We start from the raw sequence: 57,671 nt of genomic DNA on the forward strand, positions 1-57,671 counted from the left end.
TTTACTGACCCCCAGTTTAACTGGGGGTTTAGTCATGCCTATTCGGCGTACAACGAAAAAAAGACCTACAGTAAACTGTAGGTCCTTATATTTTTGGTGCGGTTGGAGGGACTTGAACCCTCACGAGCGTACGCTCACCACCCCCTCAAGATGGCGTGTCTGCCATTCCACCACAACCGCATGGAATACAAATGGTGCCTCAGGACAGAATCGAACTGTCGACACACGGATTTTCAGTCCGTTGCTCTACCAACTGAGCTACCGAGGCATGATTTTTTGTAAAAAAAAATGGCGACCCCGATCAGATTTGAACTGACGATCTTCGCCGTGACAGGGCGACATGTTAACCGCTACACCACGGGGCCGCGTATCAACTCGCGTTGACTACTTGTACATAATATCATGGATTTAAGAGCAATGCAACTATTTTTTAAAAAAATATTATTACAAATCTATTAAAATAATTGATTATATTTGATAATCGTTATTTTATAGCTTTTATAAATGTATCTCTATAATATATTACAGGAATCCCCCTTATATCGTCATAATTCATCAGTTTTCACAATAGTACAATTTTCTCTACAAGCTTCACTAGGTATAGGCTTTACTAGAAATCATCCTATTCTTTACTCAATATGCTACAATATGTATATATTCAGTATGAAAATGACTCTATAGAAACATGAAAGGATTCGCTGTGAATAAGTTCAATTCCAAAGGTGTTATTATCGCTCTTATCATAGCCATTGTAGGAGCGATGGCCGCAGCATGGTACTTCTTGTGGTATCTGCCACATACACCGGCCTACACATTAAAAATCATTCACCAAGCAGTACAAGACAAAGATGCAGACGAAGCATTGCGTCACGTAGATATAAAATCCATTATAAAAAATATTGTAGAACGAGAAGGCAATAAATATGTCGATACATCTACCCCACTTGGTAAAGCTACAATAGCAGCTACCAAAACATTTGGACCAGCTCTTATCGAAGACGTAATACGGACCTATATCGAAGATCCTGACAGCTTTAAATCTGAATCACCTACTAATGATACAACTACAGCAAATGACGATAATAAGTCTATGGTAGATCGTCTTATTGAAGGTCGCCTATTTAAAGAACACGATGTAGAGGTTAAAAACCTAAAATCAGAAGATAATGATGATACGGCTACCGTAACTGTAACAATACAAAATAATAAAAAGAATATGACAAAAGATATAAGAGTTTTGATGCGTCATTTAGGAGATGGCACATGGGTAATTTACGATATTCCTGATATCGAAGACCTATATACTATCACTAGAAAATAAATATCTTTGTCTTTTCTAACACTTTAAATGGCAGAGTTTAGAAACCGTAAAAAAGAGTTAAGTCGTTTTCTAGATGAGCTATTTACATTGTAAAACCAACAAAGGACAGTATCTAATTTTCAATAGATACTGTCCTTTTATTATCATATTATCTTCTTAACTTAACGATCGTAAGTTCTCATATAGAGCGAAATTATACGTAACTTAATTAGCAAATATAACTAAATCCACTACAATGGGATTTTATCTATCAAAATCTACAATAGCCAAGGTTACAGTCACTTGTGAAATAAGGCGTTGTACATCATCTATCATATCAAAGCGCCATACGTGGGAGGTCTTGCCTTTCACTAGTAATGTTCCTAAGGCTGTTAACGTTCCTTCACATCTTACAGGACGTAGGTGATTAGCAGTTACAGACTGGCCTACGCCAAATTTATGAGAACCTACCAGCTCATTGCTCATCATGCCTGCAATAATTTCTGCAAAAGCTAAGGTAGCACCACCATTTAAATAGCCTTGCGGTTGTTTATGAAATTCATTTAAATTCATTTTTGCAATACATGTAGTGTCGCTCGTCATACGAGGTACATCGATTTGTAAGGATTCAATTAAATTCATAGTGTTCGTTTCTCCATACAATAGGCTTCTAGCCGGTCATCAAAGACTGTTACACCTAGTCCATCACCATCAGGGACCTGCATAATACCCGCTTTAAAGGTTAAATCTGGGAAAATAAGATCTTGTTCAAAATATCGATTTGAATCGGACAAATCCCCTGCCATATAGGAATCTCCTAATGCGGCAAGCTGGGCATGAAGCATTTTAGAAACCCCTGACTCTACCATGCTACCAATCCAATAGGGAATATGACGTTCTCTACATAGATTAATAGCCGCTTTTGTTGGAATAAGCCCCCCCATGCGCCCTACTTTTATATTAAGCACATCAATCAAACCATATTCGATAGCATAGGACAAATCATCATATCCTAAAATAGACTCATCCAAACAAATTGGCGTATAGATTTTCCAATCACCATGATTAAGATGCTCCCACTTCCAATCTTTATAAGATTGAAGGTTTGCTATCGCAAAGGGCTCTTCAATACAAGCTAGACCTAAATCATCATACTGACGGACCTTATCTATTTCTTGATATGAATAGCTTCGATTTGCATCAGCCGCTAAGACCAAATCCGGATAATGTTTGCGAACTAAAGCTACGCGTTCATAACCATCTATAGGATTTACCTTTAATTTAATCCGCTTACAACCATTTACTACATGATGCGCTACAACATCAAGTAATTGGTCTATTGGCACATCACCGACGACGATACCACTTTCAATTGTCTCTTGTAAAGGTTGATCCATAATGTAGGAAACAGAATTTACACCTATCCGTTCACAATGAAGATGAATAAGCGCATTTTCTAGAGCCGCAATAGCCATAGGCATATTGTCTCGATTGCGCCAAAATTGTAATTGTCGTACATAGGTCATCAGTGGCTTAGGCCGCATCAAGCGCAGATTAAAGATATAATCATCTACTAAGGTTTTCCAACAGGTTTCTACGGTCTCAAATGCATAGAATGGATCTGTGAAAGCTACGCATTCCCCATATCCTACATACCCTTGTTGGTCTTCAATGCGAACAACGATAGTCTCTCTTTCTTTCACCTCGCCCTTGGCAGTCTTAAAATTGAACTTCAGTGGCAATTTAAGGCGATATGTAGTTATACTTTTAAAGTTTAAAATATTATTCATAGGCGCCTCAATTTTATAATTTCAATTCATTACGCAATATTTTGCCAGTTCCATTTCGAGGCAATGCGGTTAATACTTTTACATATTTCGGAACCTTATATTTCGCTAAAGAGTTCGACATAAAAGCTAGAATATCCTCTGGTGGCAAACTTTTACCATCATGAAAGGCCACAAAGAGGGCTGGCACTTGTCCCCATTTAGCATCAGATACTGGTACAACCGCACATTCCTTCACCGATGGCAACGTATATACTAAATCCTCTAGTTCCTTAGGGTAAATATTTTCACCCCCAGAAATGATGAGATCCTCACGGCGATTCAAAATATAAACAAAGCCGTCCTCATCGATGTAACCAATATCATCTGTATTAAAGTCTCCATCGATAGGTTCCTTGTTGATATAACCAGTCATAACCATCGGGCCCGTCAAATGAATTTCGCCTACCCCATCTGTATCAGGATTATCGATACGAACCTGCATGCCAGGCAATGGCTTACCTACAGATTCTCGTTTATGAGAATACTCCAATACAGAGAAGGTCACGCTTTGACTAAAGGTTTCCGTCATGCCGTAGGTCTTATAGATAGGCAAAGATTTCTTTTCACAAGCTTCAATGAGAGCCATAGAAATGAATTCTCCACCGAGCAATATAACACGTAATGCATGGTGCGTAATATGTGGCTCTAATTGAGTCAAAATAGTGGGTACTAAGGACATCATATTGATTTGCTCAGATTCTATAAGTTTGAGAACTTGAGCTTCATCATATTTAGGCAAAATAGTGACAGCCGTCCCGTTATAAAGAGACCTCATCAAAATAGATAAACCACTTACATGAAACAGAGGTAGTACCATTAGCCAATTATCCTGCTCTGTTTTTCCTAGTACCTCTTGGGAGGCTTGTACATGAGCTTTAATTTGTCCCCATCTAAGCGGCACAGACTTAAATTGCCCCGTAGTAGCGCTCGTATTCATGATAGCAGCAATGTCTGCATCCGCAAATATCCAATCAAAGAAGTCCTCGACCGATAAATCCGATAGAATACTTTCTAGAGTTTCAAACTCAATTGCAACAACTGAATTAGAGGTCTTCGAATCAACGAAATGAGATAATTGATTTTCAACAGAATCTGATACTATAGGGTCAACTAAATTTGATACTTGAGATTCAACGGCATCAGGCAATTGATTACGTCGTTCTTTACTATGTAATACAGTGGTAACACCTAATTGATTCAATTGGTTCGCTATTTCGTTTGGTTTAAGATGTACATTAAGTAAAAGTACCTCTTTATGAACTAGCATAGCAGCCAACACATACATTGCCATGGTCACAGAGTTATCAGACAAGATAGCCACACGAGATGCGTCTAAAGGCACTAAATTACGAGCTACATGGAGTACACCACGGTATATATCGTTATAGGTATATTCATTTATACATTTACGATTAGGGTAGTGCTGTGCACCATAACGTAACCACTCCATCATCTCACCTCGTATCTAAACCTAATCACTAATAAGTAATCACTAATTACCAATAAATAGTAAATAATAAGTAAAAACTAAAAAAATAATAATTGAAATATGATAAATAAAGAAATATTACAAGAAAGGCGCCTCCTATAGAGGCGCACTTGTCGTTTTAACCGTTAATATAGTCCGTCATATAGGACTGTATCGACTCCCAATTAAGGGAATTTAGGGAATTGTTTGAAGTTAGGTTTCCGTTTTTCTTTGAACGCGTCACGACCTTCTTTCGCTTCATCAATTGTATAGTACATCAATGTAGCGTCCCCTGCGAATTGTTGTAAACCTGCAAGGCCATCTGTGTCGGCATTGAAAGCGCCTTTCAACATGCGCAAAGCCATTGGAGATAATTCAAGGATTTCGCTACACCATTGAACTGTTTCTTCTTCCAATTTGTCAAATGGTACAACCGTATTAACCATGCCCATTTCATACGCTTGAGCTGCTGTGTATTGACGGCACAAGAACCATACTTCGCGAGCGCGTTTGTGACCGATCATACGAGCCAAGTAACCTGCGCCATAACCAGCGTCGAAGGAGCCTACACGAGGACCAGTTTGACCGAACTTAGCATTTTCAGAAGCGATTGTAAGGTCACATACGATGTGTAACACATGACCGCCACCGATAGCATAACCATTAACCATTGCAATAACAGGTTTAGGGATGACGCGAATTAAGCGTTGTAAATCGAGAACGTTCAAGCGAGGCACATTGTCTTCACCTACATAACCACCGTGACCACGTACGCTTTGGTCACCACCAGAGCAAAACGCCTCTTTATCTTCGCCCTTACCGTGGTTAGCACCAGTCAATACGATTACGCCTACTTCGTTATCTTCACGAGCTACTGTGAAAGCATCAATTAACTCCATTACCGTTTTAGGACGAAACGCGTTGCGCACTTCTGGACGGTTAATAGTAATCTTTGCAATGCCATTATATGTTTCGTAAATTACATCTTCATAATTACGATCCAATACTTTCCAATCAAATTTGCTCATGGATTTAACCTTTCTTCTGTAAAAAATCCAATACCGCTTGTTCAAAAATCTGCGGTTTTTCTATATGTACATTATGCCCCGCCCCTTCAACGATGACATGATTAAAACTTGGCAACTTGCCAAATACATCTCTTCCTATTGTAGTATATTTTGTATCTAATGCGCCACTCACATATAAACCTTTAACAGAAAATTTTTCTAATTTATCCCCTACATAAGGCATTACGCCCTGCCCTGAGCCACGCAACGTACAAGCTAATGCGTACGTACTATTATTGGATCGACGTAGATAGATTAATTCCTCTACCCCTTCTGAAAGTTGTTTTTGACTTTCAAAAATAGGAACCTCCGCCCATCGTGTAGCAAACCAAGCACCATCATGTTCTTCGATATTAACTGCTAAGTCTTCATCCGCCTTGCGGCGTTTTGCTCGCTCAGCATCAGAAGCGATGCCTACCGAGCCACTTTCAAGAATGAGACCTTTGATTTCACGTTCATACTCCAACGCATAGGAAAGTGCAATACGAGCACCCATGGAATAGCCCATGAGGTAATAGCTTTCACCAACCATATGATAGATAACTGTATGCAAGTCCTCTATCATTTGAGGAATGGTATAGGCCTTATCCTCATCAGGAATATCTGAATCACCATGGCCGATCAAATCGATACGGACCACGCGATACCCCGGCAGATTAATAGCATCCCAAGTATAGCTCGATTCAGAGAAGCCGTGTAAACATACAATAGGTTCCCCTTCACCTACCACAGTCAAACCGTAGCGGTACTCGCCCAAGTCAAAATACATACGCTGAGCTGGATTACATAAAGCATTATCTACAATACTGCAAAAATACTGACTCATAGTAATGCCTCCATATCAACTGAAACTTTTGTATATTTCTTATGTAACTGTCGACTATATTCCCGGTCTGTAGGTATTTCAATGATATGAACGCCAGATTCCGTGCTAACTTTAGCTAATACACGACTCAATTCATCAGGATTAATAATCTTAGTATAACCACAGCCATATAATTTAGCTGCTCCACTATAATCTAAGCCTTGTGACGTAGAGAACAAATAATCAAAATGCTTTGTTCCCTTTTGCAGTAAATATTCAAAAATACCGCCTCCATCGTTATTATGCAAAATAATCGTCAAATTTAGATTTTGCGTTTTAGCGACCGCTAAGCCGTTTAGATCATGGAACAAAGACAAATCTCCCGTTACAAGATATGTAGACTTACCATTTGTGGCAAGACCTAGTGCAGTTGAAACGGTGCCATCGATACCATTAACACCACGATTACCGTAAAGAACGGCATCGGACTCACCAGAGAACCAGAAGTAATCAAAGTCGCGAATGGTCATACTATTTGCCACTAGCACTTGGCTATTATCAGGAATATGCTGTTGCAACTCGCGTATCGTGCGACCTTCAAAAGAACTTGGTTCTTCTATGGCTGTACTTAGTTGAGCTTTACCAGCTACTTCTAAACGTTGCCATCTATTAAGATATGCATTAGATTCGTTCTTTACAGCGAACAAATGCGTAAACATATCTATGCTTGCTTGCATATGCATGGTGGTTTTCCCCGTTGGATTCATAGAGTCCATTGTGGGATTTACCTCAATATACTCCACATTATCCCAACTTGCTACCATTTGCTGTACCCGTTTCGACACAACGATTTGGCCAAACTGAATCACACAATCCGGCTTTAGTACAGGCCATAATTCTTTATCCGCTAAAAATGCATCATATGTGGAAATCACAACATCAGAGACTTGTTTATCCTGAGTCATATTTGTATCATTACTACGATTGCTAGCAACTTCATGATTGTCATCAATAGCACCAGCCTTATGACAGCGTCTTACATTAGACAATGGGTCCGCCAAGATAGGAGCTTGTAAATTCTCCGCAAAGGAATGAATAGACTCAACTTCATCTACATTAATTTGTGGACCAGCTAAAATAAGGACTCTCTTATACTGTGCAAGCAATAGATTAAAGTTATTAGCGTTATTAGCGTTATTAGCACTATTATCAGTAGTATTTTTAGTATAACTTACGTCACTTACATTACTTACATTACTTGCATTACTTGCATTACTTGTATTACTTGCATTACTTGTATTATTACTTCTATTCTGGTAGCTGAATACATCACCGTAATTAGGTTTAAACACTTTGTAAGTACTACGTCCCACTTCAAAGTGCTTACGATCTAGTTCAGGCACTAATGGCTCAAAGAGCGGTACATTGATATGCACTGGCCCCTTTTTGATGTCCATAGCTTTCATATACGCCTTGCGAGCTACTTGGCGTGGATATGTGTAGTAATGGTCCTCTTGCGGCACCGCTAATTCTTCGTAATAGTTTACGGCTGTACCAAAAATCTTTTGTTGATCTACTGTCTGTGGAGCCCCTACATGCAACAAGGTATGAGGTCGATCAGCAGACAATACGATAAGAGGTACCCCACTATATTGAGCCTCTAAAATAGCGGGCAAATAATGAGCCACTGCGGAACCGGATGTACAAACTAACACAGTTGGTTCTTTATGAGCCTTTGCAATGCCAAGCGCCATAAAGCTAGCAGAGCGCTCATCTATATTCATATATGTTTCAAAGCCTTCATACTCCGTGAAAAGCATAGCCATCGTCGTAGAACGAGAACCAGGGCTAAACACAGCATGCCGGACGCCGAGTTGGTAAAACTCATCTACCAAGGCAGCAATATATTCGTTCATTATATTCCCTTTCAACAACTCCTAAGGGTTTGGAAATTTATTATAACGCATCCAAAATGGTGCGCATTTTATTATTAGTTTCTGCATATTCTTCATCCGCATCAGAATCGGCTACGACGCCACATCCTGCATAGACATAAAGAACATTATCCATAATGAGGGCAGATCGAATAGCAACGATGACAATGCCGTCCCCCATATCTTTCATAAAGCCAAAAGGTGCTGCATACATGCCGCGCTCATGAGCTTCGTACTTTTGTAGCAATGCCAACGCCTTTTCTCGTGGTTCACCACCGAGAGCCGGTGTAGGATGGAGCAACTTTGCCCATTCCACGAGGGATTTTGTGCTATCCTTTGCAGTAATAATGGTGCGCAAATGATAGAGATGCGCCAGCTCCATGATACCCGTTTCACCTATTATAACCTCCGGAGTAATAGATTTCATGATCTCCACAATACGGTCACGGACGATATTATGTTCAAAGAGATTTTTCTTATCCGTTAACAGTTGTTCCTTAGTCCACGCATTTGGTCCATGTTTAGGCGCTGTCCCCGCCAAGGCATAGCTGAGAATTTCACTACCTCGATGGCGAACTAGAATCTCTGGCGATGCACCCACAAAGGTGCGTCCATCCTTTTCGTAACCAAAGATAAAGCAATTTGGATTATTATCTACTAAATTTGCTAAAATACTTGCCACATTGTATGGTGTTTCGCTAGTGAACTGTACCTCTCGAGAAGAAACGACCTTCGTCATTTCACCGCTACTAATACCATCAGCGATAGCGTTCATCAAACTATCCCAAACCGCCTTATCATCACTGGTTTCCTTGTAGTTATGGCGAACTCGAGACACCTCGAAATCCGTAATAGGGACGCTTTCACCAACGTGCAAGTAGAAAGACTCCCCATTTTCTACGATGTAGTAATGGGTGAAAGCAATCATTTCATGACCCATGCCAGCCCATTTAGGGTCCTTAGAGTTCTCAAAAAAAGTATCTCCATAAAACACGTAAGCGTAATTATGGCGATCTTCATCATCTTTGACCGTCGCCAAACGTTTAGCGCCTACAACGATGCGGTCACTTTGACGATCCACCCAAAATACGCGTTCTTCGTTTGGAAAATTCAGCCAAAAGGCTACCGGACTATTCAGTTCTAACGGTTCTTTATTATATATCATAGTTGTATATCGCTATTAAGAAATAAAATAGACTATAGTAAAAACACCTAACGTGTAGAAGATTTACTTCTACACGTCAGGCGTCATCAATAAGTTTCCAAATTTTTGAGATGAGCCTAACGCCATCACACGTCGATGGGCCCTCTTTATATCTAATTTATTATATCATAGGTAACAGTTAAAAGGTAGAAAATAAAACCTCTACACCGCATGCGTCGTGCATGTATGTAGAGGTTTTCTTTATATTCAAAATGTTGTTACTTTATTTAAAAGCCTTAGCCCCAATATCTGTACGATATTGCATGCCTTCAAAGTCGATATGCTCTATACGTCCATAGGCTCTATCAAGTGCCGTTCTAAGGTCTTTGCCAAGTCCGACAACACCGAGCACACGACCGCCATTAGTGACATAATTTTCACCAACAAGCTTTGTACCAGAATGGAATACAATGGTTGTGTCATATTGTTTAATATCCCCACTGATGACATCGCCCTTAGATGAAGTTTCAGGATAGCCCTTAGAAGCAAGGATAACGCAGGCTGCTGAGGAATCTTTCCATTTCACCATATTAGAGGTTAATGTGCCCTTAGCACAGGCCATCATAATCTCACCTAGATCACTATCCAGTAGCGGCAATACAACTTGTGTTTCAGGATCACCAAAGCGCGCATTGAATTCTACCACCTTAGGACCTTCGTCAGTAATCATAAGCCCTGCGTAGAGGCAGCCTACATACGGCATGCCTTCTTTTTCCATAGCCGCTACCATAGGTTCTAAGATGTTTTTCATCGCTTCGTCCCGCAATGCATCTGTAAGAACAGGTGCCGGTGCATAGGTCCCCATGCCACCTGTATTAGGCCCTTTATCACCATCAAAAATGCGTTTATGATCTTGAGAGGCAATCATAGGAACTACGGTCTTTCCATCTACAAAGGCTAATAAACTAGCCTCTTCACCTTCCATAAACTCTTCGATAACAACGGTGCTGCCTGCATCACCGAATCGATTACCACTTAGCATATCTTCTACGGCTACATTCGCTTCATCGACAGTCATTGCCACTACAACACCCTTCCCTGCCGCCAAGCCGTCAGCTTTAACAACAATAGGAGCTCCTGTTTGAGCAATAAAAGCTTTTGCTTCATCTACCTTGTGGAATACACCATACGCAGCAGTGGGAATATTGTATTTTTTCATGAGGTCTTTAGCAAATACCTTTGAGCCCTCTAGTTGAGCGGCTGCTTTGGATGGACCAAAAACACGAATTCCCGCCTTATTAAGTACATCTGCTAAGCCCGCTACTAAAGGAGCCTCAGGCCCAACAACAACTAAATCAACTTGATTATCTTTCAAAAAGCTAATTAAATGATCGCTTTGTTGCCAATCGATGCCAACTAGCTCTGCACAATCTGACATAGCCGCGCTACCAGGAATAGCATATACCTTTGTTACGCTAGGGCTGATGGACAATCGCCACGCCAATGCATGTTCACGGCCGCCGCTACCGATTACACATACTTTCATAAGTCCTCCATCGGCGCCTAAACGCCATCAAATCCATAATAATATAAACACATAACGGGGCCACTCCAAACATCAATAATTGTTGACCATTCAATAGATATTTTGCCCTAATAGTGTTTAACAATCCGCTAAAAATTCTTAACTAGTTAATGTTTAAAGTGACGAATATTTGTAAATACCATGGCGATGCCCGCTTCGTCAGCCGCTTTGATGGACTCTTCGTCACGAATAGAGCCACCTGGTTGAATAATAGCTGCAATGCCATGCTTTGCCGCTGTTTCTACGGTATCGCCAAATGGGAAGAATGCATCGGATGCTAATACAGCGCCTTTAGCGGCTTTCCCGGCTTGTTCAAGAGCAATTTTTGCAGAACCTACGCGATTCATTTGACCGGCCCCAACTCCAAGAGTACGCTTTTCATTAGAAATCAAAATCGCATTGGATTTTACATGTTTTACAAGTTTCCATGCAAATTCAAGGGTTTTCCATTGTTCCTCTGTCGGTTGTACCTTCGTAACAACTTTATAGTTAGTACGATCTTCTAATAGATCGTCTTCTGTTTGCACTAATAAACCACCTGACACCTTTTTCACTGTCACTTGGCCAGATTCCGGCTTAGATAGCTCGATGAGGCGAATATTTTTCTTTGCTTCAAGGATTTTTAATGCTTCTTTTGTGAAAGCAGGTGCCATAATAACTTCTAAGAAGATTTTGCTCATTTCCTCCGCTGTACTTGCATCTACTTCACGATTCAAGGCTACAATACCACCAAAGGCAGATACGGAATCAGCTTCGTACGCATTTATATATGCATCATGTAATGTAGCTGCAGTAGCGGCACCACATGGGTTCGTATGCTTAATGATACATGCAGCTGGATTAGTAAACTCCCATACCATATTCCATGCCGCTTCCATGTCTACAATATTGTTATAGGAAAGTTCTTTGCCATGTAGTTGTTTCAAAGCCCCCATGCCATGAGCTGTACCAATTTCTTTGTAGAATGCTGCTTGTTGATGCGGATTTTCGCCATATCTAAGATTTGTTACCTTTTCATAAGCGCTCAAATACTCAGGAGGTGTAGGACCTTCATGCAAGATTCCACTCATATAATTAGCGATAGCCACATCGTAAGCCGCTGTATGAGCAAAGGCTTCTTTGGCAAGACCAAAGCGATATTCCTTAGTCAATTTTCCTTGGTCTTTGAGCATCTCCAAGATTTCATCGTAATGATTTGGATTTACTACGATGCCTACGTACGCATGATTTTTTGCTGCAGAACGAACCATCGTAGGACCACCAATATCGATATTTTCAATGGCCTCTTCTAGAGACACATTAGGTTTTGCAATGGTTTCACGGAACGGGTAAAGATTCACCACAACAAGGTCGATTGGTTCGATACCATGTTCTGCCATAGCTTGTTTATGCTCCGCATTATCACGGATAGCCAAAATACCACCATGCACCTTAGGATGTAATGTCTTTACGCGGCCATCCATCATTTCAGGAAAATCAGTCAAAGACTCTACTGATTTTGCCGGAATACCTGCTTCAGTTATGACTTTAAGGGTCCCACCTGTGGAATAAATGGTTACCCCTAAATCAACTAAACCTTTCGCAAAGTCTACAATACCTGTTTTATCAGAAACACTAAGTAATGCATTTTTAATCATCTAACGTCTTCCTTTGCTTACACATCAATCTTCAATATATACAACACGACCTTTTATAGTGAGCTTATCCTCACAAAATAGTCGTAACGCCTCTTTATATGTTTTATGTTCAATAGGCAATAATCTATCACTCAGGGTATCCTCTGTATCCTCCGGTAATAAAGGAACCGTATTCTGCATAATGATAGGCCCCGTATCCATTCCGGCATCAACAAAGTGTACCGTACAACCGGTTACCTTTACTCCCGCATCAATAGCTTGTTGATGTCCATGTAGTCCCGGAAAGGATGGCAACAAGGCAGGATGGATATTTAAAATTCTATGCTCATAGTACTCAATCAATTGAGCCCCTACAATGCGCATATATCCAGCCAAAACGATACCATCTATCTTATAGGGCTCTAACGCATCTAACTGGGCTTTTTCAAAGCTAGCTTTAGAATCATAGTCGCTACGCTCGATGACAATGAGTGGAATATTCCAAGGTTTAGAACGTTCAACAATCCCTGCATCACCGTGATCTGTAATGATAACTACAAACTCACCATTAATATACCCTTCTTGCATGGCTTTATAAAGGGCTTCCCCATTGGAGCCTCTACCGCTTGCGAATAGAGCTAGACGTTTTTTAGCTACGGAACTAGTCATTAAATACCGCCCCTTTTACAACAACTGGACCTTCGCCTTTAACGATATGACCAATTTCATAAACCGCTTCATTACGACTTTCAAGATTTGCCTTTACTCGATCCACATCCGCAGCGTCCACTATGAGGATCATGCCAATGCCCATGTTAAAAGTACGGTACATTTCATGCCAATCTACATTGCCCCATTCTTGTAGCTTTTCAAAAACTGGAAGGCGAGGCCATGTATCACAATCGATCTCTGCCGTTACTCCCGTAGGTAAGACGCGAGGAATATTTTCATAGAAACCGCCGCCCGTAATATGAACCATACCTTTAATTAAATCTTCTTTAATCAACGGTAATACAGCTTTAGGGTATAAGCGCGTTGGCGTTAATAATTCTTCTCCCAGTGTTTTGCCAAATTCAGGAATATCTTGACCAATGGAGAAACCCTTGTGATCAAATACAATTTTACGAACTAACGAGAAACCATTAGAATGAACCCCAGAAGATGGTAACCCAAGAATAACGTCCCCTGCCTTGATACTTTCACCAGTAATCAATTTAGGACGATCTACGATACCAACGGCAAAACCAGCTACATCATAATCCTCATCATCGTAGAAACCTGCCATCTCAGCAGTTTCACCGCCTAGTAAAGCGCAGCCTGATTCTTCGCACGCCTCAGCTACACCACGTACGATATCCGCCACTTTTACAGGCTCTAGTTTGCCAACCGCAATATAATCAAGGAAGAATAAAGGTGTAGCACCTTGTACGAGGATATCATTAACACTCATAGCTACACAGTCTTGACCGATAGTATCATGTTTATCCATCATGATAGCGAGACGTAATTTGGTGCCCACCCCATCTGTACCAGATACGAGCATAGGATCAGACATAGCATGACCAGATAAGGAATAGAGTCCCCCAAAACCACCTAAATCACCAACAACACCTGGTGTATACGTCCGTTTAACAGATTCTTTCATCAATTCTACGGCGCGATTACCTGCATCGATATCAACACCTGCATCGCGATAGGTTAAACTAGTTTTATTCGAGCACATATTTGACCCCTTCCTCTTGGTCCGCAGGAACCGCTACACTATAATCACCATTGAAACATGCAAAACATAAATCATCTGGCTTTATATCAGATACAGCACGACATAGGCCTTCACGAGACAAGTAATGTAATTTATCAGCCTTGATAAAATCTCTAATTTCATCCACTGTATGAGTAGCTGCTATAAGTTCTTTACGCACTGATGTATCAATGCCATAGTGACAGGAATACTCAATAGTTGGAGAGCTAATACACATATAAATCTCTTTAGCACCAGCCTCTTTTAGCATTTTTACAATGATACCACTCGTAGTACCGCGCACAATAGAATCATCAATAAGGACGATACGCTTACCTCCAACAATATGTGGCAATGCATTTAGCTTCATACGAACAGCTAATTCTCGTTCCTCTTGATTTGGTTTAATAAAGGTACGGCCGCTATAACGGTTCTTAACTAAACCTTCCGCAAAAGGGATACCCGATGCACGAGCATAACCTAATGCAGCCGTTGTACCGGAATCCGGAATGGACATTACGATGTCTGCATCATACTTAGTTTCGTTATATAGTTCGCGGCCCATATTTAGCCGAGATTGATATACGGATTGACCATCGATATGACTATCGCCACGTGCAAAATAGATGTATTCAAAGACGCAAAGTTTTTTGTCGATTTTTTCTGGTTCCGCATAGATAGTACTACGCACACCAGAGTCATCGATGATAACCATTTCACCAGGATCTATATGGCGAATAAACTCTGCCTTAATCGCATCAAAAGCACAGCTTTCACTAGAGAGCACATAACCATTTTCAGTTTTACCTAAACAAAGTGGTCTAAATCCTTGAGGGTCTCGTACACCTACTAAAGAGTCGTTCGTAGTAATGACTAAAGAGAACGCCCCTTCAATTTGACGCGCCGCATCGGCAATCCGTTCCGCTTGTGTTTCTGCTTTAGAACGGGCTATCAAGTTCACGATAACCTCAGAATCCATCGTCGTTTGAAAGATGGAACCATCGGCTTCGAGACGTTTTCGAATAGATAAGGCATTCGTTAAGTTTCCATTGTGAGCCACCGCAATTTGACCGCCTTGGTAGTGAATAACCAAAGGCTGGATATTACGCGGATTATTGGACCCAGTCGTAGAGTACCGCACATGACCAGTCCCCATATAGCTTGGCAAAGATGGTAATTCTTTGATAGCCTCGGTCAACAAGCCCATGCCTTTTTTCAGTTCAACATCATGACCATCGGTAACAGCAATGCCCGCACTTTCTTGACCACGATGTTGGAGAGCAAATAGCCCCCAATATACATAGCGTGCTACATCAACGGTCCTATCATAGATGCCGAACACACCACACTCTTCGTGCCATTTATCAAAAACAGAATCGTAATTCATCTTCCCCCCTATTAGGCACGCTCACCTGTAAGACGGAATAACATTTCCTTATATGCTTCTTCAATATTACCAAGATCTCGACGGAAACGGTCTTTGTCAAGTTTTTCACCAGTTGTAGCATCCCAGAAACGGCATGTATCAGGAGAAATTTCATCACCCAATAAAACTTCACCATTATGGGTACCAAATTCTACCTTGAAATCTACAAGGGTCACATTTTTAGTAGCCAAAAATTTCTTCAATATATCATTTACCTTTAAAGTAATTGTAGAAATTACATCAAGTTGTTCTTGAGTAGCCCAACCAAGTGCTGTGATTTGGGATTCATTGGCAAATGGATCGCCTAATTCATCATTTTTGTAGCAGAATTCAAGGATTGGATGTTTAAGTGGAGTTCCTTCTTCAATGCCAAAGCGTTTAGCCATAGAGCCAGCCGCAATATTACGAACAATAACTTCAAGAGGAACTATTTTCAATGCAAGTACTGTTTGGTTGCGATCATCTTCACGACGAACGAAATGAGTTGGTACGCCTTCTTTTTTCAACAATTCAAAGAAGAAAGAGGAAATTTTATTGTTCAAAACACCTTTTCCAAGAATGGTATCATGTTTCTCGCCATTAAATGCAGTGGCATCATCTTTGTAATGAACGATGTACTCATCTTTGTTATCTGTTGCATATACTTGTTTTGCTTTGCCTTCGTACAATAATGTTAATTTTTCCAAATCGATGTTAGCCATGATCTTTCTCCTTTATCATAAATTAATGATACAAACTAATTAATGATACAAACTATGTAATAGATATCTAAATAAACTGTTTTTCTTAACCAATATTTAATCGCCGATGATTTACATGATTAAATATGAATAGCACCTTGTAATTCTGCATTGTCTGCTAAGACTTTTTCAGCCATATCTTTACGATATTGTTGATATTGTTCTTTCAGGTCTTTATTGAAAGCTGCTCCAATTTGTACTGCAAAGAGCGCTGCATTTTTAGCACCATCTACAGCCATAGTTGCTACAGGCATACCAGATGGCATTTGAACGATAGCAAGCAGAGAATCAATGCCTTTTAAAGCCGTTGCATTAAGAGGAATGCCGATAACAGGTAATGTAGTGAAGCTCGCCACCACACCAGGTAAATGAGCCGCCGCGCCAGCACCAGCAATAAAAGCGATAGCCCCTTCATCTTCAAGTCGTGTGACAAAGTTCTTCACAGCCTCTGGGGTACGATGAGCTGAGGCAATAACCATTTCATAAGGGATTTTGAATTCATCAAGTACGGCAGATGCCTTTTTCATTGTGTCTAGGTCAGACTTGCTGCCCATGATAATACCGACCTTCATAGATCCTCCTAATAAAAAAGCCCAGCCAAAACAGACTGGGACAAATACGCGCAAATAGCCTCCGTAGACTTGCTTTGAGTTTGTTGATTTGCATAGTTCACGGTGCTACCTCCTTCTTGTACTCAAATTGTAACACCTAACATTTACAAAATCAATACTATTTTCGAATATTTTTTTATTAAATATTTTTATCATTCGTTATATTCCGAACTATTATAAAAATATAGATTGCATCATATAAAATAATTTTAAATAAATCTGTAAAATAAAATACTGCCTTTTCAATCTTATAATAACACAAACTTACTCTATCGATTAAAATATTTATATGTTTTTTCTTATCCATACAAAAAGAGGATAACCCATTTATAAACAGGTTATCCTCTTTTCATAATTCCGAACATTAGATCACTTAACTTGTATCTATTATTGATTAGTGAGTACCACTTTCAAAGGCAGCTTTCAATTCACCTACAGATTCAGGAATATAATCTACGATAGAAGACATCAACGCATACATCAATGCAGGCTCGAACGCATCATCACCACACATATATACGCAATCCAAGTATAGGCTAGAATCTTGTTCATCAATATATAGTTTATAATTTTTATATGTCGCATTGTCACGATTAATTAACGCATTCAAGGCATTCATATTTTGTGCTGTTACCTTTTCAGGTCCTAACACTAAACGAACTACACTATAAATACTGTTATCGAGAATGACGAATAAAGGCATATCCCATAAAGGAGACTTGATATAAGAACGATATACTACTGTACCGTCTTCATCATCAAAATCCTTCCGTTCAAAAGATATGATTTCTTCTTCTTTCAAAAACTTATCAAATAATAAGGATTTAGGATTCATAACAACCTCTATTAAGCTAAGCCAGCTACTTTAAGAATATCTTTATGTACAGCATCTAAATGCGGTTGAATAACTTCAAGCATAAGATTCACTACTACAGTAGGATCAAATTGTTCATTCAAACATGGTATAGACACATCCATATAAATGTTATTGTCTTCATTGCTCACATAATATTTAGATATCTTGTAATCTTGATTTAACGTGTTAAGTTCTTTCAATACCGCAGAAATAACTTTTTTATCAATAGATGTTGTTGTGATAGCGATGCGTACATAGGTGAACGCAGAATCGTCTACAACGATGAACACAGGCAAGCTATGCTCATGAACATCCAAACGACCATGATATACAACTGTATTAAGATCGTCTGTCATTTCTTCCTTTGTAAACCAAGTGTTACCGCCTTTGTTAAGGTCAGCAACGAGTAAGTCGAATTTTTCTGCTTTTTTATTCATAATTCCCTCTAACAATACTCAGAATAATTAGTCTTCGATAAACACACAACCATTATCTTTGAATTCTTTGATGCGAACTAAAGACTCTACACGGTAGCCCGCATTTTCCAAGCGTTCACGACCAGGTTGGAAGGACTTTTCGATAGCAATCGCCATGCCTACTACTTCATCACCTGCGTCTTGAACCAACTTAGCAAGGCCCATAGCCGCCTCACCAGACGCCAAGAAATCATCGATAATCAACACTTTTTCGCCAGCTGGTAAGAATTTTTTAGAAATAGTGATATCATAATTCTCTTCTTTTGTATAAGAGTACACAACACTATGATATACATCATCTACCATAAGGATGGATTTTTTCTTACGCGCAAATACCAATGGCACGTCTAGTTCAAGCGCGGCCATCAACGCCAACGCAATACCAGATGCTTCGATGGTAACAATACGTTGTACACCTGCATCACGGTAACGATCCGCGATTTCTTTACCAATCGCCTTAAACAATTGTGGATCGATTTGATGGTTTAAGAACCCATCTACTTTCAGCACTCGATTATTGAGGACAATCCCCTCTTCACGAATGCGTTCTTTTAATAATTCCATGTGCTCATACCTCCGCATAACTATCTTTAAATTTTAACGTAAACAACCCCTTAGGGTCAACCTATATCTAGTAAAAGTCTTATAATATAACCCATAAATATCATTGCAAATAAGACTTAAATATTTCATATATGAATTATATAACTCAACTGCTTTATAGGAGTATAATATAGCACGGTAAAACTCACACTAATATATAAAAAGACACACTTTAAGAAAGTTTCCTAAAGTATGTCTTTAAACATGTCTTTTTCTTATAAAACTTTATCTCGAGTACTTTCACGATTAACTAGCAAGGACGTAAATCTTGCAGCCCCTTCAGATTGAGGAACCAAGCGTGAACGCACAAGCACAATGTCGCGTGTTGGTACCGGAATATCTGTATCGATGCGCACAATCGTCCCTTCTTGCATTTTTTGTTGTACCACATGATTAGGCAACATGGAAATACCCATATTGATTTCTACAAGATCTAGTAATACATCGACGCTACCCAATTCAAAGCGAGGCTTACGACAAGCACCATGTGTTACATCGTCAAAGAATGTACGACTAGCAGAGCCTTTATGCAAGAGTAAAATAGGCTCGTTAAGAAGGCGCCCTTGATCAAAGAATCCTGCCCCTTTATAGTCAGGGCCCCCAACAAAGACGTCTTGAATGGTAGCTAACGTAGTTACCTCTAGCTGAGGATTATCTCTCAAGCCCTCATAATCATTAACCACGGCTAATTGCGCCTCTTTATTGAGTACTAATTCTACACAATCAGGAGACGGACGATTAATGATATGTAAGCCAATTTCACTTTCTTGTAATTGCCATTTGTGGAAATAAGGCAATAGGAAATGGCGACACAAAGTATCTGTGGCAGCCAAATTTAAACTTTCATAAGCTTGACTAACCCGTTCTTGTAATTGGGTAACACCATTATCAAGAATAGAGAAAGCTTTAGCTACCGTATCAAACAATTCTTTACCTTCTGGTGTGAACCCTACAGATTTTGTAGTACGCACGAAGAGAGGCATATTAAGTTCTCCTTCTAATTGTTTAATACTTTGACTGATGGCGGATTGAGACACGCCTAATTCTTTTGCGGCACGGGAAAAAGATAAATATAAGCCTACCCCTAGAAAGGTTCTATATAAATCTGCAGATACTGCCATTTTATTCACCTCTGTTATATACTAATAGTAACGTCTTACTTTTAAATACACATATCATTACCCTATTATAACTATAGACTCTCAATATATAATGAATATGTAGAAATCTTCATGAAAGTTAGGTCTTATGACCTTCATGAACTTTTCATATTTATTAGTATTTCTAATCTTTTCATTAGTAAGATTATCTTTACTTATAAGTCTAGACCGACTATACTTAATTTGTCAATATCCCACAGGGAATTATATACATTACAGGAGGCTACAATGGCTATACAACGATTATTCGTAACAAAACGAGAATCTTTCAACCTAGAAGCGCAACGCATGTTACAAACCTTACAACAGGAATTATCTATGCCTGCTACAGCTGTGACTATCTATGAGCGATACGACATCGAAAATTTAGATGCAAAAGATCTAGAGTCTGCTAAAAATTTAATTTTTTCTGAACCTCCTGTAGATACTGTATTAGAAGAAATTCCAAATGTACAAGGCTTTGTATTTGCTGTTGAATATGTGCCAGGTCAATACGATCAACGTGCTGATAGCGCAGAGCAATGTATTTCTATGCTCACACTTACATCCGGCCACATCGTGCGTTGTGCTCGCGTATATGCTATCGAAGGTACCTTTACAAAAGAACAAGAAAATACCATCAAGGCATACTACATTAACCCTGTTGATTCCCGCGAAGCGAGCCTTGACATACCAAATACATTGACTCTCGATTTAGAAGATCCAAAGCCGGTAGCAACAATCGATGGCTTTACTACGATGAGCGATGCTGATTTAGAAGCGCTCATCAAAAACTACGGTCTTGCTATGACATTAGCAGACCTTCAAATGATTAGACAACAATACGTAGAGGTGGAACACCGCAATCCTACGATTACAGAAATTCGCCTCTTCGATACATATTGGTCTGACCATTGCCGTCACACTACCTTTATGACCGAGTTAACAGATATTACCATTGAAGACAGCCGCTTCACCGGTTCTATAAAGGAAGCCTTCGAAGAATATATGGAAGGCCGTGCTGAGCTCTACACGACTAAGAAAAAAGCTCGCTCCCTCATGGACATGGCTACATTGGCTGTAAAAGAATTACGCCACGCTGGAGGACTTACAAATCTCGATGAATCTGATGAAATCAATGCATGTACAATCATCGTCTCTGTCGATGTAAATGGCAAGACTGAAGAATGGTTGTTACTATTCAAAAACGAAACCCATAACCACCCTACTGAAATCGAACCATTTGGTGGCGCAGCTACCTGCTTAGGTGGTTGTATTCGCGATCCATTGAGCGGTCGCGCCTACGTATACCAAGCTATGCGTATCACAGGCTCTGGCGATCCTCATACAAGACTTGAAGATACGTTAGAAGGCAAATTACCACAAAGAAAGATCACCCAAGAAGCAGCTCGTGGTTACTCCTCTTACGGCAACCAAATCGGCCTTGCTACAGGTGAAGTAAAAGAATATTACCATCCTGGCTACGTAGCAAAGCGCATGGAAATCGGCGCAGTTATCGGTGCTGCACCTCGCAACCAAGTTCGCCGTGAGGTACCAGTTGCAGGCGATGTGGTAGTATTGCTAGGTGGTAAAACTGGACGTGATGGCTGTGGTGGTGCTACAGGATCCTCTAAAGAACATACCGTTGACTCTCTATCCACATGCGGTGCAGAAGTACAAAAAGGCAATGCTCTTACAGAGCGTAAAATCCAACGTTTATTCCGTCGTGGCGAAGTAACGACACTTATCAAACGTTGTAATGACTTTGGTGCAGGCGGTGTATCTGTCGCTATCGGTGAACTAACTGATGGTGTATCAATCAATCTCGACTTAGTCCCTAAAAAATATGCTGGCCTCGATGGTACAGAGTTAGCCATCTCTGAATCCCAAGAGCGCATGGCCTGTGTTATCGCTGCTTCTGATGTAGAGGCATTCAAAGCATACTGCGACGAAGAAAACTTGGAGTGCACAGTTGTGGCAGAGGTAACTAATACAAATCGCCTTGTTATGAACTGGAATGGCGAAACAATTGTAGATATTAGCCGCGACTTTTTAAATACAAATGGTGCTAGTCAACAACAAGAAGCTATCGTAAAAGCTCCAGTAGATCGATCCTACTTCTTACGTGGTTCTGCTAGTGCAGATAACTTCAAGGAAAAATGGCTCGCAGCCGTATCCGATTTAAATGCAGCATCCCAACAAGGCTTAGCAGAACGCTTTGACAGCACTGTGGGTGCCAATACAGTCCTCATGCCATTCGGTGGCAAATTCCAAAAAACGCCTACCCAAGGCATGGTTGCTAAATTACCGGTTCTAAACGGTGAAACTACAACGGCGAGTATTATGACTCACGCTTTTGTGCCTGAGTTATCTGCATGGAGCCCTTATCATGGTGCGCAATATGCAGTGCTTTTATCTGTAGCAAAATTAGTAGCTCTTGGCGGTCGTCGTGAAGATGCATACTTAACATTACAAGAATATTTCGAACGCCTCAATTCTAAAGAATCTTGGGGTAAGCCAGTAGCAGCTTTACTTGGTGCTTATAAAGCACAAAAAGAACTTGAAATCGGCGCTATTGGTGGTAAAGATTCTATGAGCGGTACTTTTATGGACCTTACAGTTCCTCCTACCCTCGTATCCTTTGCGGTTGGTACAGCTCATGTAGATAATATTGTGAGCCAAGACCTTAAAGGTGTAGATCACCGCCTCGTATTCTTCGATGTACCTCGTACATACGATGACACCCCTGATTGGGATCGATTCAAAGAAAACTGCGATACACTACAAGAACAAATTGAAAAAGGTCGCGTTTACTCTGCCTATGTAGTTGATCAAGGCGGCATTCCTGAAGCAGTCACTAAAATGGCCCTTGGCAATAATATTGGTGTTAAATTCGATAAATACGCTGAACGTGGTATCTTCCAACCAGCCCTTGGTTCCTTCATCGTTGAAGTAGATATTACAGCTGTTAATTATCTTTTAGAGTTACCTGATGTGAAAGTTATCGGTGTAACCCAAGCCACACCTGTTATCGAATGGGAAGGACAATCTGTTTCTCTCAAAGAAATACAAGCTGCTTATGAAGCACCTCTAAACGATATTTTCCCAATGCATGCACCAAACGGCTTTGGTGAAGCAGTCGCTTACATTCATGATCAACACGCTAAACCTCGCAGCACCTCCCTAGGTGCCAAACCAAAAGTTCTTATTCCAGTATTCCCTGGTACAAACTGCGAATTTGACTCTGCTCGCGCCTTTGAACGGGCTGGTGCAGAAACAGATATCGTGCTTATCCGCAACCAAACTCCAGAACAATTAAAAGAATCTATCGACGTAATCAAAGCTAAATTAGCAGAGTCTCAAATTCTTATGTTTCCAGGAGGTTTCAGTGCCGGTGATGAGCCAGATGGTTCTGGTAAATTCATAGCCACCCTCTTCCGCAACCCATACCTTGCAGAAGGTTTAGAAAACCTCTTGTACAAACAAGATGGCCTTGTATTAGGTATTTGTAACGGCTTCCAAGCACTCATCAAGTTAGGCTTATTACCTGGTGGACATATTGAAACGTTAACTGCAGATCATCCTACATTGACATACAATACCATTGGTCGTCACTTATCTCGCATGGTTAATACGAAAGTTATTTCCACAAAATCCCCTTGGATGAGTGATGCTAAAGCTGGAGAAATTTACACAGTACCAATTTCTCACGGCGAAGGTCGCTTTATAGCGTCTCCTCAACAAGTGTTGGAGTTCAATAAAACTGGCCAAATTGCTACACAATATGTAGACTTTGATGGTATCGCCTCCATGGATAGTCGCTTCAATCCTAACCAATCTGTAGCTGCTATCGAAGGTATTTATAGCCCTGATGGTCGCGTATTCGGCAAAATGGCACACTCCGAACGCTGTGGCGCCGGTATTAGCAAAAATATTCCTGGCCAATTAGAAATGCCAATCTTTACATCTGGTGTAAAATACTTCAAATAATTGGTCACTATGAACTTTCATGTGAAAGCCTACTTCTTCAAGTAGGCTTTTTCAATATTGATTTTTTTCGAAAATATTAGTATTATAAATTGATACTATATTTACAGACATGAGTTCTCATGTAAAGCTATACATACCTAGTGTGGGTTAAGAAAGGATTTTATTATGCATTGTGCTCAGAAAATGACTCATAATATCTACTGGATTGGTAGTAATGACTGGACAACAGAACGTTTCGAAAACTTATTTCCTATTCCAAATGGTGTTAGCTATAACAGCTATTTCATCGACGATGAAAAAACTTGTGTGGTAGACTCTGTAGATGCTGAAATTCGTGAAGAGTACTTCGACAACTTGACTCACCTCTTAAATGGTCGTGAACTTGATTACATCGTCGTAAACCATATGGAGCCTGATCATTGCCAAACATTATTGGAAACATTGGAACGGTATCCAAATTGTAAAATGGTAGGTAATGCTACAACATTCCGCATGTTTGAGCAATTCTATAACACTCCAAAACCAGAACAATACCATCAAATTAAAGAAGGCGATGAAATCTGTTTAGGTAAACATACTTTGGTTTCTTACACTATGCCTATGGTTCACTGGCCTGAAGTAACTTGTACATACGAAAAATCTACAGGCACATTGTTCTCTGCAGATGCTTTTGGTACATTCGGTACAGTTAATGGTAATATCTTTGCTGATCAAACCGATTTCGTAGCTACATACGAAGAAGAAGCTCGCCGTTACTATACAAATATCGTTGGTAAATACGGACCACAAGTACAAAATGCGCTTCGCAAAATTTCTAGCCTTGATATCAAACGCATTGCTCCACTTCATGGTCCAATCTGGCGCACCCCTGAATCTATCCAATATATCACGCACAAATACTTACATTGGTCCAGCTATACAGCTGAGAAAAAAGGTGTTGTTATCGCTTTTGGTTCCATGTACGGCAATACTCGTGCTATTGCTCAACAATTGGCTAAACAACTATCCAAACGTGGCGTTACAGATATCAGAATTTACGATGTTTCCAAAACTAATGCTTCCTACATCATCTCCGATGCTTGGAAATATACTAACTTGGTAACTATCGCACCTACATATAACTTGAATCTATACCTTACTATGGAAAACTTTATCCATGAATTAAAAGCCCTTAACTTCCAAAACCATAAAGTATCCATCATTGGTAACCACTCTTGGGCTTCCGCTGCGATGAAAACAATGGTTTCCCATTTCGAAAATGACTTCAAAGACATTGAAATCGTTTCCGAACCACTAGATATCAAATCCTCTTTGAAAGAAGAAGATCTTCCATTAATTGAAAAAATGGCAGACGATATTAAAGCATCCATTGAAGCTGCTGAAATTAAAGACGTATTCTAATTCCTAATACAAGAGCCGCCTATTTAGGCGGCTTTTTCTGTTTATATGTCAAATTTACACAATCGAAATTAGGTTTTAACCTTCGATCATTCCCCATCATTGCAATCAAATATTGTATTTTAAAAGCCTTGTAAATATGCAATAATTCTACTATTTTTTTGCTTGACATAAATCTAACTTTTTCATATACTATACAAGTACCTGTTACACAGCAGAATACATGGAGAGGTGTCCGAGCGGCTGAAGGAGCATGATTGGAAATCATGTGTGCGGTTATCCCGTACCCAGGGTTCAAATCCCTGTCTCTCCGCCATAGTAAAAGCAGTGCTTTCGTACTGCTTTTTTATTTGCATATAAAGAAAAAGCTATTCGAATTATACTCGAATAGCTTTTTGTATATCACACTATATTAGTTGTGAATTTTCTTTGCAATATCACCGATAATTTCAGGTGTTGTTCTACAACAGCCACCAATGATTTCAGCTCCAGCTTTTCGCCATACCTCAACGTAGTCTACAAATGATGCAGCATCGCCATACCAAGTTTTAGTTTTACTATCATAGCTTTCACCAAGATTAGGATATACAGCAATCGGTTTATCTGTAACAGTACGAATATCTTTTATCAAGGATTCTACATATTCCGGTTTAGTACAATTAATGCCAATCCCCGTAATAGGATGTACCTTATCGATCATTTGTGCACATTTAATAATGGTTTCGCCACTAGAAACATGATGCCCATCCTTACAGGAAAAAGAAATCCACCCGGGAATACCTTTTGATGTAAACGGATCAGACATAGCTCTCGCAATAGCAATCGCTTCAGCATAAGACGGTATAGTTTCAAAGGATAATATGTCTGGATGTTCTTCGCAGAATAATGCTAGCCGTGGAATATGGAATATCTCTAGATATTCTGTTTGCACATCAGGATAACCACGGTATTCAGAGCCATCAGCCAAGAAAGCGCCATAAGGTCCTACAGAGGCTGCCACCAACGGTTTAGGTAAAGCACCTTCAGAAAAATATCTAACCCCCTCAGGAGTCTCTTCGCCAAGTTTAATACCACGCAATGTAAGCGCCCCACTCGCCTTTGCTTCTAAAAACTCATTACGAGCTTGCACGGCTAAACGAACAGATAGTTTAACGAGCTCTATCGCTTCTTCCGTTCCATAACCTAAACCTTTAAAGCCTGCTACTGTCGCTTGATAGCCAGAGCTTTGAATGATATCGGCACCCGCAGCTAAATAAGAAATATGTATTTTCTTGATGATATCTGGCTGATCCATGAGAACCTTAGCAGACCACAACTTATGTTGAATATCACAGCCATAACGCTCTAATTCGGTCCCTAAAGCCCCATCTAAGACGAGGGCGCCCTTTTCCTTAATAATATCTAAAAATGCACTTCGTTTAGCCATCATACCACCCATTCTATACATACCTCTTATAACACGAGGCTTACCTAGCATATTATATCAAATAATACATTCTGGTACTATCTACAAACTATTTTAATACCTCTGCTGGAGGCTCCTTACCAAACCATTTCTTATAAATTTCTGCGTATTTACCGTTTGCTTTGATCTTTGCCAAACCATCATTGATTTTGTTAAGCAACTCTGTATTGCCTTTTTTCACAGCAATACCTAGTGGTGCCGCATCATAGTCCTCTCCAGTAACCTTTGCGATACCTTTGCCCTTACCATTAACATAATATTCGTTTACTGGTGTATCATTGATAACTACATCGACTCCTTTATTTTGCAATTCTAAGAACGCATCGACAATGATATTAAACTGACGTACATCGGCATTGGGAATCTTGCTAGCAATCTCTGCACCAGTAGAGCCGATGGATACACCAATGCGTTTACCTTCTAGATCCTTAAAGCTATTAATATTGGTGTTATCAATGTTCACAACGAGACCATTACCTGCAATATAGTACGGTTTACTAAAATCAACGGATTTTGCACGTTCTTCAGAAATAGTCATATCCGAAATAGCGATGTCGATGGTGTTACTTTGTAATGCTGGTAAAAGCGCATCAAAGTTTAGATTTTGAATATCTGCTTCTATGCCCTCTTCGTTTGCAATCGCATTGATAATATCAATATCAAATCCAGCTAATTTACCACTATCTTTGTCTTTAAAACCAAATGGTGCATAGGTCGCATCAGTACCTACGCGCCATGCCTTCTGACTATTCCCCTCCTGACCACAGCCTGCGATTAATAAACTACTAGCAATGGTGAAAGCCCCTAATAGAGCTGCTATTTTCTTAAATTTCATATTATTACCCTTACTTCTCTCCGTTCTATCTAGAAACAGAGTTCTTCTTAATTAACTAATATATTTATACTTACACTTATGAGCATAATAAAAATAATACCTCTAAAGGTATTATAGTTTTATGATAACATTCGATATAGTACGGGTCAATAAATCCAACTATACCAATAGGTATTGAATTGATATAGTTTTTAGCTATATCGAAAATAACATTCCTAAGTATATAAAAAGACCGCCTTTACCAAGCATAGATGAAACTTGATAAAGGCGGTCATCTCCAAAATGGAGGATTCCTGGTTATTTATAGAATAAATAAGCTATTCAATTCATTTAGGATATATAGTATGTAATTTATTTAGCATGTTTAGCTTTTATATACATAGCTACCTTGTACAAGAACGTACAGAGTAATAAATACATTACGATACTGAGGTATGTCGCTTCAGGTGTTTCTACCCAAGCTTGAGCAAATACATCAACACCTGCAATGCGAAGCACCGCACTGAACAAGGAGCCAATAGCACCACCAGCTACGAGACCAGAGGCAATTGTACTACCTTTGGAGAAGCGAAGATCTGCCAATTCTTTGTCTTTTGTACTATTTTGTACAAGATACGCAATCAAACCTCCGATAAGTAATGGTGTGTTGATTTCCATTGGCAAATATGTGCCCAAAGCAAATGCCAATGGTGGAACTCTTACCATCCACAAGATAATTGCAAATAATGCGCCAGCCATGTATAGAGGCCATTGAGCACTACCACCAGTCATCATTGGCTCAATGATGGCAGCCATAGCGTTCGCTTGAGGTGCATTTAATGCATGATCTCCTACAAATCCATAAGCATCGTTCAAAAGAATCATAACACCTACAGAAAGTACGGCACAAAGAATAGTACCAACGATTTGCCATTGTTCCATTTTCTTAGGTGTAGCACCTGTCATATGTGCCACCTTAAGTTCAGACATGAAGTTACCAGCCATCCCAATAGTAGTACCGATAAAAGATGCCATCATGAGGACTGCAATCATGCCGACCTTACCAGTCATACCTGCTGCGGTTAAGCATACAGCGGAGATGATAATCATAAAGATTGTCATACCTGAAACTGGTTCTGTACCTGTATAAGCGATGGAGCTAATCCCCACTACAGACAATAGGAAGGACATAATAAGAACGATTAAGAACGCTACAATTGTTTGTCCGAAGCTTTCAGCATACATAAAATGGAAATATGCTGCAAATAAAACTGTACATAACAAGATGCCAGCACCAATCCAAGATGTAGGTACATCACGTTGTGTACGAAGCAAATTAACATCTACAGTTTTAGAACTAAAGATGTCAAGCACTGCATTTTTAACAACATTTGCTACCACTTTAGACATTGTAATTAGACCGATGATGCCTGCCATAGCGAGCATGCCGATACCAATATGACGAACATAATCAAGGAATACCTTACGAATTGGGGCCTCCCCTAATGGAACTGCATGGCCGCCAATTTGCATGATATGTTCAGGCGCTAAATAGTACACAATCGGAATACATACAAACCAAGAGAAGAAGGAACCGGCTGCAATGATAGCCGCATAGCGAAGGCCCGTGAAATAACCAAGGCCAAGCAATGCTGCATCAGTATCTACCGCTGCGGTTAGCTTAGTTTGATCTGCAAGGGCTGCCCCCCACTTAAAGGTAGCAGTGCGAATAACCTCTTGCCACCACCCTAAACTATTAAGAATAAAGTCATACACGAGAGCAATTAAACCAGAGCCAAGCATAAGTTTTGCTTTGCTACCTTCATTACTCATCAATACTTCCGCTGCAGCACGACCACTTGGGAACGGATACACATAGTGCATTTCCTCAACGAAATAGCGACGGAACATAACGCATAATAAAACACCTAAAACGCCGCCAAGAATGATAGGAATCGCCATTTGTACAAAGGATACATCTGTTACATTCCAGATATAAAGAGCTGGCAAGAAGAACATAGCCCCTGCTAATGTGTTCGTACTAGAACTAGCGATAGCTTGAATGTGTACCGTTTCGGCAAAAGCATTTTGCCGCTTTAAAATAACTGCTGTACCCATAGCAAGTACAGATACTGGTGCAAAGGCATCTACTGTTTGACCGATTTTCAAACATAAATAGCCAACAGCCAATGTGAAAACTGCCGCATAGAACAAGCCCCAGAAGACTACATATGAGTTAATCTCTACGTAATCTTTCTTAGGATCTAACACCGGTTCTATGGGCGGAATGGAACGAACCTCGTCCGACATAATAAAACCTCCTAACAGAAAAAGTACAAACGTATAACTATTCACCTTTATACTAACACGGTACTACACATGGTTCAATGGTTTTCTATGCACTATGCGAATAAAACAACACACCCCCTATAAATAATTATTTTGCATTTTTGGCGTCCCTGTTCTACAATGAAAGTATATTAAGAATCTCTATTATTATGTAACGGTATCGTATACTGCCCTGTATAACACGTATGTTTACTTACGAGGAGGCTCATTATGGAATCAATGGTCGAACGTTTTGTACGCTATACGAGCATAAATACACGGTCTAATGAGGAAAGTACAACCATTCCTAGTACTCAAACTCAAGTAGACTTTGCTACGAATGTGCTCGTTCCCGATTTAAAGGCAATAGGTTTAGATGAGGTTATTTATAATCGTGAAAATGGTTTTGTCATCGGCACATTACATGCTAACACTGATGAGAAAGCTCCTTCCATCGGCTTCATTGCCCATATGGATACAGCTGATTATAATGCAGAAAATATTAAACCTCGTATCGTAGAAAACTATGATGGTAGTGATATTTGCCTCAACGAAGAACACCAAATCTTCACCCGACGTGCCGACTTTCCAAATCTAAAAAATTACATTGGCAAATCTTTAGTCGTAACTGACGGTTTAACACTCCTCGGTGGTGACGACAAGGCCGGAATCTGTGAAATCATGGAAGCTCTCGCCTACCTCGTAGCTCATCCAGAAATCAAACACGGTAAAATCATGTGTGCTTTCGGTCCAGACGAAGAAATCGGTACTGGCGCAGACCACTTCGATGTTAAACAATTCCCTGTAGACTATGCTTACACTATCGATGGTGAAAGTCTAGGCCAACTTGAATACGAAACCTTTAATGCCGCAGGCGGTACCGTTACCCTGAAAGGTGTTTCTGTTCACACAGGCACAGCCAAGGGCATTATGATCAACTGTGCTAAACTAGCTATGCAATTTGACGCTTTATTGCCAGGAGCAGCTGTTCCTGAGCACACCTGTGGTCGCCAAGGTTTCTTTATGCTCATGAGCATGGAAACACAAGTAGATAGCGGTAAAATGAACTACATTATCCGCGACCATGATAAGGAATTGTTTGAAGCAAAAAAAACATTCTTCTTACAAGCAGGTCAAACATTGAACGAAATATATGGTCGTGAAGTATGTGAAGTATCTGTAAAAGACCAATACTACAACATGTACGATATCATCAAAGACAATATGGAATGTGTAAATGTAGCCAAAGCAGCAATGGAAAAAGCTGGGATTACACCTATTTGTGATCCTATTCGCGGTGGCACAGATGGATCTAAAATCTCCTTCATGGGCATTCCTACACCCAATATTTTTACAGGCGTAGAAAACCTACATGGTCGTCATGAATTTGCATGTATCGATGATATGAAAAAAGCTGTTGAAGTTATCGTTAATATTGTAAATATTGAAAAATAATAGCATTAGCAAAGCAGTAGTAGATAACAAAAAGGACTATACGAGCCTAGGCTCGTATAGTCCTTTTAATTTACATATTACGCAAGCTTATTATTACGCTTACGATTTCTAATTTCTTCCTCTTCAGCGCGAGCTTTTAAAGAAAGATCTCTTTCAGTCCCCACATAACGACCATATAATAAATAATAAGCAACTAGTGCAAGGAGCGCCACAACAACGGTTACATGGAACATACTAGTATAACCTACAACCTCTTTAACAGCGCCTAAAATATAGGGGCCAAAGCCTAGCCCCATGTCCAAGGCAATGAAGTATGTGGATGTGGCAACACCAATACGATGAACAGGTACTATTTTAACAGTAACAGCTTGTCCGTTGGACATAAATGTACCATATCCAAGGCCAACAAACACAGCCGATAAAAGCACAAGCCATGTGGAGTGAGCGATGGATAATAAGAAAATACCAAGTGCTAAGGATACAAAACAAGGATAAAGAACAAAGTTTTCCCCTTTCATATCAAACACAATGCCAAGCAATGGTCTTGTTATAGTAATAACTACAGCATATACAACAAAGAAGAAGGTACCTGCCATAATAAGATCTAGGTCTTTTGTGTAGGCTGCCATAAAGCCAATAACACCAGAGTAGGCAAAACCGACTAGAATGGAAACAAGACTGATTGAATTCATCCGTGGTTCAATGTAGTCCGAGATTCTAATGCCCTTATGTGCTTCAGATTCGATACCAAGTTTAGGTTCATTAAATTTCATGATTACTGAGCCAATACCACAGAGGATGATAAGTGCAACACAGAATGCGATGATGAAATCATAACCAAGACTATGAAGCATCAAGATACCTAAGAATGGCCCTACTGCAGCTGCTAGAGAGGTAGATAAACCATAATAGTTAATCCCTTCCCCACGGCGTGACGTAGGAATAATAGCAGCTATGATAGTACTTGTAGCAGTAGATGTAATACCATAAGCAAAACCATTTAAGAAACGAACACTATCAAGCATTAGTAAATTAGGTGTGTAGAAATACATAGCCGTTGAAATCAAGTAAATCAATAACCCTAAATAGAGCATCTTGCGACACCCTAGGATACTGATAAACCGCCCTGCCAACAAACGGGCTACAACGGTGCCAATAATATATATACCAACAGCAAGTCCCGCTTGACTAGCCGTAGCATGAAGATTATCTTTTGCTACAACCGCAATAATAACGATTAATAAATAATAAATTAAAAATACTAAGAAATTAATCAAAGTATCAAGGACAAAGGATTTTGTCCACAAGGCCTCCTTAGCCTTATCCATATTATCAACTCCATTTTTTAAATTATTGTCAACCAGTTTGCGACAACGGTTAATTATAAACCTCTCATTATAAAAAACAAGAATTAAAATATTATATATCTCATCAATTTTATTTATAACAAACTACATATTCACAATAAATATGCATTAATTTCCATTTTAATACCTCATATATTTTTACGATATAAAAGCACCTTCAATAGCGACAGATGAGACCAAAAGACTCAAAGCCAACTATTAAAGGTGCTACTTTAAATATTTATTTTGTTTTTAGACCACAAGCTTTGAAGAAATTCTTGTACGCTTCAGCCTTTTTCGGTAGACTCAACGGATAGGCACGTGATGTAGATGGCAAACGTGTCAATGTCAATTCCCGACCATTAAATACAAAAGGAATTGTTTCACCAGTTTTAGGTAATTTAACCTTTTCTGGTAAAAGGCTCAATAAAATCTCCGTAGCCTTGCCGCCTGTTGTACCAATATGCTTACAGTCAGGGATTTGCTCCAGTACGTCTGCAAGTGGAACTGGTTCAACGACCTTAAGAAATGCATCAGATGCATTCCCTTTTTCGCGAATAGCTTTCAAAACAGTAGGACAAGATGCAATTCCAGCTTCAGACAAAAAGGCTTTGATCTTCTCAGGATCCATCGCTTTTTCCTCACCATTTCTAAAATGATCTTTTTCATCAAAGAATACGAGGCCAAATACACGCCACATATCATTTTGGAAATTTGGATAATGGAATTCCATAGCCCGTTTTGATTGTTCTGGAGGAAATGTGCCCATCATCATGACTGTTGCCTTCTTTGGTAAGAATGGAGGGAATGGTCTTGTTTCAATTGTTTCTGCCATATAGCATCAACTCCTTTCACATTCTAATATGAACTTAATTTTCAATACAATATATGAGATACATCACACATTATAATCCAATTGGCTCCTATGTAAAAGCAACTAAAGAACTTATTAAAATATATCAACAGACTTACATTATCTATCATTATTGACCAATTGGTTGAGAAACCAAGGTATTAATATGATCAAAACCAACTGGTGTCGGAGATACGAGGTACAAGCAAATTACAGCAGCCACGGCAAAACCGATTGCCAAATAAGAGAAACTGCCATTTCGAGGGAATTCATACATACCAAAGAGGCGTATCCCTATAGCAGCACCGATGGCCGTAATTAAAGACGGTATAGAAAAAATGTTATAAAAGCCGAATACTACCATAAGGCCTGCATAGCCACCTACTACAGTAACCATAGGCAACATGCGATCCATTGGATTTGGAATAGATCGCGTAAGTGCAGCTGGATAATATGAAGCCTCTATGCCAAACATGCCTAAGAATATATTAAAACCAGCCCAAATGCTATCCCATACGTTTCTAAAAGCATCTCTATGCTTGCCGGCATACCATGCAAAGTCCGTAACGATTAAAATGGCTACGCCTACACAGACAAAGTAGAATTCACTAGGAATTTTAGGACCTATATAAGCACCTACAGCTGTTGCAACAGCACTCAAAATCGATGCTACTATTACGCGCTGTAAACGAGGTCGTTTATTTTCAGGAATGCGTTTATACACAGTAGCCAATAACTCTAAAACAAAGCAAGCCATAAAAACAGCAATGCCTGCAGCAGGAACAAAGAAAGCGCTCACCAAACTCAAAATAAAGGGAATGCACAAGCGCCATTTAGGGAATAAGACAAGATCTTTATAATCTAAACGAATATCTTGTGTTTCCATAGTGAAGTTGTTGTACACCACAAAGAGCAACATAAAGGCGATTACGTCAACCGCAGTGGCACCCCAAATCAATAAAGTTGGTACTACAACCATAGATAAGGCTACCCCAGAAAGGCGAGATAAACCAGCAGCCACTAAGCCCAGTAATAAAAACGGTGTTAAAGCAGATATAATTTCGAGCATAATATTCCTCCCATCATTGTATAAATTTAAGTATATAGTATCTACCACACTACATCAAGGAGAGATATATTTTTTCATAGCTAGACGCTTTCGCACAGCAGAGGTAGAGCAACCCATCGCCTGTGCAATCTTTGCAACTCCATAACCTTGAGCACGGAGTTTTTTAATCTTATTTTCGTCTAGATCAAGAGTATTTGCCCTTATTTCTATACCTTGCTCTCGCAAATAAATTGCCACTGTAGAACCACGTATCCCATAAGCTAGGCCAATGTCATCTGTACTCATGTGATGATGAATATATAAATAAGCCATCTCCTCTACGCGCATAGGCTTTCGAACTTTAGGAAGTAAGCAATTCCCCATATGCCGCAATACATGGTGAACTTTCCATCGCGATATACCATACATACGAGCAATGGCATCTGTACTATTTCCACTTTTATAAGCCCTACATATACGTACTACATCTATAGAGACGTTTTTATTTGATTGCTGACAAGCCAATCCATATTCTTTCAAGCGATTCGCTATCGTCGTAATAGACACATCATAACGCTTTGCTAATGAATGGAGCGACCACTTACCGGTCTCATACAAAGCTTGTACATGGACCATATTGATTTCTTTCTTCAGAGGCCTCCGTTCGATATCGTACGCTTTCATACGGCGCATGATGGTATCAACACTACATTGAAAATAATCCGCCACATCGCGAACGCTCCATTGCTTCTCTATATATAATTGGTACAACAACTGTTTTGGTATAACACGCACATTTCGATACATAATTTTACCTTTCCTTATAAACGAACTCCTTCCCCTATTATTGTGAAAGTTTCACTAGGAAAAAACAATAAAAAAGAGGTTCCTAATAGTCACATAGGTGACCAATAGGAACCTCTTTCAATATGTAATTATATGCCCCACATTATGATATGTGACAGTATGGTTGCTATACCACATCAGTGCACAATCCATTATTATTTATATTCCAATAAAACCATAATTGGTTTATACACTTATAAATAGATTACTTCATTAACGGTATCTACGTTCAAGAGCTTTAGGTTTACTTAAAATGATGAACCATTTCATGCCCTCTTTTAAAGCATGATTAGATTTACGACCGCGAGTTGAAGTCGCAGCTAGAGCAGTAGGCGCAGTTGTAATGCCTACATTTTCAATAAGAACTTGCCCCTCTTTAGCTACTTTATCTCGTTTAAACTCAGCTAGTCTTTCACTTAAGGTCGGCCCCGTAACAGCTTCTCTATCTAAGCGAGTCTTACTGGTAGTATAACTTGGAGTGCTACTGGAACTTTTCATTGATAAGGCTTCAATATCTCGTTGAGCTGCTGCAGCCTCTTCATTGAAATGTATGTCCTCCATAGTTTTCGATGGTGCTTCTGGTTGCTGATTTACAATCGGTTTATCTTCATAAGAGTCCCGATAAAAGTCATCAACCTTAGACAAATCATCCATAGACGGTTCATCTACCTTGCGTTCTATGGAGATGCCATATTCGCGCTCCATATCTTCCCAAGTTCCGCCACTAGAGCTTTCATACTCATCATACTCTTCAGACTCTTCAGTATTCTTATTTTTTATAATGGAAAAAGCAATGTACGCTATGATACCTAAAACAAAGATTGGATTATGCGAAAAGATGGATAGCACTGAAGACAAAATAGAGTCCATAGCTACTCCTATTCACCATCTGCTAAGTTTTCACGCATTTTAGTGTCTGCAATAATATTGTTCATATTGTAGTAATCCATAACGCCAAGATTACCATTTCTGAAAGCTTCTGCCAATGCTTTAGGGACTTCAGCTTGTGCTTCCACAACCTTAGCTTGCATGTCTTGTGTTTTAGCACGCATTTCTTGTTCTGTAGCAACAGCCATTGCACGACGTTCTTCCGCACGAGCTTGAGCGATTTTCTTATCCGCTTCCGCTTGGTCAGTTTGCAATTGAGCGCCAATGTTACGTCCCACGTCTACGTCAGCGATATCGATGGACAAGATTTCGAATGCAGTACCCGCATCAAGGCCTTTACCCAATACAGTACGGGAAATGTGATCTGGATTTTCCAATACATCTGTATGTTCTTCAGAGGAACCTACGGTCGTAACGATACCTTCACCTACGCGGGCAATAATTGTAGCCTCACCAGCACCACCAACGAGGCGATCGATATTAGCACGTACAGTTACACGAGCACGAACTTTCAATTCGATACCATTTTTTGCTACTGCAGAGATAATTGGAGTTTCAATAACCTTAGGATTAACGGACATTTGAACCGCTTCCAATACATCACGACCTGCGAGGTCGATAGCTGCGGAACGTTCAAAGGTCAATGGAATAGATGCCCGTTCAGCGGCAATCAAAGCGTCTACAACGCGGTCAACGTCACCACCAGCTAGGTAATGCGCTTCCAACTGATTTACATTCACATCAAGACCAGCTTTATTAGCTTTAATCAAAGGCATTACGATTTGAGACGGATTTACACGACGTAAGCGCATACCTACAAGTGTAAAGATACCTACGTTAACGCCCGCTGCTAGAGCAGATACCCAAAGCCCTAATGGCACAACATATAAGAATACCATAATACCAATCAGCAAAATGGGAATCAAAATTAAAATACCTACATCCATAATAACCTCCATTATTTACAACGATGTTGCGAAAGCTTAATCACGCTTTCTAACAATATTGCGGCCACCTACAACGCGAAGTACCACAATAGGTGAACCGGCATCGATGAAGTCACCTTCGGTCACAACATCTACCAAATTACCATTAATTTTAGCAATACCTGCAGGGCGTAGTGTTGTATGAGCTACGCCTTCCTTGCCAGCCAAATCTTCTAATACATCATTAGATATATAACCAGCTTTTGTCGTAGATCGTTGCCCTAAAGTAAACAATTTGCCTATCCAAGTCTTTTCAAAGTGATTAAAGAACACGATGATAATGACAATTAACAAGGCTGTTAATCCTAGTACGGCATACAATGCTACCGTACCTTCCCCAAGAGCTACATAAACGCCCCAAAGGAATGCGCAATAACCGATAAGACCTAAAATACCGCCTGGTACTACGAGTTCTACAGCCATCAAGGAAACACCGATAGCCATCCATATTAAAAACTCCATAGGCCCTCCTCTCTATAATTAATTTTATGCAACTTATATGTTCATTATACAATATTGAGGATAAATTATAAAGACACTAAATAAAAACGACTACTTTCACAGATACAATCTGATTCAGTAGTCGTTTATTATATTGAATACAAGTCAATTTACTTTAATCTCAAGGTTCTATGCCAAGAGCTCGAAGTCGTATAAGGTTATACTTCTGTTTTTTTCAATTGGTCGTTGCCAACGCCTGTTTTTTGAAGGATCAATAAGCAAATGCTCATCGCCATACCTACTACAGTAGCAAGCCCCATCCCTTTTAACACTACAGGTCCAACAGCAAGTTCTGCGCCGCTAAGACCTACTACAAGGATAACGGATGTAAGAATCATATTAACAGGGTTTGTATAATCCACCTTACGTTCTACAAGCATACGCAAGCCAGATGCTGCGATAATGCCGAACAAGAGAATAGAAACCCCGCCCATAACAGGTACTGGGATAGCATGAATAAGTGCTGCCACTTTACCAACAAAGGATATAATCATCGCAAGAACTGCAGCACCACCAATTACCCATACGCTAAAACAACGAGTAATGGCAAGTACGCCGATGTTTTCACCATATGTCGTATTTGGTGTAGCACCAAAGAAACCAGAAAGAATATTTGCAAGGCCATCACCAAGCAAGGATCTTTGTAGACCAGGCTCTTTCATCAAGTCTTTAGCGACGATATTACTAGTAACAACTAAATGACCAACATGCTCTGCAAATACTACGAAGAGCGCCGGCATAATCATGATAATCGCATTGATATCAAACACAGGCATGCCGTAGAACTGAGGCAATGAAAGCCAAGGAGCAGCTTCTACTCCAGAGAAGTCAACAACTCCCATCACAGCAGACAATACATAACCGGATACAACACCAATAAGAACAGGAATAACAGCTAAGAAACCACGGAACACAACAGTTCCTAGTAAGGTAACAACTAAGGAAAACATAGAGATAATAACAGCTTGACTATGGCTCATGCCTAAATCTTGATTACCGATAAGGCCAGACATACTCATCGCTACTGGCGCTAATTCTAAGCCGATAATCGCTACGATAGCACCCATAGCAGCTGGCGGAAATAATTTATCAATCCAACGCGTACCAATATAACGGACGAGAACAGATAAAATAACAAAAGATAGACCAAATATAACGAAGGCGCCCTTTGCTGCTTCATAGCCAAGACCAGCAGATAATACACCTGCTACAGGCGCAATAAAAGCAAAGCTGGAACCAAGATATGCAGGAATCTTACCCTTACACACGAATAAGTATAATAATGTACCAATACCATTCATAAACAATGCTGTTGCAGGGTCTACTTTTAATAAATACGGTACCAATACGGTAGAGCCAAACATGGCAAATAAATGTTGAAAACTAAGTGGTAACATTCGGCCCCATGATGGGCGTTCTTGAATATCAATATAATCTTTCATCATTTCTCCTCACACACAATATAACGATGCTAAGTTCATATAGTACAGTCCTTAAATATACTCTATGAATTTACACAAACAGATTTATCTTATGATACATACGTTAGATATTAACGTTCAAATTTAGTCTATCTACGAGTCGACTTTTTAGAAGGCCGTGGTTTAAACGGTCCAGGCATATTTGTCTTATTAGTACGCGTCGTAGCAGCAGGCTTAAAACGACTTTGTGTTTCTTCACGCAAAGATGGTAATGGTTCAGCTGTACCAACTTGTTTTACCCCTTCTACATTACGACGACCAATGCTTGCCAACAACCCAATAGCCATGAAATTCATCAATAATGAAGAGCCCCCATAACTAACAAACGGTAATGGTACCCCTGTTACAGGCATGATACCGCATACCATGGCGATGTTAAACAAAGCCTGACCACTGATAAGCAATGTTATGCCCATTGCTAACCATTTCCCGAATTCATCACGAGCCTTATTAGAAATGCGGAACCCAAAATAGGTAAAAGCCGCAATCAGAACGACAACAAACACTGCACCAATGAAACCCATTTCTTGGGCCCATACAGCAAAGGCAAAGTCCGTATGTGCTTCTGGTAAGTAAAAATACTTTGATGTACCTTGCATAAAGCCTTCGCCTAAAATACCGCCAGAACCTACGGCCAACAGCCCTTGAACTGTTTGATACCCCATATCCTGCGCATGAGGCCAAGGATCAAACCAAGATTGAATACGTTCCCAGCGATATGGTGACATGCGAGCTGCAATAAAGCCAAGAAATCCAGCTATCGCAAACGCTCCGCCAAAGAATTTTCCATCAAAGCCCGCTAAGTAAATGAGCACAAAGGAAAAGCCAAAAATCAGTACGGTCGTGCCCATATCTGGTTGCAAGATTGTTAAGCCTGCAAATATAATTGGCCATATTAACATGGGCAACATATAACTTATACGTTCACTAAAATAACCTTGTAAATTAATGAGAGGGTTAGTATGCTTTGGTTTTCCCCATTTCCGCATGGTACTCAATTTAGCCGACGTCCATATCAAGGCAGCCAATTTCGCAAATTCTGAAGGTTGAATCGATACAGGCCCAATAACAATCCAACGACGCGCACCATTAATGACTGCACCAATCACAAGAACCAAAATCATACCAATGAGTGTAGCAATCATAATTCTTTGCAACATGTGAGGCTTCTGTAACTTACGGTAATCGTAACGATACAATATAACACCAGCCGCCATAGACAAAAACAAGAATGTCATATGTTTTAAAAAGTATCCTAGTAATCCCGTATTTTCATAGATAGAGCTGATATACGTAGCACTAAAGATATTTACACTGCCTATAATTGTAATGAGAAGAATAGGTAAGAGCATACCTTGTAAATCATTTTTAAAGAGTGAGCCCCACCGACTATCCCCCTTATTCGGTGTTTGCATGTTAAGCCTCCTTTTGAACTTTTGGCTTAATTGCTTCTAAGCGAAAAATAGGTTGTCCTTTTTTACTAAATTTCTCTTCATACTCAGTTTTTACATTTGGAAGGTCTGTGCTATGTAAATCATACGTTACATTTTTAAGCTCCCAACCACACGCTTTAAACTCTTCAAGAGAGAACATGAACAACCCTTCATTATCTGTCTTAAAGTGAACTTCTCCACCATCTTTCAAAAGGCGGGCATAACGATCAAGGAATGTGTGATATGTAAGGCGGCGTTTTGCATGTTTAGCCTTAGGCCAAGGATCACAGAAGTTAATATAGAAACGATCAACTTCTCCAGGTGCCACTATCTCTTCGATACCTGCAATATCAAATAGAGAGACCTTTGCATTGTTTCGCTCTCCTTCAAAGATTTTTTGTGCTGCATAATAGATAACACCCATTTGTACTTCAAAACCTACGAAGTTAGCATTTGGATACGCTTCAGACATCCCCGCAATAAAGCGACCTTTCCCCGTCCCTAGTTCCATATATAATGGGTACTCAGGATGTTCAAATAATTCACGCCACTTGCCTTTAAACTCTTCTTGTCCAGACAAAATGATGTGAGAGTCATATTCGTGGATAGCTTCATCAATCCATGGTTTTCTACGAAGGCGCATACTTTCTCCTTACATCTATTTTAATAATATATTTATATTTGTTTATATTTATTATTACAGGTCATATACCTATCTTATTAATTATAGAAAAGGGGACCTTAAACGTCAATTACATTCTATGGATTTAACCCTAATCATTAAAACTGTGAAAGTAGAAGCAAAAAAAAAAGACCTACTTCCGAAAGAAGTAGGTCTACATTTTATTGGAAAATCATAGCTTCTAAATTTTCAATTTGATATTGACTTAGGCCAAGTTCAGATAAACTCTTTTCAGCTGCAGTGAAAAGATTATTTTTACCAACTCGAGTACCTAGTGCTGCCGCAGCGACCAATTCACGGTCCAATTTACCTAAACGTGAACGATTACGATTTTGAGGTTTTGGTTTTTTCATACGGAACGTATTATATTGAACCCCTTCTTTTGTTTCCTCAGCTTTTGGCTTTGTTAAAGGCGCCCCATTAGTGCCATTCCCCAATAAAGCACTAAGTCCTGTTTGCTTTGGAACCAATTTTTCGTACTCATCGCCAAACTCAGGGCGTTCATCACGTAATTGATCAAATGTAGCTAAAGCAGCATTCATTTGTTTCAAGCCCGCAGCAGAGTAAAGCTGACGAATGGCAATACTCACCTCTTGCGGCGTCAACGTGCCTCGCTCAATAGCAGATGCAATTACACTCTTTAATGCACCTTGATCACCAGACGCAGTATAGCGGCCGATTTCAACCAAGTCTTTCTGACGTGCATTAAGCTCTTTTGGCGTATATATATTTATCTCAGATATAGATGGTGCCTGTTTAGAAGGTTGTTCTCCCGCCCCATTAGCCTCAAACATATAGCCACCGGCAACGATGGCCACGGCTAATGTTAAGGTTAATACTCTTTTCAAAGTCTTACAATCTCCCTTATCATTAATACTAATTGTATAATACTGCAATAGTAGCGTATATTATCAATGGATTTATTTTACTGTTCTACTGTAATACATACTGTAGATATTATTATATAATACTTCATCTAATTTTTATAGTCCTATTCGAAAAAAATCTATAATCTTTTAATAAATTATATATATTTATCTATAAAAATTATATATTTATAAACTACACTTAATTATAGAATGAAATTGAACAAATAAAAAAATAACACAGTAGAAATCTGCCAATTCCAGATTTCTACTGTATTTACAAAGAATTATTTATTTAATATTTTATCAAACTAAACAGATAAAACTTGTTTTGCATCAGTCACAATTTGTTCTAAAGAAACGCCATTTTCTCGTAACAATTCAGTTGCATCATAACGATCGTGAAATTCTTTAGCAATACCATAGTTCTTAACACGCATGTTAGATGGTCCATAAAAACTAGCTACACGCTGGCCCCAACCGCCTTCAACTACATCATCTTCTAACGTAAATACTACAGAATGATTTGCTTTCAATTCTTCTAGTAGTTCTTCATCAAGGCCAGACGCAAATTTAGGATTTACTACAGTTGCATGAATACCCTCTTTAGCCAATTCATCGGCCACTTGATTAGCCAAATGGTAAAAATTACCAAGACCTAATAAAGCAATCCCTTCACCACGGCGAGTCACTTCAGATTTATTCAAGATGCTATAATCCGTTGTATCCGCTACACCTGTAGTTGTGAATTCACCTACAGGAACACGAATTGCTACAGGATGCTCGTGTTGATGCACAGCATATTCAGTCATAGCCAATAGCTCTTCATTATTAGTAGGTACTAAGTATACTAAATTAGGAATGCTAGTAAGCATAGGAATATCAAAGAAACCTAAATGCGTTACATCATTCATTCCATATACAGATGCCATATGATTGATAATGACCGCACTATTATTATTCACACAAAGATCTTGCACCAATTGGTCATAAGTGCGTTGTAAGAATGTACTATATACATTAAATACTGGTTTACCACCATTTTTAGCAATACCAGAACTCATTGCGATGGCATGTTCTTCTGCAATACCTACATCGATATATTGTTTGCCTGCTACCTTACGCCATTCTGGAGTAAAACCAAAGCCACCTGGTGTGCCCGCATTAATAGCTACCACAGTTGGATCTACTTTGATTTGCTCCATCAAGTAATTAGCGATGGTACCAGCATACGTTGGACCATTCTCCTCTTCTTTTGGTTTGCCTGTTTCTAAATCAAAGGGCATTGTCCAATGGAAGGCTTCTTTATTTTGCTCTGCAATGGCATAGCCCTTACCTTTTTGAGTAACTATATGTAACACGATTGGATGATCAATGTCTTTTACATCCTTAAATACATCAATCAAGGTTTCCAAATCATTACCATCTGCTACAAAACGATAATCTAGACCAAGAGCCTTAAAGATATTGTTAGAACTTTCACCATTAGACTCGCGCAATTCACGAAGGCCACGATACAAACCACCATGGTTTTCTGCAATGGATTGGTCATTGTCATTGACGATAATAATCATATTACTGTTTAATGTTGCGGCATAATCAAGGCCTTCAAAGGCTTCCCCACCAGATAAAGAACCATCACCAATGATAGCGATAATATTTTCAGAATCTCCCTTTAAATTTCGAGCAGTAGCTAAGCCAGATGCCAAGGAGATAGATGTGGACGTATGACCAATATTAAAGAAATCGTGCTCGCTTTCAGTAGGATCTGTATAGCCCGTTACATCATCATAATGGTCGTGATCTAGAAATGCTAAGGCCCGTCCTGTAACCATTTTATGTACATACGATTGATGGGATACATCATATACGATTTTATCTATAGGAGAATTAAATACATAGTGCAAGGCCATAATCATTTCTGCTGCACCCATAGGTGGACCAAAATGGCCGCCGTGCTCAGAAACCTTTGTCATGAGAGCTTGACGAGCTTGTGCTGTCAAATCTGTTAATTCAGCAATGGATAAGCCTTTTAAATCGGCTGGGGATTTTATATCAATTAAGTTCATGGTAATCCTTTCAATACAAATTATAATTACTTCAACTACAATCACTATACATCAAATAGTATAAAGATTATAAAGATTGTCACTAAAAATAACTAGTGTTATACTTCAAGTATGCACCAAGTATAAAACTTAAAGTTAGGTTTAAGTCAATACGCCCTACATTTACAATTTTTATATCCATCTATAAATGATATATATTAGGAGGCTCAATGACATATACTGTTGGCGAAATCGCAAAAAAACTAAACATAGCCCCCTCTGCTTTGCGTTATTACGACAAGGAGGGCTTATTGCCCTTCGTAGAACGTTCTAGTGGAGGTATCCGTATATTTCGCGAAGAAGATATGGATTGGCTAGAATTAATCGAATGTATGAAACGTACGGGTATGCCTATAAAAGAAATCAAACATTTTATCGACTGCTGCGTTGAAGGCGATAGCCGCATCAACGATCGATTATCTATTATTAGAAATCAACGAGATCGTGTGCTAGCAGAAATTGAGCACCTACAAGCCCGCTTATCCATGCTAGAGTTTAAAACCTGGTTCTATGAAGAAGCACGACGTCGAGGTACTTGTAGTTTTTACGAAACAGCTACACCTGATGATATTCCCATAGAGTATCATAAGTATTTCGAACGCAAATGGCGCGCCGATAAAGAAGCCGCTGAAAAGGGTGAATCACCTAAAAAATATAGAGCTGTATAACAAAGAGGAGCTATCCAACGAATAGCTCCTTTTTTTGTATAGCAAAAAGGCGGCACAACCAAATGGTTGTACCGCCTTGATTCATCAATTATTCAGCAGTGAATGGCAATAAAGCAATTGCACGTGCACGTTTGATAGATGTAGTCAATTTGCGTTGATGTTTTGCGCAAGTACCGGAAATACGACGAGGTAAGATTTTGCCGCGTTCAGTCGTAAAACGACGAAGTTTAGCAACATCTTTATAGTCGATTTGATCGATATGGTCTGCACAGAAAACGCATACTTTTCTTCTTGGCTTTCTGCCTCTATCTCTTCTCATTGCGAATCCTCCTTTTCGAATTAGTAGGAGTCCCTGACACTAGAACGGGATGTTTTCGTCATCGCCGCCTGTACTGAAACTATCAAAATTGGACCCACCTTCGAAAGAATTAGTATTCATATCAAGGGATTGGCCCACAAAGTTCGCTACTACTTCAGTAACGTACCGTTTTTGACCGTCCTGAGTCTCGTAAGAACGAGTTTGCAAACGACCTTCTACAAAGCAACGACTGCCTTTACGAAGATTGCCTGCCGCTTCACCAAGTTTACCCCAAGCAACGCAGTTGATGAAAGCAGTTTGTTCTTTCGTCTCATTTGTTGTGGAATCAATATAGGTGTTTGTGGCAGCCACTGTAAAAGTTGCTACCGCACGACCAGTTTTGGTATAGCGTACTTCAGGATCACGAGCTAAATTACCTAGAATTTGTACAGAGTTCATGTTTTCCTCCAGGCTTTAATTATGCTTCGTGTTTAACAATTAGATGTCTTAGGACTTCATCGTTGATTTTCAATACACGATCGATTTCTTTGATTTCAGCAGGTGCTGCTTCAAAGTTAATCAATACATAGAAACCGTCAGTGAATTTCTTCACCGCGTAAGCAAGACGACGCTTGCCCCAACGATCTACCTTTTCTACTGTGCCGCCTACACGAGCAATTAAAGCTTCTACTTTTTCAATAACAGCGTTAGTTGCTTCCTCTTCAGCTGGTTTCACAATAAACATGACTTCGTATTTGTTCATACAAAATCACCTCCTCTTTCGGACTAATGCCCCTATCGACACATAGGGGTAGGAAGTGCTTACCATCAATAAGCCTTACTATTATAACCTAAAAAAATAATGAAAGCAAGGATTCAAATTAAAACCCTTGCTTTTACCAATATTATATACGATTATATTTTTCATCCTCAGGAAAGGCAATCATAGCACAGATAATTACAAATATGGCTATTACACCCATCATAGGATAGGCCGTATCATTTGGTAAGAAGGTAAGTATCAACGATGACACAATACCACTACCATATTGCATGGCACCTAATAGTGCCGCCCCAGATCCAGCCATTCTACCTGCTCTATCTAAAGCTAATGCATTAGTTACAGCGGCAATGATACCATTCATGGAGAAGAATAAAAAACAGCCAATAACGATTAACCACAATGAATGGTAACCTAAGAACATCAAGCCCATAACAACGGATACACAAACAGCAGCAAATAGTGTGGCATATTTCAATAGTCTATCAAGGCGTATAGCACTAACAATACGACGATTAATGGCACTTAACAACATAACACCAATAATATTAACAGAAAAGAGATAACCAAAATATTCTTTGGGCACTTCATACACATCTATATATACATAAGGCGATCCCGTTAAGAACGCATAAATGGCAATATAAAAGGAACTCACACATAGGGTATATTTCATAAAGCCCTTATTGCGCAATAAAATCCAATAGTTATTGTAGGTATGACCTATGGACTTTTTGCTCCTCTTCTCTACGGGATGTGTTTCCGGAAGCACTAATACGGCAACGAGCATTAAAAGCCCTATACCAACAAGCAACCAGAATATAGAATGCCATGTATACCATACAAGTAAATGTCCGGCTAACATTGGGCCTGCTATAGGCGCTATGGCCATAACAATGGCCAATGTAGACAACATTTTAGCCGCCTCAGTCCGACCATATAAATCCCGAATCATAGCCCGCGATAGCATCGGTCCTACACAGGCACCAAAGGCCTGAAACACACGCCAAGCCAATAACTCCATCATAGAGGAACTCAAGGCACAACCTACAGAACCAATAATAAATAAAACTATCCCTATAATCAGTGGCTTCTTACGACCAATTTTATCGCTAACGGCGCCCCAAAAAAGCTGGGCTAGCGCAAAGCCAATTAAGAACCCGGTCAACGTAAGCTCCGCATCACCATTAAGGTCACGCCCCATCTCAGGCATAGCAGGCAAATAAATATCCGTTGATAACGATGTAAACGCCATCAAAGCACTTAATATAGAAGTAAAAAGCCATCCCTTATTGCTAATCGTCAGCATAAAGACACCACTTTCATATAAAATCGCACTATAATATGTATTTATTTAGATTATATCAAAAACAAAGTTAATCCTATATAGTTTTGATATTTTTCAACAAAAAAGCGTAGTAAAATACTACGCAAAAATTGGTCTATAGCAATATCACTCTTTGCACTATTCAAATAGTGTAAAGACAAAAGCCTAACGCAACAGAGTATTCAAAATACTCGCACGCTAGGCAATCCTCTTAAAACTGTTTATAAGATGAGCCTAACGCTACCACACGTTGATGGCTCTCTTTTTACTTATTATACAACATAAATAGAATTTCTTAAAGGAATTATATGATAAATGGCTCTTTATCATTAACGACATAAACATTTCTATTAGGTAGTATTCTCTTTAGTTTTTCAGGGATATCAGTATGAACCGGAATAACAATATCAGGATCAACCATTTCTATGAACTGAACTAAATCGTCCTTTGAGACATGACCACTGGCATGACATATATAAGATGTATATATATCTAACAATTCTTTCAATGCTAAATTCTCCTCAATATATCCTGTCCACATGGAATATATAATACGTACATCATCTTTAGGGAACTCTTTAATTTTAGAAATAAAATTTTCTGTCCCTCTTACTAAAGATACAAATCCATGTTCCATATAGTATTTAGGATACCTTCCTTTATCAATAACTAATGGGCTATCATGTCTACGATACAAAGAACTTTCATAATATACATTATTAATCACAGTATCTAATATTCTTTTCTGATAAGCATCACAAATGAGTACTTTATCAGTTGGCATATTCTGCCAAATCCCCATAATACGGTCAATATTCGTAGAAGAACACATAACAAAAACATATTTTCCGTCTTGAATATAAGAAGAAATATCATCTAATACAGCTACTTCAGCTATAGGGTCATTGGCATCTCTAGATAATGAAGTTCCTTCTGTAATTAATACATCAACCTCACCTATATAGGTCTTAACTAACTTCTCTAATACATGTTGACGCAGCCCATGCATCCGGAAATCACCTGTATATAAAATGTGTTTACCTTCAGCCTCAATAACAAACATATAACTATCAGCGGCACTATGGTCAATAACCAAAGGCCTAATCCGTATATCACCAATAGTGAAAGCCTCTCCCCCACGAAATGTATTAGCACCTAATAAGCGCAAGTATAAACCTCTATCTTGATACTCAGCACCTATTAGCGCGATTTCCTTACTTAATTCACCCATATATAATGGAATTTCTGATAGTGCAGAGGTTAGTTGGCCTAAGTGATCCATATGATAATGAGAAATCACAATACCGTCACAATCCAACTTTCCTTTTGTAACGCCTTCTATATCAAGATTTATAGGTGTGTACTTTTCATCTAAACTTAATTCATTACCAAAATCTAACATAATGCGAGTAGATGCTGTACTAATTTCTATAGCACTACCACCAATCTGATGTGTGCCACGATGAACAACAATATTCATATTCAACCTTTACTTAGAAATGGTAAGCAATGTTTCTGCTCGATATAAACGATCCAAATTTTCTGACCAATTATCTACTTTATTTTTATAAGGCGATTTACTTACTTTTTGAGCTTGTAATACAACAAATCGAATTTGTTTCAATTTAGACTCTTGTTTTAATATAGCCTCACATAAAGCTCGTAATTCTTTTCTTTTACTTGGATTAATTAATTCCTGGCACTCTTTATACTGTTCTGACACAACAGTTTTAGATGGATAGTTAGGTTCATTTGGTTCATTTGAAACGATACGAAGCATCAAATTTGTTTTATCCCCACCATCTTCTTTTATACAAGACTTTTCGTCAAACAAAACAACTAACTCGGCTTCATTTGTATGTTTATATTCAGATAATTTCTTTAAGTTATTTATACCCTCGTGAGCAACATCAGCCTTAATCTGTTTTAAATCAAGCAACTTATAATATGTATAAGCTTCTAAAATACAGCGTAGTAAAGTTTCCTCACTACCAGATGGACGATATTTTAATTCAATTACAGAATAACATTCGTCATCAGTGTTATAGCCTAATAAATCTATTTTTCCATAAGAATCATTTTGTGTTTCCTTTAATGGTGTTTGATAATCAAAAATATAACCTAATCCATCAACCTTACGTTGATAAAACAACAATTTCGCTAAAATTTCTTCTTTACGATTTGTGCCTTGCAGCTTTTTCATATCTACTATTTCAGAAGGAGAATGCTTTGTATCAAAATGATTAGATCGTACAGGCGTTAAGTCTGTCCATGTCTTTAAAAGATTTTTTGATAAAAGAGTACTGGCAATAGCTTCACTATAGCGGTTTTTGTCCGTTTGCGACGCGCCTTGTGCATAGCCTTTATAATTTACAATAGATGCCTTATAAAAATTTGCTGCAAATCTTTTTATATCCCCATCGTTATCTTTTGGCTTTACTTTTTTTATATTAACAGTATCTTCTATTGTATCGTTCTTAGGTTGCCCAAAAAGGGTTTCAAACTCATCAATTTTATCTTTTCGATTAATACCTTTGCAAATAAATTCATATACTTCTTTAGACTTTAACATTATAAATGCCTCCCTTAATAGCAATTTACCTCACTGCACATAACTACTAAAATTACCCCATATCATACACAATAGATCAATGTATTATTATAAATTCATTATATCAGTGGACTTTTTATGAGTAAATAATGAAGAAATAAAATTCTATGCGAATATTATCTTCCTATATTTTTACTTTAATACAATCAACGAGTAATAATTTCCTCATATTATAGTCTTTTATATTAAAAATATTTACACTCTTTAGATTAAGCAAAAATTCTATAGAAAATCCTTGCGTCATTATTCTATATAATTTACTATATATAGAGAAATCTGATTATAAAAAGGAGTCATCATGGCTAATATTAATGAAAACTATTTAAACCTACAAGGTTCTTATTTATTTGCGAATATCGCTAAAAAGGTTGCAGATTATCAAGCAGCTCATCCAGATGCAGACATCATTCGTCTTGGTATCGGCGATGTTACATTACCTCTTGCTCCAGCAATTATCGACGCTATGAGTAAAGCTGTTCAAGAAATGGGAAAAGCAGAAACATTCCGAGGTTATGGCCCCGAACAAGGATATGATTTCTTGCGTCAGGCTATTATTGATGGCGATTACAAACCATTGGGTGTAGATATCGCTATTGACGAAGTGTTCGTTTCCGATGGTGCAAAATCTGACGTTGGTAATATCCAAGAGTTATTCAGCGAAGATAATATCATTGCCATCACTGATCCAGTGTACCCAGTATACCTTGACTCCAACGTTATGGGTGGTCGTACTGGTGAAGCTGTAGATGGCATTTTCCAAAAGGTTGTATACCTTCCTACTTACGCAGAAAATAACTTCTCTCCAGAATTCCCGTCTGAACGTGTAGACATCGTATATCTTTGCTCGCCTAACAATCCCACTGGTACTGTTTTAAGCCGTGCTCGTTTGGCAGAATGGATCAAATGGTGTAAAGATAATGATGCGATTTTGATGTTTGACTCCGCTTACGAAGCTTTCATCAGCACAGAAGATACTGTAAAATCCATCTACGAAATCGAAGGTGCTCGAGAAGTGGCTATCGAGTTCCGTTCCTTCTCTAAAACTGCAGGATTCACTGGTACACGTTGTGCTTATGCAATAGTACCTAAAGAGGTCACTGGCAAAACTAAATCTGGTGAACGCCAACCGCTAAATCCTATGTGGAACCGTCGTCAATGCACTAAATTCAATGGTGTTCCTTACATCATCCAACGCGGTGCTGAAGCAGTATACACAAAAGAAGGCCGCGAACAAACTCGTGCTAACATTGCATACTACAAAGAAAATGCCCGCATCATCAAAGAAGGTCTTGAATCTATCGGCCTTACTGTATATGGCGGTGTGGACGCTCCATATATTTGGCTAAAAACACCTGGCAACATGACTAGCTGGGAATTATTCGACATCTTGCTCGAACAAGTTCAAATCGTATCTACACCAGGCTCTGGCTTTGGCCCTCATGGTGAAGGTTACCTTCGTTTAACAGCATTCGGCAGTCGTGAAAATACAATTCGCGCCGTTGAAAGAATCAAAACATTACAATTCTAATATGATTATGTCTATATTTAGGTTTAGATTTATATCTTGATTTATATTTAGATTACATTAAATCTGGATTATGTGATTTAAAATAGTTTATATCTATAAAACCAAAAGACCGATTACAATCCTTCAATAGGAATGTAGTCGGTCTTTTTTTATATACCCTTACATATATGAATATTTAATTCAAGTATTCCTTAACTCCATAGTACTAACAAATAACATCCCCATATTATTTGTGTCCGCTATATTTACTATTAATTAGAAGTTATGACGAATCCCTGCGTCAATGCGATAGGAATTGTCTACGATAGCACCAAAGTTTTTAGTGAAAGTCCCATAAATATATGTATTAGGACGTACGCTCCATGAACCACCTAACTCAACATCTAGCCATGTATCCTTAAGATTCACTTCACTGCCTGTAGTTGGCTCACCGGTCATGCTATAAGTAGCTTTCATTTTACCAGAGAATTCATGCGCTAATGCTGCTTTGAGGAAAAGGTTGCTATTCTTACTTTCCTTGCCAATGCCTACACCAATACGACCAATAACGGAGTTTACCGCATCAGAGTTAATATGCACTGTGCTACCTGTATTTGTACGAGCATCAAAGTTTACACTAGACAATCGACTAAGCGTCAATTCTGCGTTAGGATCGATGTAGAAACCATTGTCTTTCTTGATTCGTTTACCATATTCAACGCTCAAAGAGGTACCTGTATTGCGGTAATCTCCGCTCAAGCTTGTACCCAAGCTATTGCGTACAGTGAAATCATTTTTCAAACGACTTACTTTACCAATCACATCTAAATAACGACCATCATTATATTGTTTTGCACCGTATAATGCTAAACCCGCAGTTTTACCAGAGCCAGAACCTAGTGCGTAATCACTACTGCTTGTACCGTATAGTAAGGCACCACCTATAGTCCAATCGCCACGCAATGTGTCATAGCCTACTTGCGCAATGTTATAGGTTTGGTTTACATAGGCGCTGTCTGTAATTTTAGATTTACCACCGATGTATTTCCCCCATACACCATGCTTATTGGAGTTGAGTCGCACATCACCAAGGCGACGTTGTAAATCATTCGTATCGGCTCTCATTTGCATCACAGAGGAGGCTAACGCACTCTTAGCACCAGAAACAACTTCGCTTTCACGAGCTGTCACAACCGCTTGGTCAGTAATACTAGGTTTCCCATCAACAGTAAAGCTATCTGTACCAAGCTTAGTAGCAAATGCAGGACTAATAAGGCCTGAATCGACTTGAACATTTACATCTAAATTACGCTCACCCTTAGTAAAGCCAGCATATGTTAATTTATTAGCCAACTGCTGCAAAGTGCCTCGTGGGTTGTCTATATTTGCATACCCTTTAAGTGCATCTGCCGAACTGCGCATAGTCACAGAAGAACCCTTATCAGCATGATTGATAACGACTTCACCCTTACCTTGTGCCACTGCAGGGGCTCCCTTTTCATAGTCGATAGCTGCATGACCAGCATAGTTGTTAATAGTAATAGGTCTTGAGTCTACGGCTTGAATAATACCTTGACTATTTATATCTTTACCACCAATAAAATGTTCTACACGACTACCAGTATATAAATAGTTTGCATTATTAGGACGACCTTGTGTAGGATATACGCGCTCAGCTCCTAGCCATTCATTGCGCCAAGTCGCACCATTTTGTAAGTACAATCGCAAACCACCATGGTACGGATTGTTGTTGCTTTCATCAAATTCATTCAGCACACCACCTACCAATTTAGAATTTGGTGTTGTTAAACCTAAAGAAATTTCAGATCCATGGTTATGTGGATTCTTGTCGATACCATAGTTTTTATCTAAAAATCCTATATTACCATACATCTTCACATCATTCGTTCCCGGATGTAAGCCATCCATACCCGTATTTACATAAACAAAACCTTCTTCAGATAATGCAGAATAGGTATCAGAGGTATCTAAAGGATATGTTTTTATATCAGCCCCACCTAGTATGCGAATATATCCATCTTTATTAGCTTGCAAACCAACGCCAACAGCATCGACTTTAGCATTACCCTTTACGGTAATTCGAGTATCATCGTTATTTCCATCATTAGTAAGTCCACCATAACCAGCATAGATACCGCTCATGTAATAATGTGCCAAATCAGGTCTACGTTTCGCGCCACTTTCTGCTGGTGCTGGATTTTTAACTGTTACAGTTACATTTTTATCGATAGCAACTTGTGTCCCATCAAGGGCATAAATACCTGTAACATTATTATGATATTTTGTTCCATTTACACCTAAACCTGATACATTAACAGTTAAGTCATCTGTATAATGTCTCTTTTCCCCCCACAAATTAAGGCCAATGGATTTTCCGTCTGTATGACTTTCCACAGTTGTGGCTGATACCATGGTAAAAGCATTAGCACCTGTTACGATTAATGCAGCAATAACAGCAGCTTTTACATTTCTTCTCATGTTATACCTCCTTAACACTTCAACTATGAACATAACTAACTAACATAACCAATTTAATTGTATCTAGATTCAGGGTATATGTGTCAATTTCTACTCATATGATTTTTTATTTGTCCCCTATAACAACACGCTATGTATCGATATAATTGTGCACAAATTACTTGTTTAAATTAGATATTAATTATTTTCTATACCATCTAATAAATTCTATAGAAAAATATTAAAAGCTATTAATTTTATGCTATAATAAATATGTTAATTATTAAATTTCAACTTATATAGGAGGCTAATATGAATATTCGTATTGGTATCGTTGGTTACGGCAACTTAGCTCGTGGCGTAGAAGCATCTGTTCAGTTACAACCTGATATGGAGCTCATCGGCGTATTTTCTCGCCGTCAAGGTATTGAAACTGTATCTGGTGTACCTACTTACACGATGGAAGATATTCCTAACTTTAAAGGCAAAATCGATGTAATGGTTCTTTGCGGTGGTTCTGCAACAGATCTTATCGAACAAACACCAATGGTAACAAAATACTTTAACTGTATCGATTCCTTCGATACACATGCACGTATCCCTGAACACTTCGCTAATGTAGACAAAGTAGCTAAAGAAGCCAAAACGGCTACATTAATTTCTTGTGGTTGGGATCCAGGCATGTTCTCTTTGCAACGCGTTTACGCGGAAGCAATCTTACCAAAAGGTAAATCCTACACATTCTGGGGTCGTGGTGTATCCCAAGGTCATTCCGATGCCATCCGTCGTATCGATGGTGTTCTTGACGCTCGTCAATACACTGTTCCTAAAGAACAATACCTAGAAGCTATCCGTAACGGCGAAACTCCAGATGTTGATGGCTATAAAGGCCACCTTCGTGAATGCTATGTAGTAGCTGCTCCTGATGCGGACAAAGCTAAAATCGAAAATGAAATCAAAACTATGAAAAACTACTTCGTAGGCTATGAAACTGTAGTCAACTTCATTTCCCAAGAAGAACTTGATCGCGACCACAAAGGCATTCCACATGGTGGCTTCGTTCTTCGCTCTGGTGAAAGTACAGAAGGCACACGTCACGTTATTGAGTACTCCTTGAAACTTGACTCTAACCCTGAATTCACAGGCTCTGCACTTGTTGCTTACGCTCGTGGTCTCTACCGACTTGCTAAACACGGCGGCACAGGTTGCTATACAGTATTCGACATTCCACCAGCTTGGATTTCCACACAATCTGCTGAAGAATTAAGAGCACATTCTCTATAATAGAGTGAGGCCCTCATCGACTTAATAGATGAGAGCCTTTTTCATACACATTAAAAGAGACCACCCCAAGATGGTCTCTTTTTTGTCCTATAAACCTTATTTTACGCTTACTTAATACCAACGTGTTAACGGCAGCTCGTTCGTAACACCTTTTGTCATCAAAATTTGATGCAAGTCCATATTACCGATGTAGAAACCTGCCGCACATCCACAAAGATACAAATCCCACATGCGTACGAATTCACTGCCTCGTTTCGCCTCTACTTGCTCACGGACGCCTTGGAAATTGTTATACCAATGCATTAAAGTCTTATAATAGTGATACCGTAAACTTTCAACATCGATGACATTCATATCATAGTCATAAGCGAGGCTGACCATTTCGCGAAGGGACGGCAAACATCCACCCGGAAAGATATATTTACGAATCCAGGCACTTGTTTCCTTTTCAGAGGGATCACTGATGTAGTGAAGCAGGAACAAACCTCCGTCTTTAAGCATATCCGATGCGTCCTCCATATACAGAGGAAAATTAGGCCGACCTACATGTTCAAGCATGCCGATGCTGACAATACGGTCAAAGGTACGCCCGGAAGCTGCTACGTCGCGATAATCTATAAGTTCAATCTCAACCTGTCCTTCAAGGCCATATTCTTTAATGCGTTCCTGTCCTTTTTTCCATTGTTCTTCGGAAAGAGTACACCCATAGCCCTTAACCCCATATTTACGAGCCGCTTCAATGAGAAGGAATCCCCATCCGCAACCGATATCAAGTAAAGTCATTCCCTCTTTTAAGTACAATTTATCGAGAATATGATGAACCTTTTGATATTGCGCATCTTTGAGACTATCATTCTCATGCTTAAAATACGCACAAGAATAGCTCATGGTTTCATCGAGCCACAATTTATAGAATTCATTACCTAAATCATAATGGGAAGATACTTGTTGTTTTTGATCTTTCTTTTTAAGACCCGCATTAAAGAGCGAGCTAAGTACCTTACGATTGATAGAGTCCTTACCTACATGACCAAGGACTACACAAAGGGCTTTAAACAAATCCCCTTCAATTTCGATATCTTTACGCATATACGCTTCACCGAGGGCGAGTTCTGCGGATATTAACAAATCTTTCTTGGGAATATCGTGATTAACGATGACGGTAAACTCGGACTCTCCGTCACCGATTGTATATTCATTATCTCCAATTTTTACGGTAAAACAATGATCATTGAAGCGTTCTAAATAATGGACTAAGAAACTATCAAATAGCTTGGAAAACATACTAAACTTCCTTTCCTATTAGCTTTCACTATATAGGTTTAAAAATATATACATTAACATGATTGGATACATTCCATACCCTATTAATATATATACCTATAAATTATATCAATATAGTTACGGCGAATAAAAATCTATATTAATCCTATATTTTAATATGAACTTATCACATTATTTAAGTAATATATTTAACTCTATTTATATTATAGCACTTTGAAATAATCTATTTTATATTTATAGAGTAACTCCATCCTATTAGTATGGTATAATATTTATTTGATAAGGTTTATAACAAACTATTGCTATAAACTTTCACAAAGAACGAAATCAATTTATTAATAAAAGGTGGTACCATGAGCACAAATTTAGAAGTAGGCATCGTAGGCCTTCCAAATGTTGGTAAAAGTACATTATTCAACGCTATCACAAAAGCGGGCGCTGAAGCTGCCAATTATCCATTCTGTACAATTGAACCTAACGTAGGTGTCGTTGACGTTCCAGATAATCGTTTAGCTGTATTGGCTGAAATGTTTGGTTCCAAACGCATCCTTCCTGCTGCTATGCGCTTCGTAGATATTGCTGGCCTCGTAGAAGGTGCATCCAAG

At 39.1% G+C, this 57,671-nt stretch carries 49 protein-coding genes and 4 tRNA genes (1 of these 53 running past the window's edge); 9 read left to right on the forward strand and 44 right to left on the reverse strand.

Features of this window, described 5'->3' with window-relative positions; all coding sequences use genetic code 11:
• Positions 1 to 94: 94 nt before the first annotated feature.
• From DW000_RS05805 to DW000_RS05815, 3 genes are all read right to left on the reverse strand, one after another.
• Positions 95 to 180: transfer RNA gene (locus tag DW000_RS05805), tRNA-Leu, on the reverse strand.
• A gap of 12 nt (positions 181 to 192) precedes the next feature.
• Positions 193 to 268, reverse strand: a tRNA-Phe gene (locus tag DW000_RS05810).
• 21 nt (positions 269 to 289) lie between these two features.
• Positions 290 to 365: transfer RNA gene (locus DW000_RS05815), tRNA-Asp, on the reverse strand.
• A gap of 320 nt (positions 366 to 685) precedes the next feature.
• Between DW000_RS05815 and DW000_RS05820 the strand changes: the two genes are divergently transcribed.
• Positions 686 to 1,321, forward strand: coding sequence for a hypothetical protein (locus DW000_RS05820; protein WP_060919454.1), 636 nt, complete (start codon positions 686 to 688; stop codon positions 1,319 to 1,321).
• Positions 1,322 to 1,564: 243 nt separating this feature from the next.
• Here the strand turns inward: DW000_RS05820 and DW000_RS05825 are convergent, their stop codons facing one another.
• The 18 genes from DW000_RS05825 to DW000_RS05910 form a co-directional block, all read right to left on the reverse strand.
• Entirely contained in the window at positions 1,565 to 1,942 is a 378-nt protein-coding gene (locus DW000_RS05825; RefSeq protein WP_060919453.1) for a PaaI family thioesterase, read from the reverse strand.
• Positions 1,939 to 3,090, reverse strand: coding sequence for an o-succinylbenzoate synthase (menC, locus tag DW000_RS05830; protein ID WP_120055546.1), 1,152 nt, complete (start codon positions 3,088 to 3,090; stop codon positions 1,939 to 1,941). Before menC ends, DW000_RS05825 begins: the two co-directional genes overlap by 4 nt.
• Before the next feature lie 13 nt (positions 3,091 to 3,103).
• Entirely contained in the window at positions 3,104 to 4,582 is a 1,479-nt protein-coding gene (menE, locus tag DW000_RS05835) for an o-succinylbenzoate--CoA ligase (RefSeq protein ID WP_120055548.1), read from the reverse strand.
• Between the two features lie 200 nt (positions 4,583 to 4,782).
• A complete protein-coding gene (gene menB, locus DW000_RS05840) occupies positions 4,783 to 5,625 on the reverse strand; it encodes a 1,4-dihydroxy-2-naphthoyl-CoA synthase (protein ID WP_004693709.1) in 843 nt (280 codons plus the stop codon).
• 4 nt (positions 5,626 to 5,629) lie between these two features.
• Positions 5,630 to 6,490 carry a 2-succinyl-6-hydroxy-2,4-cyclohexadiene-1-carboxylate synthase gene (menH, locus tag DW000_RS05845; RefSeq protein ID WP_118091010.1) on the reverse strand — a complete coding sequence of 287 codons (861 nt, stop codon included), beginning with the start codon at positions 6,488 to 6,490 and terminating at the stop codon, positions 5,630 to 5,632.
• Positions 6,487 to 8,385, reverse strand: a complete 1,899-nt coding sequence (gene menD, locus DW000_RS05850; RefSeq protein ID WP_120055550.1) for a 2-succinyl-5-enolpyruvyl-6-hydroxy-3-cyclohexene-1-carboxylic-acid synthase — start codon at positions 8,383 to 8,385, stop codon at positions 6,487 to 6,489. The genes menH and menD overlap by 4 nt, the downstream gene beginning before the upstream one ends.
• Before the next feature lie 40 nt (positions 8,386 to 8,425).
• Positions 8,426 to 9,568 carry an isochorismate synthase gene (locus tag DW000_RS05855; RefSeq protein WP_120055552.1) on the reverse strand — a complete coding sequence of 381 codons (1,143 nt, stop codon included), beginning with the start codon at positions 9,566 to 9,568 and terminating at the stop codon, positions 8,426 to 8,428.
• Positions 9,569 to 9,830: 262 nt separating this feature from the next.
• Complete coding sequence (gene purD / locus DW000_RS05860; protein WP_105087124.1) at positions 9,831 to 11,093, reverse strand: phosphoribosylamine--glycine ligase; 1,263 nt, start codon at positions 11,091 to 11,093, stop codon at positions 9,831 to 9,833.
• A gap of 146 nt (positions 11,094 to 11,239) precedes the next feature.
• Positions 11,240 to 12,769 (reverse strand): bifunctional phosphoribosylaminoimidazolecarboxamide formyltransferase/IMP cyclohydrolase, encoded by a 1,530-nt coding sequence (purH, locus tag DW000_RS05865; RefSeq protein ID WP_120055554.1) that lies wholly within the window; start codon positions 12,767 to 12,769, stop codon positions 11,240 to 11,242.
• 24 nt (positions 12,770 to 12,793) lie between these two features.
• A complete protein-coding gene (gene purN / locus DW000_RS05870; RefSeq protein ID WP_120055556.1) occupies positions 12,794 to 13,417 on the reverse strand; it encodes a phosphoribosylglycinamide formyltransferase in 624 nt (207 codons plus the stop codon).
• Entirely contained in the window at positions 13,410 to 14,471 is a 1,062-nt protein-coding gene (gene purM, locus DW000_RS05875; RefSeq protein ID WP_120055558.1) for a phosphoribosylformylglycinamidine cyclo-ligase, read from the reverse strand. The genes purN and purM overlap by 8 nt, the downstream gene beginning before the upstream one ends.
• Positions 14,458 to 15,876 carry an amidophosphoribosyltransferase gene (gene purF / locus DW000_RS05880; protein WP_120055560.1) on the reverse strand — a complete coding sequence of 473 codons (1,419 nt, stop codon included), beginning with the start codon at positions 15,874 to 15,876 and terminating at the stop codon, positions 14,458 to 14,460. Before purF ends, purM begins: the two co-directional genes overlap by 14 nt.
• An 11-nt stretch (positions 15,877 to 15,887) precedes the next feature.
• Complete coding sequence (purC, locus tag DW000_RS05885; RefSeq protein WP_004693728.1) at positions 15,888 to 16,616, reverse strand: phosphoribosylaminoimidazolesuccinocarboxamide synthase; 729 nt, start codon at positions 16,614 to 16,616, stop codon at positions 15,888 to 15,890.
• 119 nt (positions 16,617 to 16,735) lie between these two features.
• Positions 16,736 to 17,227 carry a 5-(carboxyamino)imidazole ribonucleotide mutase gene (gene purE / locus DW000_RS05890; protein ID WP_004697975.1) on the reverse strand — a complete coding sequence of 164 codons (492 nt, stop codon included), beginning with the start codon at positions 17,225 to 17,227 and terminating at the stop codon, positions 16,736 to 16,738.
• A gap of 433 nt (positions 17,228 to 17,660) precedes the next feature.
• Positions 17,661 to 18,101 (reverse strand): hypothetical protein, encoded by a 441-nt coding sequence (locus tag DW000_RS05895; protein ID WP_004693734.1) that lies wholly within the window; start codon positions 18,099 to 18,101, stop codon positions 17,661 to 17,663.
• Between the two features lie 11 nt (positions 18,102 to 18,112).
• Positions 18,113 to 18,559 (reverse strand): hypothetical protein, encoded by a 447-nt coding sequence (locus DW000_RS05900; RefSeq protein ID WP_120055561.1) that lies wholly within the window; start codon positions 18,557 to 18,559, stop codon positions 18,113 to 18,115.
• 27 nt (positions 18,560 to 18,586) lie between these two features.
• Positions 18,587 to 19,162 (reverse strand): xanthine phosphoribosyltransferase, encoded by a 576-nt coding sequence (locus DW000_RS05905; RefSeq protein WP_004693737.1) that lies wholly within the window; start codon positions 19,160 to 19,162, stop codon positions 18,587 to 18,589.
• A gap of 254 nt (positions 19,163 to 19,416) precedes the next feature.
• Positions 19,417 to 20,322, reverse strand: coding sequence for a LysR family transcriptional regulator (locus tag DW000_RS05910; RefSeq protein WP_004693739.1), 906 nt, complete (start codon positions 20,320 to 20,322; stop codon positions 19,417 to 19,419).
• A 267-nt stretch (positions 20,323 to 20,589) separates the two neighbouring features.
• On the opposite strand from DW000_RS05910, the gene DW000_RS05915 reads away from it, so the two are divergent.
• The 3 genes from DW000_RS05915 (at position 20,590) to DW000_RS05925 (ending at position 26,044) form a co-directional block, all read left to right on the forward strand.
• On the forward strand, positions 20,590 to 24,330 hold the full coding sequence (locus DW000_RS05915; protein WP_120055563.1) for a phosphoribosylformylglycinamidine synthase: 3,741 nt from the start codon (positions 20,590 to 20,592) through the stop codon (positions 24,328 to 24,330).
• 165 nt (positions 24,331 to 24,495) lie between these two features.
• The gene (locus DW000_RS05920) at positions 24,496 to 25,731 is read left to right on the forward strand and encodes an FprA family A-type flavoprotein (RefSeq protein WP_021147764.1); all 1,236 of its coding nucleotides are present in this window, start codon (positions 24,496 to 24,498) and stop codon (positions 25,729 to 25,731) included.
• A 222-nt stretch (positions 25,732 to 25,953) separates the two neighbouring features.
• Positions 25,954 to 26,044, forward strand: a tRNA-Ser gene (locus DW000_RS05925).
• A 96-nt stretch (positions 26,045 to 26,140) separates the two neighbouring features.
• Here DW000_RS05925 and mmuM read toward each other — a convergent pair.
• The 3 genes from mmuM to DW000_RS05940 all read right to left on the reverse strand — a co-directional run bounded on the left by mmuM (position 26,141) and on the right by DW000_RS05940 (position 30,317).
• Positions 26,141 to 27,166, reverse strand: coding sequence for a homocysteine S-methyltransferase (gene mmuM, locus DW000_RS05930; RefSeq protein ID WP_120055565.1), 1,026 nt, complete (start codon positions 27,164 to 27,166; stop codon positions 26,141 to 26,143).
• A 76-nt stretch (positions 27,167 to 27,242) separates the two neighbouring features.
• Entirely contained in the window at positions 27,243 to 28,028 is a 786-nt protein-coding gene (locus tag DW000_RS05935) for a basic amino acid ABC transporter substrate-binding protein (protein ID WP_021147762.1), read from the reverse strand.
• 351 nt (positions 28,029 to 28,379) lie between these two features.
• Entirely contained in the window at positions 28,380 to 30,317 is a 1,938-nt protein-coding gene (locus DW000_RS05940) for an oligopeptide transporter, OPT family (protein WP_004697976.1), read from the reverse strand.
• 249 nt (positions 30,318 to 30,566) lie between these two features.
• Between DW000_RS05940 and pepT the strand changes: the two genes are divergently transcribed.
• On the forward strand, positions 30,567 to 31,790 hold the full coding sequence (gene pepT / locus DW000_RS05945) for a peptidase T (protein WP_120055567.1): 1,224 nt from the start codon (positions 30,567 to 30,569) through the stop codon (positions 31,788 to 31,790).
• A 77-nt stretch (positions 31,791 to 31,867) separates the two neighbouring features.
• On the opposite strand, the gene DW000_RS05950 is transcribed toward pepT, so the two are convergent.
• From DW000_RS05950 to DW000_RS06005, 12 genes are all read right to left on the reverse strand, one after another.
• Positions 31,868 to 33,154: an MFS transporter gene (locus tag DW000_RS05950; protein ID WP_155086384.1), complete on the reverse strand. Its 1,287-nt coding sequence runs from the start codon at positions 33,152 to 33,154 to the stop codon at positions 31,868 to 31,870.
• 223 nt (positions 33,155 to 33,377) lie between these two features.
• On the reverse strand, positions 33,378 to 33,971 hold the full coding sequence (locus DW000_RS05955; RefSeq protein ID WP_008602839.1) for a DNA glycosylase: 594 nt from the start codon (positions 33,969 to 33,971) through the stop codon (positions 33,378 to 33,380).
• Positions 33,972 to 34,119: 148 nt separating this feature from the next.
• Positions 34,120 to 35,058 (reverse strand): hypothetical protein, encoded by a 939-nt coding sequence (locus DW000_RS05960; RefSeq protein WP_004697985.1) that lies wholly within the window; start codon positions 35,056 to 35,058, stop codon positions 34,120 to 34,122.
• 54 nt (positions 35,059 to 35,112) lie between these two features.
• Complete coding sequence (locus DW000_RS05965; RefSeq protein ID WP_004697991.1) at positions 35,113 to 35,844, reverse strand: hypothetical protein; 732 nt, start codon at positions 35,842 to 35,844, stop codon at positions 35,113 to 35,115.
• Positions 35,845 to 36,096: 252 nt separating this feature from the next.
• Positions 36,097 to 36,753, reverse strand: a complete 657-nt coding sequence (locus DW000_RS05970) for a hypothetical protein (protein ID WP_004697973.1) — start codon at positions 36,751 to 36,753, stop codon at positions 36,097 to 36,099.
• Positions 36,754 to 36,761: 8 nt separating this feature from the next.
• Positions 36,762 to 37,718, reverse strand: coding sequence for a flotillin-like protein FloA (gene floA / locus DW000_RS05975; protein ID WP_004693762.1), 957 nt, complete (start codon positions 37,716 to 37,718; stop codon positions 36,762 to 36,764).
• A 36-nt stretch (positions 37,719 to 37,754) separates the two neighbouring features.
• Positions 37,755 to 38,219 carry an NfeD family protein gene (locus tag DW000_RS05980; RefSeq protein ID WP_118091020.1) on the reverse strand — a complete coding sequence of 155 codons (465 nt, stop codon included), beginning with the start codon at positions 38,217 to 38,219 and terminating at the stop codon, positions 37,755 to 37,757.
• Between the two features lie 197 nt (positions 38,220 to 38,416).
• The gene (gene uraA / locus DW000_RS05985; RefSeq protein WP_008602848.1) at positions 38,417 to 39,700 is read right to left on the reverse strand and encodes a uracil permease; all 1,284 of its coding nucleotides are present in this window, start codon (positions 39,698 to 39,700) and stop codon (positions 38,417 to 38,419) included.
• Between the two features lie 128 nt (positions 39,701 to 39,828).
• Positions 39,829 to 41,154 carry a putative peptidoglycan glycosyltransferase FtsW gene (locus tag DW000_RS05990; protein ID WP_120055569.1) on the reverse strand — a complete coding sequence of 442 codons (1,326 nt, stop codon included), beginning with the start codon at positions 41,152 to 41,154 and terminating at the stop codon, positions 39,829 to 39,831.
• A 1-nt stretch (position 41,155) separates the two neighbouring features.
• The gene (trmB, locus tag DW000_RS05995) at positions 41,156 to 41,815 is read right to left on the reverse strand and encodes a tRNA (guanosine(46)-N7)-methyltransferase TrmB (RefSeq protein ID WP_008602852.1); all 660 of its coding nucleotides are present in this window, start codon (positions 41,813 to 41,815) and stop codon (positions 41,156 to 41,158) included.
• 200 nt (positions 41,816 to 42,015) lie between these two features.
• The gene (locus tag DW000_RS06000) at positions 42,016 to 42,702 is read right to left on the reverse strand and encodes a carboxymuconolactone decarboxylase family protein (protein ID WP_038125785.1); all 687 of its coding nucleotides are present in this window, start codon (positions 42,700 to 42,702) and stop codon (positions 42,016 to 42,018) included.
• Positions 42,703 to 43,031: 329 nt separating this feature from the next.
• Positions 43,032 to 44,789, reverse strand: a complete 1,758-nt coding sequence (locus DW000_RS06005) for a 1-deoxy-D-xylulose-5-phosphate synthase (protein WP_120055571.1) — start codon at positions 44,787 to 44,789, stop codon at positions 43,032 to 43,034.
• A 209-nt stretch (positions 44,790 to 44,998) separates the two neighbouring features.
• Here DW000_RS06005 and DW000_RS06010 point away from each other — a divergent pair, with 209 nt between their 5' ends.
• Positions 44,999 to 45,496 (forward strand): MerR family transcriptional regulator, encoded by a 498-nt coding sequence (locus DW000_RS06010; RefSeq protein ID WP_120055573.1) that lies wholly within the window; start codon positions 44,999 to 45,001, stop codon positions 45,494 to 45,496.
• Between the two features lie 88 nt (positions 45,497 to 45,584).
• Here DW000_RS06010 and rpsR read toward each other — a convergent pair whose 3' ends face one another.
• The 6 genes from rpsR to DW000_RS06040 all read right to left on the reverse strand — a co-directional run bounded on the left by rpsR (position 45,585) and on the right by DW000_RS06040 (position 50,474).
• Positions 45,585 to 45,815 carry a 30S ribosomal protein S18 gene (rpsR, locus tag DW000_RS06015; RefSeq protein ID WP_004693795.1) on the reverse strand — a complete coding sequence of 77 codons (231 nt, stop codon included), beginning with the start codon at positions 45,813 to 45,815 and terminating at the stop codon, positions 45,585 to 45,587.
• Between the two features lie 39 nt (positions 45,816 to 45,854).
• Entirely contained in the window at positions 45,855 to 46,253 is a 399-nt protein-coding gene (gene ssb / locus DW000_RS06020; RefSeq protein ID WP_004693797.1) for a single-stranded DNA-binding protein, read from the reverse strand.
• Between the two features lie 19 nt (positions 46,254 to 46,272).
• Entirely contained in the window at positions 46,273 to 46,557 is a 285-nt protein-coding gene (rpsF, locus tag DW000_RS06025) for a 30S ribosomal protein S6 (RefSeq protein ID WP_004693799.1), read from the reverse strand.
• Between the two features lie 142 nt (positions 46,558 to 46,699).
• Positions 46,700 to 47,884: a multidrug effflux MFS transporter gene (locus DW000_RS06030; RefSeq protein ID WP_120055578.1), complete on the reverse strand. Its 1,185-nt coding sequence runs from the start codon at positions 47,882 to 47,884 to the stop codon at positions 46,700 to 46,702.
• A gap of 322 nt (positions 47,885 to 48,206) precedes the next feature.
• Entirely contained in the window at positions 48,207 to 49,382 is a 1,176-nt protein-coding gene (locus tag DW000_RS06035; RefSeq protein WP_120055580.1) for an MBL fold metallo-hydrolase, read from the reverse strand.
• Between the two features lie 9 nt (positions 49,383 to 49,391).
• The gene (locus tag DW000_RS06040) at positions 49,392 to 50,474 is read right to left on the reverse strand and encodes a hypothetical protein (protein ID WP_120055582.1); all 1,083 of its coding nucleotides are present in this window, start codon (positions 50,472 to 50,474) and stop codon (positions 49,392 to 49,394) included.
• A 337-nt stretch (positions 50,475 to 50,811) separates the two neighbouring features.
• Here DW000_RS06040 and DW000_RS06045 point away from each other — a divergent pair, with 337 nt between their 5' ends.
• Positions 50,812 to 52,041 carry an LL-diaminopimelate aminotransferase gene (locus DW000_RS06045; protein WP_120055584.1) on the forward strand — a complete coding sequence of 410 codons (1,230 nt, stop codon included), beginning with the start codon at positions 50,812 to 50,814 and terminating at the stop codon, positions 52,039 to 52,041.
• A gap of 255 nt (positions 52,042 to 52,296) precedes the next feature.
• On the opposite strand, the gene DW000_RS06050 is transcribed toward DW000_RS06045, so the two are convergent.
• Positions 52,297 to 54,519, reverse strand: coding sequence for an autotransporter outer membrane beta-barrel domain-containing protein (locus tag DW000_RS06050; RefSeq protein ID WP_120055586.1), 2,223 nt, complete (start codon positions 54,517 to 54,519; stop codon positions 52,297 to 52,299).
• Between the two features lie 291 nt (positions 54,520 to 54,810).
• On the opposite strand from DW000_RS06050, the gene DW000_RS06055 reads away from it, so the two are divergent.
• Positions 54,811 to 55,782 (forward strand): diaminopimelate dehydrogenase, encoded by a 972-nt coding sequence (locus DW000_RS06055; protein WP_120055588.1) that lies wholly within the window; start codon positions 54,811 to 54,813, stop codon positions 55,780 to 55,782.
• A gap of 111 nt (positions 55,783 to 55,893) precedes the next feature.
• Here DW000_RS06055 and DW000_RS06060 read toward each other — a convergent pair whose 3' ends face one another.
• On the reverse strand, positions 55,894 to 57,066 hold the full coding sequence (locus DW000_RS06060; RefSeq protein WP_120055590.1) for a cyclopropane-fatty-acyl-phospholipid synthase family protein: 1,173 nt from the start codon (positions 57,064 to 57,066) through the stop codon (positions 55,894 to 55,896).
• Between the two features lie 353 nt (positions 57,067 to 57,419).
• Here DW000_RS06060 and ychF point away from each other — a divergent pair, with 353 nt between their 5' ends.
• A protein-coding gene (ychF, locus tag DW000_RS06065) for a redox-regulated ATPase YchF (RefSeq protein WP_008715419.1) crosses the window boundary here: on the forward strand, positions 57,420 to 57,671 show its 5' portion. The gene runs 855 nt beyond the window's last position; the window shows 252 of its 1,107 coding nt (coding positions 1-252); it begins with the start codon at positions 57,420 to 57,422; its stop codon lies off the right edge, out of view.

This window comes from Veillonella sp. AF36-20BH, from assembly GCF_003602765.1.
Taxonomy (GTDB): domain Bacteria; phylum Bacillota; class Negativicutes; order Veillonellales; family Veillonellaceae; genus Veillonella; species Veillonella hominis.

Coding starts and splice junctions, on each gene's coding strand:
- DW000_RS05820 (WP_060919454.1), top strand. CDS start 686: ATGAAAGGATTCGCTGTGAATAAGTTCAATTCCAAAGGTGTTATTATC.
- DW000_RS05825 (WP_060919453.1), bottom strand. CDS start 1,942: ATGAATTTAATTGAATCCTTACAAATCGATGTACCTCGTATGACGAGC.
- menC (WP_120055546.1), bottom strand. CDS start 3,090: ATGAATAATATTTTAAACTTTAAAAGTATAACTACATATCGCCTTAAA.
- menE (WP_120055548.1), bottom strand. CDS start 4,582: ATGATGGAGTGGTTACGTTATGGTGCACAGCACTACCCTAATCGTAAA.
- menB (WP_004693709.1), bottom strand. CDS start 5,625: ATGAGCAAATTTGATTGGAAAGTATTGGATCGTAATTATGAAGATGTA.
- menH (WP_118091010.1), bottom strand. CDS start 6,490: ATGAGTCAGTATTTTTGCAGTATTGTAGATAATGCTTTATGTAATCCA.
- menD (WP_120055550.1), bottom strand. CDS start 8,385: ATGAACGAATATATTGCTGCCTTGGTAGATGAGTTTTACCAACTCGGC.
- DW000_RS05855 (WP_120055552.1), bottom strand. CDS start 9,568: ATGATATATAATAAAGAACCGTTAGAACTGAATAGTCCGGTAGCCTTT.
- purD (WP_105087124.1), bottom strand. CDS start 11,093: ATGAAAGTATGTGTAATCGGTAGCGGCGGCCGTGAACATGCATTGGCG.
- purH (WP_120055554.1), bottom strand. CDS start 12,769: ATGATTAAAAATGCATTACTTAGTGTTTCTGATAAAACAGGTATTGTA.
- purN (WP_120055556.1), bottom strand. CDS start 13,417: ATGACTAGTTCCGTAGCTAAAAAACGTCTAGCTCTATTCGCAAGCGGT.
- purM (WP_120055558.1), bottom strand. CDS start 14,471: ATGTGCTCGAATAAAACTAGTTTAACCTATCGCGATGCAGGTGTTGAT.
- purF (WP_120055560.1), bottom strand. CDS start 15,876: ATGAATTACGATTCTGTTTTTGATAAATGGCACGAAGAGTGTGGTGTG.
- purC (WP_004693728.1), bottom strand. CDS start 16,616: ATGGCTAACATCGATTTGGAAAAATTAACATTATTGTACGAAGGCAAA.
- purE (WP_004697975.1), bottom strand. CDS start 17,227: ATGAAGGTCGGTATTATCATGGGCAGCAAGTCTGACCTAGACACAATG.
- DW000_RS05895 (WP_004693734.1), bottom strand. CDS start 18,101: ATGAATCCTAAATCCTTATTATTTGATAAGTTTTTGAAAGAAGAAGAA.
- DW000_RS05900 (WP_120055561.1), bottom strand. CDS start 18,559: ATGAATAAAAAAGCAGAAAAATTCGACTTACTCGTTGCTGACCTTAAC.
- DW000_RS05905 (WP_004693737.1), bottom strand. CDS start 19,162: ATGGAATTATTAAAAGAACGCATTCGTGAAGAGGGGATTGTCCTCAAT.
- DW000_RS05910 (WP_004693739.1), bottom strand. CDS start 20,322: ATGGCAGTATCTGCAGATTTATATAGAACCTTTCTAGGGGTAGGCTTA.
- DW000_RS05915 (WP_120055563.1), top strand. CDS start 20,590: ATGGCTATACAACGATTATTCGTAACAAAACGAGAATCTTTCAACCTA.
- DW000_RS05920 (WP_021147764.1), top strand. CDS start 24,496: ATGCATTGTGCTCAGAAAATGACTCATAATATCTACTGGATTGGTAGT.
- mmuM (WP_120055565.1), bottom strand. CDS start 27,166: ATGGGTGGTATGATGGCTAAACGAAGTGCATTTTTAGATATTATTAAG.
- DW000_RS05935 (WP_021147762.1), bottom strand. CDS start 28,028: ATGAAATTTAAGAAAATAGCAGCTCTATTAGGGGCTTTCACCATTGCT.
- DW000_RS05940 (WP_004697976.1), bottom strand. CDS start 30,317: ATGTCGGACGAGGTTCGTTCCATTCCGCCCATAGAACCGGTGTTAGAT.
- pepT (WP_120055567.1), top strand. CDS start 30,567: ATGGAATCAATGGTCGAACGTTTTGTACGCTATACGAGCATAAATACA.
- DW000_RS05955 (WP_008602839.1), bottom strand. CDS start 33,971: ATGGCAGAAACAATTGAAACAAGACCATTCCCTCCATTCTTACCAAAG.
- DW000_RS05960 (WP_004697985.1), bottom strand. CDS start 35,058: ATGCTCGAAATTATATCTGCTTTAACACCGTTTTTATTACTGGGCTTA.
- DW000_RS05965 (WP_004697991.1), bottom strand. CDS start 35,844: ATGTATCGAAATGTGCGTGTTATACCAAAACAGTTGTTGTACCAATTA.
- DW000_RS05970 (WP_004697973.1), bottom strand. CDS start 36,753: ATGGACTCTATTTTGTCTTCAGTGCTATCCATCTTTTCGCATAATCCA.
- floA (WP_004693762.1), bottom strand. CDS start 37,718: ATGGATGTAGGTATTTTAATTTTGATTCCCATTTTGCTGATTGGTATT.
- DW000_RS05980 (WP_118091020.1), bottom strand. CDS start 38,219: ATGGAGTTTTTAATATGGATGGCTATCGGTGTTTCCTTGATGGCTGTA.
- uraA (WP_008602848.1), bottom strand. CDS start 39,700: ATGAAAGATTATATTGATATTCAAGAACGCCCATCATGGGGCCGAATG.
- DW000_RS05990 (WP_120055569.1), bottom strand. CDS start 41,154: ATGCAAACACCGAATAAGGGGGATAGTCGGTGGGGCTCACTCTTTAAA.
- trmB (WP_008602852.1), bottom strand. CDS start 41,815: ATGCGCCTTCGTAGAAAACCATGGATTGATGAAGCTATCCACGAATAT.
- DW000_RS06005 (WP_120055571.1), bottom strand. CDS start 44,789: ATGAACTTAATTGATATAAAATCCCCAGCCGATTTAAAAGGCTTATCC.
- DW000_RS06010 (WP_120055573.1), top strand. CDS start 44,999: ATGACATATACTGTTGGCGAAATCGCAAAAAAACTAAACATAGCCCCC.
- rpsR (WP_004693795.1), bottom strand. CDS start 45,815: ATGAGAAGAGATAGAGGCAGAAAGCCAAGAAGAAAAGTATGCGTTTTC.
- ssb (WP_004693797.1), bottom strand. CDS start 46,253: ATGAACTCTGTACAAATTCTAGGTAATTTAGCTCGTGATCCTGAAGTA.
- rpsF (WP_004693799.1), bottom strand. CDS start 46,557: ATGAACAAATACGAAGTCATGTTTATTGTGAAACCAGCTGAAGAGGAA.
- DW000_RS06030 (WP_120055578.1), bottom strand. CDS start 47,884: ATGCTGACGATTAGCAATAAGGGATGGCTTTTTACTTCTATATTAAGT.
- DW000_RS06035 (WP_120055580.1), bottom strand. CDS start 49,382: ATGAATATTGTTGTTCATCGTGGCACACATCAGATTGGTGGTAGTGCT.
- DW000_RS06040 (WP_120055582.1), bottom strand. CDS start 50,474: ATGTTAAAGTCTAAAGAAGTATATGAATTTATTTGCAAAGGTATTAAT.
- DW000_RS06045 (WP_120055584.1), top strand. CDS start 50,812: ATGGCTAATATTAATGAAAACTATTTAAACCTACAAGGTTCTTATTTA.
- DW000_RS06050 (WP_120055586.1), bottom strand. CDS start 54,519: ATGAGAAGAAATGTAAAAGCTGCTGTTATTGCTGCATTAATCGTAACA.
- DW000_RS06055 (WP_120055588.1), top strand. CDS start 54,811: ATGAATATTCGTATTGGTATCGTTGGTTACGGCAACTTAGCTCGTGGC.
- DW000_RS06060 (WP_120055590.1), bottom strand. CDS start 57,066: ATGTTTTCCAAGCTATTTGATAGTTTCTTAGTCCATTATTTAGAACGC.